Here is a 55718-nt window from a genome sequence, read left to right as displayed (position 1 = left end):
TCCGGGCCGAGGCGGCCGTGCAGCGCCTCACCGATCGCGTTCTGTGCGACGGCGTGCAGCCGAAGCCGTAAACTCTGACATCCATTGGAGAGTTTCGGGGCGTGAAGAGAGTTCTGGGCGTGAGGGTGTGCGGAGGAGGGCCCATGCGGATCGGCGAGCTGTCCCGCCGCACCGGGGTGAGCGAGCGGCTGCTGCGCTACTACGAACAGCAGGGCCTCCTCCAGCCCGAGCGGCTGCCCAGCGGCTATCGCGCATACCGCGCGTCCGATGTGGCGGTGGTGCGGCGCATTCGCTCGCTGCTGGCCGCCGGGCTGTCGACGGCGACCATCTCCCAGGTCCTGCCCTGCCTGCGCGACGACGGTGAGCACCTCGTGCCCACCTGCCCGGATCTGCTGGGCGAGCTGCGGGCGGAGCGGGAGCGGATGACCACGGCCATCGAGGAGCTCGAGCTGTCCCGGTCATTGCTGGACAGGGTCATCACAGCGGGCCAGTCGGCCATGAGCTGACACCGAAGCGGGGCGCGGCCGGGGCGGCCGGGAGCGGGGCGCGGCCGGGGGCGGGCGCCGCCCTCTCGCGCCCGCCCTCACCTCAACTGGCCCAGCGTCACGAGGATATGACGCACGGTCCTTGTCCCGGACGACCGCAGGACGAGACACTTTCTGCCGCAGTCATGTGTGAGACATGGGATGTCTTGATGTCCTGACGGTGTGATGCCTCCTGGTGTGATGCCCGACGGCCCTGACGTCCAGATGCCGATGCCTCCATGAGGCAGTCTGAAGGGCAGGCCGTGACCATGGCGTCAGTTCTCCGCACACGTCCCCGCACCAGACCACCCCACCCCCGTGCCAGACCATGGCGGCGCCGCGCCTCCGTGCTCCTCACCGCCGCGGCGCTGGCCCTGATTCCGCTTCCGGTACGGGCCGCGGACACGGATTCCTCCGCGTCCGCGGCCCGCGCCGACTCCGGCTTCGAACAGCAGGTCCTCTTCAAGTCTGCGCAGGAACAGGGCTACTCGTGCTTCCGGATCCCGGCGATCGTCAAGGCCAAGGACGGCTCCCTGCTCGCCTTCGCCGAGGGCCGGGTCGACAACTGTGGTGACGCCGGGGACATCGATCTGGTGCTCAAGCGCTCCACCGACGGCGGCCGCACCTGGGGTCCGCTCCAGGTGATCAACGAGGGCGGCGGCGACACCCACGGCAACCCCGCGCCCATCGTGGACCTGCGCACCGGCCGCATCGTACTCGCCAGCACCTACAACACCGGCCGCGACGACTCCCAGAGCTGCGACATCCCCTGTGACCGCTCCCCGCATCTCCAGTACAGCGACGACAACGGCGCCACCTGGTCGGCCCCGCGCGATCTGAGCTCCTCGCTGATGCCGCCCCAGTGGAACTCCTGGTACGCCACCGGCCCCGTCCACGGCATCCAGCTCCAGCGCGGCCGGCACAAGGGCCGGCTGGTCTTCACCCTCAACACCGAGAGCTACAGCGGCGGCCGCATCACCGACAACCATGCCGCGCTCGCCTACAGCGACGACGGCGGCAACCGCTGGCGCATCGGCGCGATGGACACCTATCCGCTCGCCGAGGACGGCACCTTCCGCCAGAAGCCGTCCGAGATGACGCTGGTGGAGCGCGCCGACGGATCGGTCTACGTCAGCGGGCGGGAGCAGGACGGCACCGATCTCGGCCACCGCGACTACGCCATCAGCCGGGACGGCGGCCAGAGCTTCACCGGCCCCTTCCGCACCATCCCCGATCTGCCCACTCCCCAGGTGCAGGGGTCGATCCTGCGGCTGCGCGATCCGGCCCGCGACGGCCACAGCCGGCTGCTCTTCTCGGCCCCCGCCGATCCCGACCGCCGCCGCACCATGATGATCCGCTCCTCCTGGGACGAGGCCCGCACCTGGGACGGTGTCGAGCGCGGCAAGGTCGTCACCACCGACTGGTCCGGCTACTCCGACATGGTCGCGGTCTCCCGCGACACGGTGGGGCTGCTGTACGAGGGCGGTGCGGTGGACGCCCGTGACGAGATCCGCTTCGCCCGCTTCACCGAGGACTGGCTGGGCCCCCGCCAGGCGCCCGCCCCCACCACCGACGACCGCGCGCCCGGCGCCCGGTCCGCGACCGTGCTCGGCGGCGCGGCGGCGCGCGGCGACGGCCGCTTCGGCGGCGGGCTGTCCTTCGACGGTACGGACGACGCGGTACGTGTCCCGTACCGGACCGCACTGCCGCTGGGCACCCGCGACTTCACGGCGAGCCTGTGGTTCCGGTATTCGGCCGCCTCCGGGCAGCATCCGTTCCTGTGGATGGGCGGGATCGGCAGCAAACAGCCGCAGGTCTGGCTGCGCGGTGAGCCCGGGAGCAACCGGATCCGGGCGCTGATGACGACGGTCACCGGCTTCTCCACCTTCACCAGCGCCTCGGTGTCCACCGACGCCGCGTACAACGACGGGCAGTGGCATCACCTCGCCCTGACCCGCGGCGGCGGACGGCTCTCCCTCACCGTGGACGGCGGCACCGCCGTCACCGCCCCCGATGCCCCGGGCACCGTGAGCCGCACCGCGCCCTTCGGCCTCCACCTCGGCCAGGCCGTGGACGGCCGCTCCCATATGACCGGCGATCTCGATGAGTTCCGCCTGTACGGCCGCGCGCTGACCGACACCGAGCTGCGCCGCGTCCGCGAGTTCAACGCCCCGCTCGACGACCACCACTCCGGCGCCCTCGTCCGCCTCCCCCTGGACCGCGTGCGGTGACGCCGCGACTGGCGTTCATCCACGGCTAGACCACACAGAACTCATTGCCCTCCGGGTCCTGGAGCACCACCGCGTAGTACCCCATCCCCGGCTCGTCCATGATCCGCTGCACCGTGGCCCCGGCGTCCTTCAGCCGGTCCACGGTCGCGGTGACCCGCTCGGTGCGGACCGCCAGGGGCACATCGCGCCCGCCGCCCACCTTCAGATCCAGATGCAGCCGGTTCTTGGTGACCTTCGACTCCGGAACCTGCTGGAACCACACCCTCGGCCCCTGCCCCTCCGGATCCACGATGGACTCCGGGGTCTCCCCGACCCCCGGGGGCAGCTCCTCCGCGGGCACCCCCATGTCCGCCCAGTACTCCCGCCAGGTGGCATGGCCGCCGGGCGGGGGCTCGGGCACATAGCCCAGGGCCTCGGCCCAGAAGGCCACCATCCGGCGTGGCTCGGCACAGTCGATGGTTAGCTGAAGCGTCGGCGTCGTCATGTCCGAAGCCTCCCAGAGGGGTCTGACAACAGACCGCCGGAGACCAGGCCGCCGGAGACCAGACCGCCGGAGACCAGACCGCCGGAAGCTGGCGGCAGGCGTCAGACGCGGGTCAGTGCGGTGTTGTCCGCGCTGTCCGTACGAGCCCGAGCGGCCTCCGGCCCCGTCTCGGCCCCGGTCACCGCCGCCTCAGTCACCGTCGCCTCCGGCGCCCGCGCCGCGTAGCGGCGGGCCAGGACCGCACAGACCATGAGCTGCATCTGGTGGAAGAGCATCAGCGGCAGCACCGCCAGGCTCGCCTGGGCGCCGAAGAGCACGCTCGCCATCGGCAGCCCGGCGGCCAGGCTCTTCTTCGAACCCGCGAAGACGATGGTGATCCGGTCCTCGCGGACGAAGCCCAGCTTCCGTGAGCCGTACGAGGTGAGCGTGAGCATCACCGTGAGCAGGACCGCCTCGACGCCGAGGAGGATCGCCAGCCGGGCCGGGGTGACCTGGTGCCAGATGCCCCGGGTCATGCCCTCGCTGAACGCCGCGTAGACCACGAGCAGCACCGAGCCGCGGTCGACCAGGCGCAGCACGGCCCGGTGGCGGGAGATGAAGCCGCCGATCCAGCGGCGCAGGAGCTGACCGGCGAGGAAGGGGGCCAGCAACTGGAGCGCGATCTTGACCATCGAGTCGGCCGAGAAGCCGCCGCCGCTGCCGCCCAGCAGCAGTGCGGCAAGCACCGGGGTGACGACCACGCCGAGCAGGCTGGAGAAGGAGCCCGCGCAGATCGCGGCGGCGACATTGCCCCGGGCGATCGAGGTGAAGGCGATGGAGGACTGGACCGTGGAGGGCACCAGGCACAGGAAGAGCAGCCCGGTGTAGAGGGGATGCGTGAGCACGTACGGCACCAGGCCGCGCGCGGCGAGGCCGAGGGCCGGGAAGATGACGAAGGTGCAGACCAGCACGGTCAGGTGGAGCCGCCAGTGGCGCACTCCGTCCAGCGCCTCACGGGTGGAGAGCCGGGCGCCGTAGAGGAAGAAGAGGAAGGCGACCGCGACCGTGGTGGCTCCGTCGGTGACGGTGGCGGCCCGGCCGCTGACCGGGAGCAGCGCGGCGAGCGCCACGGTGCCGATGAGTCCGAGGATGAAGCCGTCCAGCGGGAGCCAGGAGGGGAGGGCGATCTTGCGGAGGAAATGCGGGCGGTGCGGGCGGTGCGGCATTCGTTCTCTTTCTCGCTCTTTCTCATCCGGCGCGGACTGGCGCGGACTGGCGTGGACTGGCATGGACACGGACGGGGCCCCGTCCATAGTGCTCCGGATCAAGGCCATCGGGAATCCTGCATACCGCTCTGACTGCCATCGCATTCCGTGATGGGCCCCGGACCTCGGCATACAGTGGCCCCATGTACGACCCCGCCCAGCTCCGGACGTTTCTCGCGGTGTCCCAGACCCTCAGCTTCACCCAGGCCGCCGACCGCCTCGGGGTGCGCCAGTCCACCGTGAGTCAGCAGGTGCGCAAGCTGGAGGCGGCCGTGGGGCGGCAGCTCTTCACCCGGGACACCCACGGGGTGGAGCTGACCGAGGACGGCGAGGCGATGCTGGGGTTCGCCCGCTCGATCCTGGAGGCGAACGAACGGGCGGCGAGCTGGTTCCGGGGCACCCGGCTGCGCGGCCGGCTGCGCTTCGGCGCCTCGGAGGACTTCGTGGTGACCCGGCTGCCGGAGATCCTGGAGGGGTTCCGCCGCGATCACCCCGAGGTGGATCTGGAGCTCACCGTCGAGCTGTCGGGCACGCTGCATGAGCGGCTGGAGGCGGGCAAGCTGGATCTGGTGCTGGCCAAGCGGTCCGAGGAGAGGCCGGGCGGCCAGTTGGTGTGGCGGGACCGGCTCGTATGGATCGGCGCCGAGCGGCTGCGGCTGGATCCGGATCGTCCGCTCCCCCTGATCGTCTTTCCGCCACCCGGGCTGACCCGGGCCCGCGCGCTGGATGTGCTGGAGCGGCACGGCAGGTCATGGCGGATCGTCTGCACCAGCGGCAGTCTCAACGGGCTGGTCGCGGCGGCGCGTGCCGGGCTCGGGGTGATGGCACACACCCATGGCCTGATTCCGCCCGGCCTGGCGCCGGTCCCCGAACGGGCCGGGCTGCCCGACCTCGGCCCGGTGGATTTCGTACTGTTGTACGGAAAGCGGCGGCAGGACGGCGCCTCGCACGCCGCCGCGGAGCGACTCGCCGCCGCGATCCTGGCCGGGCCTGTGCCACGATCGGAGAGATTTCGTGCAGAAGACCGTTACATATGAGCCACACACGCGGCGCATAGGACCAGACTCCACGCAATCCGCCCTCGTCGGCGCCTGATTGACCCTCTTTCGCCTTACTGGCCGCCCGGCATTCCGTGCGTTCCGGGCACAAAACACCTCTCCCGCATCCGGGCCGGATCGGGTACGGTCGCGGCGCTGTGCCCAGCGGCTTCAAGGAGCAGGTATTGCGCGAGTTCACCGTCCCCCCGATGGCGACGGCGCCCCAGGCCGGAGGACTGGCGGATGCCGTCTTCGACCATGCGGACGCCGATCCCCACCGGGTGGCGCTGGCACGCAAGACGGCGGATGACCGCTGGCAGGACGTGACCGCGGGCCAGTTCCGGGACGAGGTGACGGCGCTCGCCAAGGGGCTGCTGACCCAGGGCGTCCGGTTCGGCGACCGCGTCGCGATCATGTGCCCCACCCGCTACGAATGGACGCTCTTCGACTTCGCGCTGTGGACCCTGGGCGCCCAGAGCGTCCCCCTCTACCCCACCTCCTCCGCCGAGCAGGTCTGCTGGATGCTGCATGACGCGGGGGTCTCCGCCTGTGTCGTGGAGCATGAGGACCACGCCATGACGGTCGGCTCGGTGGTCGGCCGGCTGCCGCATCTGAGGCGGCTGTGGCAGTTGGACGCGGGGGCGCTGGAGGAGTTGCTGGCGGCCGGGGAGTCGGTCGAGGACGATCTGGTCGAGCGGCACCGGCTGGCCGTGACCCCCGAGCAGCCCGCGACCATCATCTACACCTCGGGCACCACCGGCCGCCCCAAGGGCTGCGTGATCACCCACGCCAATCTGATGGCCGAGTGCGACAACATCGTCGAGCGGTACGAGGAAGCCTTCCACTCCAAGCGCGGCGACGAGGCCGCCACCCTGCTCTTCCTCCCGCTCGCCCATGTCTTCGGCCGGATGGTCGAAGTCGCCGCCATCCGCGGCAAGGTCAAGCTCGGGCACCAGCCCAGGCTCTCGGCCGCCGCGCTGCTGCCGGATCTGAAGACCTTCCGGCCGACCTTCATCCTCGCGGTGCCGTACATCTTCGAGAAGGTGTTCGCGGCGGCGCGCCGCAAGGCCGAGGCGGAGGGCAAGGCCGGGGTGTTCGAGAAGGCCGTGGACGTGGCGGTGCGGTACGCGGAGGCGCTGGAGGCCAAGGCGTTCGGCACCGGGCCGGGTCCGGGCGCCGCGCTGCGCATGCAGCATCAGTTCTTCGAGAAGGCCGTGTACGGCAAGGTGCGCGCCGCGATGGGTGGCCGGGTCCGGCACGCGATGTCGGGCGGCTCGGGCATGGAGCGGCGGCTGGGGCTGTTCTTCGCGGGCGCGGGCGTCACCATCTACGAGGGCTACGGCCTCACCGAGTCCACCGCCGCCGCCACCGCCAACCCGCCCGAGCAGACCCGGTTCGGCACGGTCGGCGTGCCGATCCCCGGCACCACGGTGCATCTCGCCGACGACGGCGAGGTGTGGGTGCGCGGCGGCCAGGTCTTCGAGGGCTATCTGGGCGACCCCAAGGCGACCGACGCGGTGCTGCGCGACGGCTGGCTCGCCACCGGCGACCTGGGCACGCTGGACGACGACGGCTATCTCACCATCACCGGGCGGAAGAAGGAGATCCTGGTGACCTCCAGCGGCAAGTCGGTCTCCCCCGGCGGCCTGGAGGAGCGGGTGCGAGCCCATCCGCTGGTCGCCCAGTGCATCGTGGTCGGCAACGACCGTCCGTATATCGCGGCGCTGGTCACCCTGGACTCGGAGGCGGTCGCGCACTGGCTGACGATGCGCGGCAAGCCGGAGCTGCCGCCGGGCGACCTGGTCCGGGACCCCGATCTGGAGACCGAGATCCGGCGCGCGGTGGTGGCGGCGAACACCACCGTCTCGCAGGCGGAGTCGATTCGTACCTTCCGGATACTTGCCGCGCAGTTCTCCGAGGAGCATGGTCTCCTGACGCCGTCGCTGAAGCTGAAGCGAAAGGCCATCGAACAGGCATACGCCGTCGAGGTCGAGGCGCTATACCACTCCTGAGCCGCGAAGGGGGCACGAAATGATCGATGTCATTCTCCCCGAACTTCCCGAACGTGAACTGTCCCTGTTGTCCGAGGAGACACCTCAGTCCAGCGGCCCGAGGCTGGCCGGGCGGGTGATCCTGGGCGGGCCGGTGGCCTTACCGGTGACGACGAAGCTCGTCGAACCGGATCCGGAGCTCCGGGACTTCCTGCGGACCGAGGCCGACAACGCCGTCTACCACCTGGTGCATCTGTCGGTGACCTGCGCCCGGGACGCGCCGGACCCCGCCCTGCACTCGGTCAATCTCGATGTCACACTCACGGCCGAACCGGTGCGGCGGGGCACCACGGTCTTCCAGCCGGTGGCCTGGTCCATGACCCCGCGCCAGCTCACCGCCGAGGCGAAGGCCACGCCACCGGCGCCCGCGGCCCATCTCGGCCCGCGGCTCGGTTTCCGGGAGGTGCTGCACACCGCGTACGGCGAGCGGGTCCTCCTGGAGGCGCGGCGTGAGCTGCGCTCCGATCCGGGCTGGGAGATCCGGCACACCTCGGCGGCGCGCATCGGCGGGACCTACCGGCTGGCCATGGTGGTGCGGGCACCGCGCGGGGCGGTGAGCCGGGCGGCGGTCGCGGTGGGCGCGACGGTGCGGGAGGGGCACACCCTGCACCGCTTCCGGGAGGAGCTCGAGGAACCGCTGCACCTCACCGCGGATCAGTAGATACGGGCGCGGGGCACCGGCGATACGAGCACAGGCAAGGAGCGAGGCGGAACGGTGGACGGCCAGGACGGGGACGGACATCCGGCGCTGACGACCGAGGAGATCCGGGAGTTGGCGCGGGTCTTCCCGCCCGGCCCGTCCGCCGTGGCGCTGCTGCGCAGGGCGGGCCTGACGGCCGGGCACATCCCGGCGGCGACCGGCACCACCGCCGGGGAGTTCTGGTCCGCGGTGGCCCGCGCGGTGGCCGCGGACCGGATCGTGGACGGCAGGCTGCGCGTCCTGGCCGCCGCCTGTGTCACCTATCCGCACAACGCGGTCTTCCGCGCCGCCTTACGGGAGCCGGGCGGCGGCGGTCTGCGGCGGGTGCTGGTGACCGCCGCCGCCCCGGGGTCCCAGGAGTTAGCCGCCGTCCAGCGGGCCGCGCGGGGCGTGCTGACGGTGGACCGGTGCCCCGCCGCGGCCGCCACCGATCTGCGGCGGATCCTCACCATACGCCCGGATGTGCTGCATCTGGTCTGCCGCCGCGAGGGGCACACGCTGGTCTTCGAGGATGGCGACGGCCAGGCGCATCGCACCCCCGCCGCCCGCCTGGCCGAACTGCTGGCCGCCTACCGCCGGCTGACCGGCGCCCCGCTGCCCGGTGTGGTGCTCGGCTGCCCCGACGGCGCGCCGCTCGCCGCGCTCTTCGCCCGGGCGGCCGAGGTGGTGGTCGCCCATCGCGGACCGCTGGACGCCGCGGCGGCCTTCGCGGGCGGGCTCTACGGCCTGCTGGGCGAGGTGCCCACGCTGGCGCAGGCGGCGCGGCGGGCGGCGGAGCGCATCGGGCGGGACGGCGGCGGGGTCGTCGTCCTGCGCGGACGGCCCTGGTGAACGGGACCCGCGGGAACGCCCGGCGGGAATGCCTGTCGCTTGTTGATCGTTGTACCTACGGAAGCATGCAATCCACATCCGACGTAAGGATCGACTGCCCGTGAGCAAGGTCCCGTTCATCACCCTCAACAACGGCGTCCGGATGCCGCAGCTCGGCTTCGGTGTCTGGCAGGTCCCGGACGACGAGGCGCAGATCGCGGTGCGCACCGCGCTGGACGCCGGGTACCGCAGCATCGACACCGCCGCGATATACGGCAACGAGGAGGGCACGGGGAAGGGGCTCGCCGCGTCGGGCATCGCGCGCGACGAGCTGTTCGTCACCACCAAGCTCCAGAATTCCGACCAGGGATACGACTCGACCCTGCGTGCCTTCGACGCCTCGCTGACCAGGCTGGGCCTGGAATACGTGGACCTCTACCTGATCCACTGGCCGCTGCCCGGAGTCGACAAGTACGTGGACACCTGGAAGGCGTTCGAGAAGATCTACGCCGAGGGCCGCGCCAAGGCCATCGGCCTGTCCAACTTCCACGCCGCCCACACCCAGCGGCTGCTCGCCGAGACCTCGATCATCCCGGTGATCGACCAGATCGAGCTGCACCCGCAGCTCCAGCAGGCGGAGCTGCGCGCCTTCAACGCCCGCCATGACATCGCCACCGAGGCATGGTCCCCGCTCGGCCAGGGCAAGGGCCTGCTGGACGACCCGAAGCTGGCGGCGATCGCCCACAAGCACAGGAAGTCCCCGGCCCAGGTGGTGCTGCGCTGGCATCTGGACCTCGGCAATGTGGTGATCCCCAAGTCCGTGACCCCGTCCCGGATCCAGGAGAACATCGACGTCTTCGACTTCCAGTTGGACTCCGAGGACCTGGCGGCGATCGACTCCCTGGAGGCCGGCAACCGGCTGGGCTTCGACCCCGAGACCTTCAACGGCTGAGCCCCGGCGCTCCACCGCCGAACCGCCCGCCCCGTCGCGTCCCCCGCGGCGGGGCGGACCCGTGTATCCCCCGCACCCCCGCGTCGTGGCATATCCCGGGCGCATGCCCCCCATCCGGGGCGCATGCGCCCACCGAGCGAGGCACGTCCCCGGCAATTACGCTTGGCGCCCAGATAGGCACACAGCGTGACCATGCCCCGAGCCGAGGAGACAGAAGATGTCCCGCAGACGCCGTCACGGCCTTGAGCTGGCCGCCGGTTGCACCGTCGCGATAGCCGCCCTCTTCCTGGGGAGCGGCATACCCGCGGTGGCCGACCCCGGTGAACCCTCCCCCCGCCCCCGGAGGGAGGTGCCCCCCGAGATGCTGGCCTCCATGCAGCGCGATCTGGGCCTGACGGCCGATGAGGCCCGGACGCGGATATCCAATGAGTACCGGGCCGGGGCCACCGAACCGGGCCTGCGCAAGAGCCTGGGCGGCAGCTACGCCGGCGCGTGGGTGACCGGCAACACCGCCGAACTCACCGTCGCCACCACCGATGAGCAGCAGAGCGGCACCATCACGGCCGGCGGCGCCAAGGCCGCGGTCGTCAAGCACAGTCTCAAGGCCCTCACCGACGCCAAGCAGGCCCTGGACCGCACCGCCTCGGAGCGCGCCCCGGCGGCCGATGTCGCCTCCGCCTGGTATGTGGACGTCAAGACCAACAGCGTCGTGGTGCAGTCGGCCGAGCCGGGCGAGGCGGCCGCCTTCGTCGCCGCCAGCGGCGCGGACCGCGAGGTCGTACGGGTGGTGGAGTCGGCCGAGCGGCCGAGCCCGCTGTACGACCTGCGGGGCGGCGAGGCGTTCTACATCAACGACGCCGGCCGCTGCTCGATCGGCTTCCCGGTGTCCCAGGGCGAGCGGAACGGCTTCGTCACCGCCGGTCACTGCGGCAGCCAGGGCGACACCACCACCGGCTTCAACCGGGTGGCCCAGGGCAGCTTCCAGGGCTCCACCTTCCCCGGCCATGACTACGCCTGGGTGTCCACCAACGCCGACTGGGTTCCGCAGCCGTGGGTGATCGGCCCCGACGGCACCAATGTCACCGTCACCGGCTCCCAGGAAGCGCCGGTGGGCTCGTCCGTCTGCCGCTCCGGCTCGACGACCGGCTGGCACTGCGGCACCATCCAGCAGCACGACACCAGCGTGCAGTACCCGCAGGGCACGGTCAGCGGAGTGACCCGCACCAACGTCTGCGCCGAACCGGGCGACTCCGGCGGCCCGTTCATCTCGGGCAGCGAGGGACAGGGCGTCACCTCCGGCGGCTCCGGCAACTGCACCGTCGGCGGCACGACGTACTACCAGCCGGTGAACCCGATCCTGACGGCCTACGGGCTCACCCTCACCACCGGCTGACGCCGGGGTGCCGAGGCCGCCGCGGTCGAAGAGACCGGCGGCGGCCTCGCGCGTGCGCTCACGCGTCACGTGGCGCGTGTCCTCGCGCGTGCCCCCCAACGCCCCCACGCCCGTCCTCGCGCGTGTTCGGAGCACCTTGACCAATCCGCACCCCTCCGGGCGACGAATGAGGTACGACACCTCCGTGTGCGCCGCATCGTTCCCGGAAGGACGGCTTGTGAGAGAACCCGTGTACATCGGCGGACCGGCCGCGCGCGGACCGGACCTCGAAGAGCTGCTCCAGATGGTGGCCCGGGGGGACCAGAACGCCTTCGGAGCCCTCTACGACGCCGTCAGCGGGCCGGTCCTGGGGCTGACGCGCAGTCTGCTGCGCAATCCGGCGCAGGCCGAGGAGGTCACACAGGAGGTGCTGGTCGAGGTGTGGCGGTCCGCGGCGCGGTTCGACCCGGGCCGGGGCAGTGCCATGGCCTGGATCATGACGGTGGCGCACCGGCGCGCCGTGGACCGCGTCCGCTCGGCGCAGGCCGCCTCCGACCGCGAGGAGCGCGCCGCGCTGCTGTCCCGTACCCCGGCGTTCGACGAGGTGACCGAGCAGGTGGAGGCCAGGCTGGAGCGCGAGCAGGTGCGCCGGTGCATGCGGACGCTGACCGAGCTGCAACGGCAGTCGGTGACGCTCGCCTACTACCGCGGCCGCTCCTACCGTGAGGTGGCGGAGCTGCTGTCGCTGCCGCTCGGGACCGTGAAGACCAGACTCCGGGACGGGCTCATCCGGCTCCGGGACTGCATGGGGGTCGGCGCATGACCAGAGCGGATCTGCACACCTTGACCGGGGCGTACGCGGTGCACGCCCTGTCGGGGCGGGAGTTGACCGAGTTCGAGCGGCATCTGGCGGTCTGCGACGCCTGCCGTCAGGAGGTACGGGAGCTGCGGGAGACCGCCGGGAAGCTGGCGGTGGCCACGGCCCTGGCCCCGCCCCCGACCATGAAGGACGATGTGCTGCGGCGGATCGCCACGGTCCGCCAGGAGCCGCCCCGGGTGGCGGCCCGGGAGGCCCGGGAGTCCCATGCCGGTCCCCGGCGGCGCACCGGGCGGCGGGCGCTGAACTTCGCGCTGGCGGCCTGTGTGGCCGCGGCCGTCGCGCTGGGCGGGGCCGCGGTGTGGCAGTACCGGCAGGCGTCCGACGCCCGCGACACGGCCCGCCGCTCCGAGCGGCGGGTGGCCCAGGCGCAGGAGGTGACCCAGGTGCTGGCCGCGCCCGACGCGCGCAGCCGCAGCGGCCGGATGACGGACGGCTCGACCGGCACGGTGGTGGTCTCGCGCGGGCTGAACAGGGCGGTGTTCCTCGCCTCGGGGCTGCCCGAGCCGCCCGCCGGGCGGATCTACCAGCTCTGGCTGAGCGACGGCGGCACCATGCGCCCGGCCGGTCTGATGGACTCCTCGGGTGCGAGCGTGGCGGCGGTCCTCAGCGGTGCGGTCGGGAAGGCGTCGGCCATGGGGGTGACGGTCGAGCCCGCCGGAGGGTCGAAGGCGCCGACGACCGATCCGCTGGTCCTGCTGACGTTCCCCTCGGCGTGAGCGGACGACATCGGGCGAAATCCGTCGATACGGGGGCGGTGTGGGGTAAGGGAGGGGGATGAGCACGTCCCTCTCCGTCTTCACCTCCGATCTGCGGCTGTCCGACAACCCGGTGCTGCGCGGTGCGGCGCGCTCCGCCGAGCGGGTCGTTCCGCTGTTCGTCGTGGACCGCGGCCTGGCCGGGACCGGGTTCGCCGTCCCCAACCGGGTGGCGTTCCTCGCCGACGCCCTGGCCGATCTCGACGCGGGGCTGCGCGAGCGCGGCGGGCGGCTGGTGGTCCGCCGGGGCGACGCGGTGCCGGAGATCCTGCGGGCGGCCCGGCAGGCGGACGCGGACGAGGTGCATATCGCGGGCGGGGTGAGCGGCTACGCCAACCGCCGCGAACAGCGGCTGCGCGAGGCGCTGGAGGCGGACGGACGGCGGCTGCGGGTGCACGGCGCGGTGGTGACGGCGGTGGAGCCGGGCGAGGTGACCCCGGCGGGCAAGGACCACTTCGCGGTCTTCACCCCGTACTTCCGCGCCTGGCAGCGGGCCGGACCGCGCGAGGCGCTCACCGCGCCGCGCACCGTGAGCGTGCCGACCGGGCTGCGCTCGGAGCCGGTGGCGGCGGTCACCTCGCTCGCCCCGGGCAGCCCCTCCCCCGGGCTGCCCGAGGGCGGGGAGACGGCGGGCCGCCGCCGGGTCCGCTCCTGGTGGCGGTCGGGGCTCGGGGACTACGCCGAGCGGCAGGACGATCTGGCGGGCGACGCCACCTCCCGGCTCTCCCCCTATCTGCACTTCGGCTGTCTGTCCCCGGTGGAGCTGGTGCACCGGGCGCGGAAGGCGGGCGGCGCGGGTGCCGACGCCTTCGTACGGCAGTTGGCCTGGCGGGACTTCCACCACCAGGTGCTGGCCGCCCGGCCGGAGGCCGCACACGCCGACTACCGCCCGCGGGGCGACCGGTGGCGCCACGACGAGGCGGAGATCGCGGCCTGGAAGGCGGGGCGCACCGGCTTTCCGCTGGTCGACGCCGGGATGCGGCAGTTGCGCCACGAGGGCTGGATGCACAACCGGGCGCGGCTGCTGGTGGCCAGTTTCCTCACCAAGACGCTCTACCAGGACTGGCGGATCGGCGCCCGGCACTTCCTGGATCTGCTGGTGGACGGGGATATGGCCAACAACCAGCTCAACTGGCAGTGGGCGGCGGGCACCGGCACCGACACCCGTCCCAACCGGGTCCTCAATCCGCTGGCGCAGGCCCGGCGATTCGACCCGGAGGGCGCGTATGTGCGGCGCTGGGTGCCGGAGCTGGCCGAGGTGACCGGCGCGTGCGTCCATACGCCCTGGCGGCTGCCGAAGGCCGAGCGGGACCGGCTGGACTACCCCGGCCCGATCGTGGACCTCCAGGAGGGGCTGGCCCGCTTCCGGGACGCCCGGGGGTGACCTGGCGTCCTGTCCGGCCGGTCAGGAACGGTACGCGCCCGGCCGGTCAGTCGACGCGGGCGCCGTGCTGCGGGGCGATCTCCTCGATCCGGCCCGCCAGCTCGAAGTCGAGCCCGGTCACCTTGCCCCCGGCACTGTGGGTGTTCACCGAGACGCCGACCTTGTTGTAGCCGAGGGTCAGATCGGAGTGGTGGTCCAGTTGCTCCTGGATCATGGCGATCTCCGCCACCATCCCGGCCGCCTGCGGATGCCCCTTGAAGACATACGTCCGCGAGAGCCGGTCGTCAGCGAACGACCATCCGGGAAGCTGCTCCAGGCGCTGCTGGATCTCCTGGTCGGTGAGCGGCTGGACCGCCATGACACATCCCTTCGTCGCGGGTGACCGGTGGCCCTTCCACCCTGCCATGGGCGCAACCCCGCGTCGGCTACCTTCAGCTCATGACGACTGCCGCGCCGCCCCGGGTGGGCACACTGCTGCGCGAGTGGCGGGACCGCCGCCGATTGAGCCAGCTCGAGCTGGCGCTGCGCGCCGACTCCTCCGCCCGCCACATCAGCTTCATCGAGACCGGCCGGTCGCGGCCCAGCCAGGAGATGGTGCTCCGGCTCGCCGACCATCTCGACGTCCCCGTACGCGAGCGCAACGCCCTGCTGATCGCCGCCGGTTACGCCCCGCACTATCCGGAGCGGTCGGTGGACGACCCCTCGATGAGCGCCCTGCGCGCGTCCCTGGAGCGGCTGCTGACGGGCTACGAGCCCTATCCGGCGCTCGTGGTGGACGGCACCTATGGGGTGCTGGCCGCCAACCGGGGCATCGCGGCGCTTCTGGAAGGGGTGGCGGAGCATCTGCTGAAGCCGCCGCTGAACGCGATGCGCCTGACCCTGCACCCCGAGGGGCTCGCCCCGCGCATCCGCAACCTCCGCGAATGGCGTGGCCATCTGCTGGACCAGATGGACCGGCAGCTCGCGCTGATGCGCTCCTTGCCGCTGCGGGCGCTGTACGACGAAGTGGCGGCCTATCCGCTGCCCGAGTCCGGCGGCCGGGAGACGGCGACCGCCGGTGACACCCCGCCGTTCGCCCTGCCGATGATGATCGAGCACGGCGGGCGGGTGCTGTCGTTCATCTCGACGATCGCGACCTTCAACACCCCGATGGATGTCACGGTCTCCGAGCTGGCCATCGAGACGTTCCTCCCGGCCGACCCGGAGACCGCCGCCGCGCTGGGGCAGTTCAGCCGGTCGTAGGGACCCGGTCCAGGAAGCCGAGGACGGAGCGGATCCGGCCGTCCTCGGCCAGGGTGATCACATCGGTCGCGGCGACCGGGGCGGAGCCGTCGGCCGTGGAGACCAGCTCCCAGCAGAAGCGGGCCATGTGGTGGTGGCCGTCCACGGCGCCGGTGAGCCGGAACTCATGGCCGGGGAACTGCTCCTGGGCCCCGGCGATCACGGCGGCCAACTGCTCATGACCCCGCGCCTCGGCCAGCGGGTCGGTGTAGTCGCCGTCCTCGGTCCAGGCGGCGGCGACGGCCTTGGCGCGGGCCTCGGGGCCGGTGGCGTTCCACGCCTCGAAGTAGCGGGCGACGGCGGTGTCGTACTGCGTCATGTGGTTACTCCTCCACGAAATGACCTGGTCGGACCCGGGTCCCGGACCGGAGGGCGCCGGCCCGGAACCCGATGGCTCAACCCTGCCGCCGTCGCGGACGGGGGTCGATTACCGCCCAGGTAATGGAGGCGGGGGGAGACACCGCCCGGGGAGTTCGGGAGCGCTGAACACACCGCCCGGGGCCGCTCAGGAGCGCTGGGCCTCCACGAGCGCGATGGCCTCCTCCTTGGTGGCCACGGCGGGCGGTGAGCCCTCCAGCGGCTGCCGGGCCGTCTCCTTCATCACGGCGGCGGCGATGATGCCGACGACGGCGGCGAGCATCGTGTAGTAGGCGGGCATCAGATCGTCCCCGGTGCTGCTGATCAGGCCCTCGGTCACCAGCGGCGTGGTGCCGCCGAAGAGCGATACGGAGATGTTGAAGGCGATGGAGAGCGAGCCGTAGCGCACATTCGTCGGGAAGAGCGCGGGCAGCGAGGCGGACATCACGCTCACATACGGCAGCAGACACAGCCCCAGAAGCAGCAGTCCGGCGAAGACCGGGACCACCCCGCCCTGCTTGATGAGCAGGAAGCACGGCACGGCCAGCACCAGGAAGCCCACGGACCCGGCCATCAGCACGGGCTTGCGGCCGATGCGGTCGGAGTAGCGGCCGACGAAGGTGATGGCCGCCATGAGCACCAGCATCACGATGATGATCGAGACCAGGGCGCTGGTGCTGCTGTAGTGGAGGGTGTCCGACAGATAGGTCGGCATGTAGGACAGCAGCATGTAGTCGGTGATGTTGTACGCGGCGACCAGCGCTATGCACAGCGCCATCGCACGCCACTGGGTGCGGAACACCTGCCAGAACGGCAGGCTCTCACGCTCCCCCGCGCTGGTGGCGCCCTCGTCCTCCAGCTTCTGGAACGCGGGAGTGTCATCCAGCTTCAGCCGCAGATACAGACCGACGAGACCGATCGGCGCGGCGGCCAGGAACGGAATGCGCCAACCCCACGAGTTCATCGAGGAGTCGGCGAGCGTCACGGTCAGGATGGTGACCAGTCCGGCCGCCGCGGTGTAGCCGATCAGCGTGCCGAACTCCAGAAAGCTGCCGTAGTACCCACGGCGCTTGTCGGGCGCGTATTCGGCGATGAAGGTGGAAGCGCCGCCGTATTCCCCGCCGGTGGAGAATCCCTGGAGCATACGGAAGAGGATGAGCAGCGCCGGCGACCAGAAGCCGATGGCGGCATAGCCGGGGATCAGCCCGATGGCGAGCGTGCTGGACGCCATCATGATCATGGTGAAGGACAGGACCTTCTTACGGCCGATCCGGTCACCCAGGGGCCCGAAGAACATGCCTCCCACCGGGCGGACCAGAAAGGCCACCGCGAATGTCGCGAGGGAGGAGAGCACCTGGGCCGTGCCATTACCGGACGGGAAGAAGACTTTGCCGATGGTGACCGCGAGATAGCTGTAGATCCCGAAGTCGAACCATTCCATGGCGTTTCCCAGCGCGGCGGCCTTCACCGCTTTCCGGACGGTCTTCTCCTCGGTGACCGTGATGTCGCTCCGGCGCAGTGGAGGGTTCTTGCGTCGCTGGACAGCACGCCAGAGCAGGTGGTGCCGGGAGGGCGCGGACGCGGAGGCTTCGACATCGGTTGGGACAGGCACAAGCAACTCTTTTCAGTGGACAGGCTTGTTGCGCATACCCCGCGAAGGCCGTGGCATGCCAGGCGTGTCGCAGACCACCCGGGGAACGCGGGCCAGGGCGCTCAAGGGGGGTTCGACCCCAACCCGAGCCGGGCCGGGCATCTTCAGGGAACCCGGCGGGTTGCTTTACTGTTTTTTGGCCTTCCGTAAACCAAACCGCGGGGCCGCATAACCATCGTGCAACGCCGAAAGGCACCGAACTCAAGGGGACATCATGCTCTATGGCAATGCCCTCCGAAAGGCCATCAGTTCATCCGGCACCACACCACTCATCGGCATCTACGACATGTACTCGGCGTCCATCGCCGCACAGCACTACAACGGCTTCTTCGTATCCGGATTCGGGTTCGCCGCATCGCATTACGGGCTGCCCGACATCGGGTTCATCGCCTGGCCCGACATGCTCGCCTTCGTGGAGCGGCTGCGGCTCGCCTTCCCCGAGCACCATCTGCTCGTGGACATCGACGACGGCTATGTGGATCCCGAGGTCGCCTGCCATGTGGTGCAGCGGCTGGAGCGCACCGGGGCCTCCGGGGTGATCCTGGAGGACCAGCGGCGCCCGCGCCGCTGCGGCCACGCGGACGGCAAGCTGACCCTGCCGCTCGAGGAGTACCTCGAAAAGCTCCAACTGGTCCTGAGCAGCAGGAAGGACATGGTGGTGGTGGCGCGCACGGATGCCACCGAGGAGCCCGAGATCCTGCGGCGGGCGGCCGCGCTGGCGGAGACCGACGCGGATGTCGTCCTCGTCGACGGAGTGCGCAGCGTGGAGTGGATCCGCAAGGTCCGTAAGGTCATCGGCGACAAGCCCCTGCTGTTCAACCAGATCGCGGGCGGCAAGTCGCCACGGCTCTCGCTGTCCGAGCTGTCCGACCTGGGGGTGGATGTCGCCATCTACAGCACACCTTGTCTGTTCGCCGCCCATGGGGCGATCGACGGGGCGCTGAGCGATCTCAAGACGGCGGACGGGCGGCTGCCGGACTCCCGGGAGGCCGCGGCCATCGGGGTCAAGGGCGCCACGGAACTGCTGGAGAAGAACATCAGCAGGCACCACGGCCACCGTCAGCCCGCCAGGGTCTGAGCCGAGGCCGCGCGGTATGCCCTCGACATTCCTCGGGCCCGGCCCCGGCCGGCGCCGTAAGCCCAGAAGCGACACCGGCTCGTCCCGTCCGTCCACGGCCGGGCTCATCCTCGCGGCCACCGCGGGCGTCCTGTGCGCGGGCGCCGCGGTCTCCGCCAAGGCGACGCCCGCGCCGGTGGGCAGCGCCGCGGGCGGCACCCCGCGGGAGGACTGCGAGCCGGACGACACCCCCACCGTGGTCACCGGGCCGCACAACGGCCTTGTGGTCATCGACAACTCCTCGGCGGACTCCTGGCTGGAGGTCGACCGCACCCTCAATACCCTGCTGCTCAGCCGTGGCACGGCGGGCAGCGACCACGACGGGGGCGGCGGCGCCATCGACGTCGTGACCGGCGGCGCCACCGGTATGGATCCGGTGCTGCCGCAGATCGGCCACCCGCCGTGGCAGGCCGGGAGCGGTGATTGATGTGATGTGGAAGTCCTGGCCGCTGTCGTGGCCGGGCCGGCTCGGGAGGGCGGTCGACCCCTATGTCGCCGCCCTCCTCGGGACGGTCGCGCTGGCGGCGCTGCTGCCCGCGAGCGGGGCGGCGGCCACGGCCGTCGGCAATGCCGCGGACCTGGCGATCGGGCTGCTCTTCTTCCTCTACGGTTCGCGGCTGTCCACCCGCGAGGCGCTGAACGGCCTGCGGCAGTGGAGACTGCACCTGGTGGTGGGCTCCAGCACCTTCGCGCTCTTCCCGCTGCTGGGGCTGGCCGCGGGCGGCCTCGCCCCGTTCCTCCTCACCGACCGGCTCTACACCGGACTGCTCTTCCTGTGTGTCGTGCCCTCGACCGTCCAGTCCTCGGTCGCCCTCACCTCCACCGCGCGGGGCAATGTCCCGGCCGCCATCTGCGCGGGCACGTACTCCAGCCTGCTCGGCATGATCGTCACCCCGCTGCTCGCGGCGTGGCTGATCGGCTCGGACGTGCGCTTCTCGGCCGACGGACTGCTGGCCATCGCCACCCAGTTGCTGCTCCCCTTCCTCGCCGGGCAGGCGCTGCGCCGCTGGACCGCGCGTTTCATCGGCCGCCACAAGAAGGCGCTCGCCCTTCTGGACCGGGGCTCGATCCTGCTCGTGGTCTATACGGCGTTCAGCCGGGGCATGACGGAGGGCATCTGGAACCAGATCACCCTTGCCCGGCTGTGCGCGCTGCTGGGTCTGGCCGCGGCGCTGCTGGGTCTGGCCCTCACCGCGACCTCGTTCACCGCGCGGCGGCTGGGCTTCGGCCGGGAGGACCGCGTCACCATCGTCTTCTGCGGCTCCAACAAATCCCTGGCCACCGGGCTGCCCATGGCCGCGGTGCTGTTCGGTGACGCGGCCGGGCCGGTGATCCTTCCGTTGATGCTCTTCCATCAACTGCAACTGATGGTGTGCGCGGTCATCGCGGGCCGCTGGTCCCGCCGGGTGCCGAAGGTCGAGCCCGTTCCCGGCGGGCAGGTCCAGGTCACCGAGGTGAGGGGGTGAGGGCAAGGGGAAGGCGAGGACGAGAGCGAGGACGACGGGGGCGGTGGCTCAGGCGCAGCGGGCGATCACCACGATGGCCGCGTCGTCGTTGACGACCCCGCCGGTATGCCGGAGCAGATCGGCGTGGAGATAGTCCACCAGCGCCTGTGGGCTGCCGCCCTTCCAGGCCGCGAGCCGTTCGGGGAGCGGATAGAAGGCGCCGCCGCCGTCCCGGGCCTCGATGACCCCGTCCGTATGCAGCACCAGAACATCGCCGTACTCGAAGCGGAACATCTCGACCGGGTAGTCCCGCTCCGCCGGCACTTCCAGGCCCAGTGGCACCGCGGGGTCGCGCACGTCCAGCGTCGCGACCTCGCCCCGGTGCAGCAGCAGTGGTGGAGGGTGCCCGCAGTTCACCATCCCGGCCACCGGGCCGTCGTCGTAGACGTCCAGCACCACGGCGGTCACAAAGGACTCCAGGAAATTCCGCTCGTCGGCGGCGGTGTGGTGCCAGTTCCAGCACATGGCGTTGTCCATGTGGTCGACGATCTCCGGCAGCGAGAGGTTGCGGTACGCGGACCCCCGGAAGGCCCCGATCAGCACGGAGGCGTCGCCGATCGCGGCCATCCCTTTTCCTCGTACGTCCCCGATGACCAGCCGGGTCGCCCCCTCGGTGCGGACGGCCGCGTACAGATCACCGCCGATCTGCGCCTCCTCGTCGGCCGCGAGATACAGGGAGGCGATCCTCAGCTCCCCGATCCGTTCGGGCAGCGGCCGCAACAGCACCTCCTGCGCCGCCACGGCCACCGTACGCACCTGGCCCAGCTTGCGCCGGTGCCGGTCGGTGGCATAGCGGAAGCTCGTCACCAGCCCCGAGATCACGACCAGGGCGATGAACTGCGCCTGATGGTTGGCGGTCGCCATACCGCCGTGGAACACATCGATGAGGACCTGAGCCGCCACGGCGAGGGCGCCGATCGCGGCGGTTCCGCCCGCGCCCGCGAAGGAGGCGGTGATCGCGGGGGCCGCGATCAGAAAGGGGCCGAGGTGGACGGTCGATGGCGTCTGGAGGTCGATCACCGTGATCGCCACGATGACGACGAGCGGGATGGCGAACAGCGCCCGGCTCGACCGCGTTTCCCCACCGATGCGGGTGAGGTCGGGCGAAACGCGCATATCTCCTGCTTACACCCGATACGCACGTAACGCCGATCCGGGCCGCGAGACGATCACGGGCGTGCTCAGACGACGCTGTCGGCCGTGGCCGCCGGGCTCCCCGCCATGACCGCCGGACCGGCTGCCGCGACGTCGGCGGTCTCCGTGGCATCGGCGGTCTCCGTGGCATCGGCGCTCCTGGCGGCGTCCGCGCCCACCGCCCGAGTGCGCCCACATCACCGGATTTTGTTCGGCAGACCCGGGCTGACCACGGTAAACGGTGCGGCGGGGGCGCCGTCCCACCGGGGATCCTGCACTGTGCACGCCGTGCCGGACGCCCTCGGCAGCCCGGTGTCGGCCGGTACCTCCACCTCCGTCGGCCCCTGCGCGGCCGGGGCCTCCGCCGCCGGGCCCGCTCCCGCTCCCGTCAGTGCCTCCGCCGCCGGGACGTACGTCTCCCCGGTGGCCGCTGTCTCCTCCTCCGGCACCTGGGGCCCGTCCGCCTCCTCCAGCCAGCGCCGCAGCACCCGGTGCACCCGCTCCGCCCCGACCAGCTCCTCCCCGGCCGCCACCGGCGGGGTCAGCTCGGCCGGCCACAGCAGAAAGGGGTGCCCCTGCTCCCCGCCGAGCCCGCCGTGCGAGCCGATCTGCTCCTCGAAGGCGTGCACCGTGCCGCGCGCCGGGTCGTAGGCGGAGTTGACCATGATGTCGGGGGTGTTCCGGAAGTGCGCGGTGCGCCGTACGGCGGCCTCGGCGCCGGGCCCGAAGACCGTGAGCGGGCTCGACCCGAAGACCTCCCCGGTGTCCAGACGGTGCTCGGCGCCCTCGGCGCCCAGCACCACCGCGCCATGCGCCTCGGACCGTACGAGCAGGAAGCCCACCCCCGGGTGGTCGGCGAGGGTGCGCAGCAGCGCGGGATGGCGGGCGTCGATCTGCTCGCGGCTCATCCGCCCCGGCACATCGGGGAAGGAGACCAGGCCCAGGTTTCCGGACGCGAGCACGATCGGGTCGGACGCGGCGGTGCCGCCGCCCGCGACACCGGCCGGGGCGGCCGTGTCGCCCACCCCACCGACCACGCCGACCCCGCCGACCCCGGCGCACCGCCCGTCCCCGTCCACCTCGGGCTTCTCCGGCCGGTGCAGCGCCGCCCGCCCCGCCTCGCGCGCCTCCGCCCCGCTCGGGGTCCGCCCGGCCCGCCGCGATACGGGCAGCCCGCAGCCGACCCGCACCAGGTCCTCCAGCGTCAGCCCGTACGCCCCCGCGAAGGTCTCGCCGGGGCTCTGCCCGTGGTCGGACAGCAGCACGATGCGGTAGTCGCGCGGGGCGCGGTCGGCGACCTTGGCGATCAGCGCGATGGAGCGGTCGAGCCGGGCGAGCACCTGCCGGGCGTCCCGGCTGCGCGGCCCCGAGTGGTGGGCCACCTCGTCGTACGCCACCAGGTCGGCGTAGATCGCGGTACGGCCGGAGAGGATGTCTCCCATCACCGCCGTCACCACGACGTCCCGCTCCACGACGGTGGCGAACGCGCGGATGAGCGGATACAGCCCGCCCCGCTTGACCCGGGGCGTCTCGCGGCGCAGCTTGGCGCGCGTGGACTGGCAGATCTCCCGGACGACCTCGGCGAGGAACGACACGGCGGTGCGGGTCGCGTTGGCGGGGTCGGCGAAGTACGCGAAGTATCCGGAGCGGGAGCGGTTGTGCGGACCGCGCCGCGCCGCGACCGAGAGGACCAGGGCAAGCTGATCGGCGCCGCCGGTGAACAGATTGCCCCGGCTCGCCCCGTCCACCGTGAGGAGCCCGTCGTGTCCGGCCCGGGCGGCCGCGCGGCGCTGGAGCACCGCCGCGCTGGTCGGCCGGTTGCTCACCATCACCTCCCCGCTCTTCTTCTCGTACCAGCGGAAGGCGGGCACATCCTCGTTGGAGCCGTGCAGGATGCCGAGTTGGCTGGCGCCGGTCTGGCTGGACCAGTCGGTGCGCCACGGCGTGACCTTGTGGGTGGTCCGGATCAGGCGCGCGACGGTGGGCATCACCGGGGGCCGGTTGTCGCGCTCCCGCAGCGCCTCCCGCAGCACCGCGTGCCCCACCCCGTCGAGTTGGAGGAACACCGTCCCCGGGGGCTCTTCGCTCCCGCCGTCCTCACCGAGCCGCCGCCTGCGCCGCCCGGCCAGCCGGGCCAGCCGCCGCCGGTACGCCCCGTCGTCCCGCACGGCCAGGAAGGTGCTCGTCGCCGACGACGCGGCGGACATCACGGCCGCGACCACGACGGCGGTCTCCGGCTCGACGGCGCCGCGCCCGTCCGGGATCAGGCTGATCGCGATCAGCAGCATCGAGCCGTTGAGCACGAACACCAGCAGCCCCAGCACCAGCGCGGGCATCAGAAGCAACGCCCGTACGAGCAGCGGCCACACCAGCGCGCTGAGCACGCCGAAGGCTCCGGCGCCGATGGCGGCCGTGATCGCGATCCGCGTCGCGCTGTCACCGCCATCTGACTTCAGGCGAAAGTCGGGCAGGATCCCGGCGAGCGCCAGCATCGTGAGCGTGGCCACCGCCCACACCGCCGTCACCCGCAGCAGGGTTCCCCCCACAGTCTTCCATCGGGGCTTCTGCACGCCGCGGCCTCACTTCACGTCACCGGCCCGCACCATGCGCGCGAACCGGCTTCAAGCGTGGCACAGCGCCCCCGCGACCCGGCGGACGGAGGGTTACCAGGACGGATCGATTCCACTTACGGCAGCCCATGAGTTGGCCAGGAGCGCGTCGCCGCAACCCCCGCCCCCCGCTCTACGGGGACCAGGAGTCGGCCGGATCGTCCAGCCACACCCGCTGACCGGCGGGGCCCGGGCCGACCGTGAGGCCGAAGCGGGTGTGATCCGGCCGGCCATGGCCGACCCACCACCCGTACGCGGCCTCGGCCTCATCCCACAACCGCCGCTCCCCCGCCTGCCAGACGCGCGCCTCCGCCTCCGCCTCGCGGAACACGACGCACGCCCAGGAACGGTCGGTCAGCCCGTAGAGCCACACGGAGCGCGCGCCATCGTGCGGGGCCGCCACCACCTGGACGCAATGCCGTACCCGAAGCCCCAGCGCGAAGGGGAGGGCGGCGTACGGCGGGGTGGTGAACTCCCCCTCGGGGATGCCGGTGGTCGAGGTGTCGGCGCCACCCTCTCCCTCGTCCGGGACGTAGGCATGGTGCGGCGGCAGCGACAGCCGCTGGCCGCGCAGCTTCATGAACTCGACGGGCCCGGTGAAACGCCCTGACGCCGTCCCGTCCCCACGCACCACCAGCCGGGCGACGGCGTCCGCATGGGTGTAGTACGTGCCCCAGGGGGCGACGATCACGCCCCCGGGCCGCACCTGCTCGATCCACGCCCCCGGGATCTCCCGAACGCCGACGGTGGCCAGGACCCGGTCATACGGCGCGCTGCCCGCACAGCCCTTACCGCCATCGCCGAGCACGACCTCCGGCCGCAACCCCGCCGCGGCCAGCCGCTGCCGTGCGTGACGCGACACAGCGGGGTCCACCTCGACCGTGGTGACCTTACGGCCGCCACAGCGATGCGCCAGCGCCCCGGCGGTCTCGCCCGTGCCGGTGCCCACATCGAGCACGGCCATGCCCTCGTCCACGGCCAGGTCCCGCAGCAAGCCGTAGACGACAGAGGGCATGGACGACGAGCTGGTGGACATCCGTCCCGGCGCGGAGCCGGTGTGCTCGCCGTCGTCCCACTGCGTCACGATGGGCACGTCGCTGTCGGCGGCGGCATACCAGGCGTTGGGGTCCTCGGCCTTGTCGATCGCGACGGCCCCCTGTGCCCGCGTGTCGAACGGCCACATCAGCTCCGGCAGAAACGCGGCCCGGTCAACGGCGGCGAAGGTCGGCGCCCAGTCCGCCGCCATCACCCCCGCGTCAAGAAGCACCCGCCCCAACGCGGCCCGCCCGGACCGCGCGATGCCCTCGAACGTCATGCGACCTTGGGTGGGTTCGGCACCCCGGGCCCACCGTCGGGAGTCGGCGGCGGATGCGGACCGGGGTAAGGCTGACCGGGCAGCTTGTCACCGTTTCCGCCGTCGTTTCGGCCCCGGATGATCCGCGACATCGACACTGCTCCCCTCCGCCCAGCCGAGCGGCCCACTCCGCTCGGGCCCCACTCCTTCATCACTGTAGGGCTCACCACTGGGAACGCGCTTGAACCGGACCTCTGCGATTGTCCTACGCGGATTCGGGCCCCGGCGCCCTCGGGTGTTCCCGGGGGCGCCGGGGCCGTCCGGATCGGCCCCGGGTCAGCGGTTCAGGACCGGCTCAGCAGGTTCAGCGTGTTGGTCGCGTCGTCGACGAAGTAGACGCGGTCGGGGTTCTCGGCGATCGCGAGGCCGAACAGTGCGCCCGCTCCCGGCGGGGTACCGCTGGTGTCGAGCGTGCGCACGGCCACCTGGGCACCACGCGGGGTGGTCTCCACGATGTTGCCGTCGCCGCTGTTGACGGTGAGGATGTTGCCCTTCGGGGTGATCGCCAGCCCGAGCGGGCCGTTGAGGTGCTGGTCGGTGCTGACCACGCGGCCGATACCGGCACTGGTACGCCGGGTCAGCGCGTCCGGGATCGCGGTGATGCGGTTGTCGACGGTGTCCGCCACATAGAGCGTCCCGTCCCGCAGGCCGACCCCCGTCGGCCCGATCACGAGAGCCGCCGGGTCGGTCTTCTGGGCGAAACCCGAACCGATCACGGTCGTGGCGGTCCGGGTCGGCGGCCGGTTGTCGTGGGTGCGCAGGGTGATCCGCAGCACGGTGCCCCGCCGCACGATATCGCCGCCGCCGGCCACCGTGCCGTTGAGCACGTTGGTGACGAACAGATCGGTCTTGTCACCGCTGCTTTTCGCGGTCATGTCCCAGGGGCCATTGATCCCCTGGCCGCTGAAGGTCTCCCGGACCTTTCCATGGCTGTCCAGCACGAGCAGACACCCGGCCTGCGCCGTGGCGGATGTGCCGTCGGCCGTGGGCAGACTGCCCACCACCACCCAGCCGCCCGGCAGGATGGACAGTGCGGTGGTCAGCCCCACGCCCCCCGGGCACGGTCCTGGCAGGTTCTGCGGGTCGATCTCGGCGAACAGCGTGGCCGTGCCCCGGGGGCTGATCTGCACCAGAGTGGTCCCCGTGCCCTGCTCGTTCGCGGCGTTGTTGAAATTGCTGACCAGCACATTGCCGCGCCGCAGGTCACCGACGCTCTTCTTGACCAGGGCGGTGCCGTACGGATTCAGGTCGCCGTTGGCCGGAACCGTCGATGCGACGGTCGAGACGGTGTGCAGCGGCCCGAGGAACGGTTTCCCGTCCCCATCCGCCGGCCCGGCGGATGCTGCCGTCTGACCCACCGTCATGATCGCCGTCACCGCGGCCACAGCCGCCACCGCGAGACGCGAAGCGGAAACAAGCCTCATCAGGGTCATACCTCCTCAGCGCCGCACGGCCGTCCCGCGGCCCAACGACGGTCACAGAGAGTTGTCACCTGTCACATAATCGGACTCAAAGACGCAGCGCACGTCGGACAGGGCCAGATGCGCGACTCGGCCGGTTCCCGCTCCGGTCATTTCGCGCACGACGGCACGGGCCGGTCGGCGGGCACCGCTGCGAGGAGGAGGGTCGGCCAGGCACCCGCCTGCTGGGCCGGCGCTCCGGCGGTTACGGTCCCGGCGGCGACGCCGAGTTCCTCGCCCGCGACCATCCACATCATGGACGCGACGCCCATGCGCCCCGGGGCGCGTGGGCGTCCAGCAGTTCAAACAGGCAGACCGTCATGGGCTCGAACGCCGCACCCGACGGGCCGTGCCCGAGCAGGACGGTGGCCAGCGGCTCGCACTCACCTCGTGTCTCGAACTCCTGGGCCATATGAATGAGTTGGTGAAGAACGGCGGGCAGGTCATCTGCGCGACGCATTCGCCGCTGCTGACGGCGCTGCCCGGTGCGGAGATCGTGGAAGTGGGCGAGCATGGGATGCGGCGGGTGGGGTGGGGCGAGCTGGAGCTGGTCGACCACTGGCGCCGTTATCTCGCCGATCCGCAGAGCTATTTGCGGCATGTCTTGGGTTGAGCACGCGGTGGGGCCGGGGCGGGTTGGGTTGGGTTGGGGTCGTCGGTCGTCTGCCGCGCCGTTTCGCGCCTTCGGCGCATTTGAGCATGGGGGCGGCAGGTGGGGGGCGCGGGCCGCGTCGCCGACCGCCGGGGCAGTGGGAGGTGGGGCTCGGTGGCGGCTTGCGTCCATCGGGGCTCGGGCCGACCCCGGACAGCCGGGGGGTGGGGTGCCCTTTTGAGATTGCTTGACATATTAGTTGCGCCAGATCAAGCAATTTCTGGAGGGGTACCCGGAGGACGCCCGGACCGAGTGTGTCGCTGGACCGGCCGTTCGGCCCGCAGTCCGGAACGTTCCCGGTCCGCGAGCCCGGATGCCGCCACTCACCCTCGCCCCCACCTGCCCGGCGGCCGGCGACGCGGCCCCCGGCCCGGCACCCCCGACTCATGCTCAATTGCGCCGAAGGCGCGAGACGGCGGCGCGCCCGGGCGGGTGCCGCTAGAGGCGGATTCGGGCCCAGACGGTTTTGCCTACGATGCGCTCACGGACGCCCCATGCGTCGGCGAGCGTGTCCACGATCGCCAGGCCGCGTCCGGACTCGTCGCCCGGGGTCGGGTCCGCCAGGGCGGGGCAGCCCTCACGCGGGTCGGACACCTCTACCCCGACCAATTTCTCTGCGTCATATGCGATACGCACCTCGAAGTACCGTCCCGGTACGCGTCCATGGCAGACCGCGTTCGTCGCCAGCTCGGAGAGGACGAGCAGGACGAGGGCGGCCGAGCCCCGGTCCAGGCCCCAGGCGCGGAGGGCGGCGTCGGCGGCGCGGCGGGCATGGGGGACGGATGGGGGGACGGGTGTAAACCTCTGCATCCAGCCATGGAGCGGGTTTACATCGTGACTTTCCGCATTCATGCTCCCACTGTCAGTGCAGGCGGCTACCTTCACCAGTAACAGAGCGTCGACTGCGGCGACCGACAACTCTGGTCGAACGCAGGTTGATTGGCGTTGACCGATGTTGAGGGGGTGGCCCGCGTGGCCCAGTCGAAGAAGAAGGACTCCGCTCCGCCGACCGTGCAGTACTTCGCCGCTGTCCTGCGGCTTCTGCGCGAGCGGGCGGGACTGACCCAGGACGAGCTCGGCGCGCTCATGAACTACACGGGGTCGGCGGTGAGCGCCGTGGAGACATGCGCCAAGCCGCCGACGGACGAGTTCATCGACGCGGCCGAGAAGGCACTGGACGCGGGCGGGTTGCTTCGTTCCGCGATCAAGTACTTGCGGCTTGAGCGATATCCCGTGTACTTCCAGGGTTTCGTTCAGTTGGAGCAGGAAGCCCTGAGCATTGCGTCGTACTGCACCCAGGTGATCCACGGACTTTTGCAGACAGAGGGCTACATCCGGGCGCTCCTCGCGTGCAACTACCCGCCCTTCGAAGATGCAGAGCTCGAACAGCTCGTGCAAGGTCGTCTAGACCGCAAGGCGATCTTCGATCGTAAGCCGAGGGCACTGATCCACGTCATCCTCGAAGAGGCTGCGCTACGGCGGCAAATTGGCGGCCCGGAAGTCATGAGCCACCAGTACGAGCACCTCGTCGAGTGCGCAGCCCGCCCCGGTGTGAGTATCCAGGTCATGCCAATGAATCAGGCTGAGCACGCCGGTCTGCGCGGTCCGTTCACGGTGATCGAGACCCCTGAGGACACTTCCCTGGTCTACACGGAAAGCCATGGCGAGAGCATCTTGGTCTCCAAGCCGGACAAGGTGGCTGCACTCACTCGCCGCTATGCGATGATCCGGACTCAGGCACTCAGGCCAGACGAATCCGTGTGCTTCATCGAGCAGTTGATGGGTGAGAGATGAGCGACGACCTGTTGTGGTTCAAGAGCAGCTACAGCGACTCGGGCGGCGGCGAGTGCATCGAGGTCGCCTACGACTGGCACAAGTCGAGCTACAGCGACAACACCGGCGGCGAGTGCGTCGAGGTCGCCACCACCCCCACCACCGTCCACATACGGGACTCCAAGAACCCCGACGGCCCCCGCCTCCGCATACCCGCTACCGCCTGGGCCGACTTCCTGACCTTCGCGAGGGCTTGAGAAGAGCCGTCGGGCGGAGGGACCGGCCAGGGCCGGTCCCTCCCGTGTCGGGCACGGAGACGGTCCGCTAACCTCCGCGTTTCGGTTGGGGTCGACTGAGCTGGCTTGATCGCGTTGGCGATGGTTCTGGGCGGGTGGGCATGGCGGGGGCCCGGCGCGCGGGCCGGGTGCTCCGTGTTCCTCGGGTCGTGGGCGGACGGGGCGGTTCGCCGCTCAGGTGGCAGGCCGGGGCAAGGCCGTCAGACGGGCGAACGCGGTGGTCAGTTCGTGGCGCCAGGGCCAGGTTGCGGCGATCCGCAGGTGGATGCGGCCGGCTGCTCGGGTGATGCGGGCGGCGGCGTGCGGTAGCCGGTAGCCGGTAGCCGGTAGCCGGTAGCCGGTAGCGGAGTTTCTTCGGTTCGGCGTCGGCGAGTTCGCCGCCCAGCAGCAGGGTGCGGGTCCAGGCGAGCAGGTCGATCGCGGTCAGCGACAGCTCCAGCCACACGGCGTTGATGCCGAAGTGGCGGGAGGGGAGGCGGCCGAAGCCGGTGGTCCTGCCGCAGCGGATGCGGTCCTCAACGCGGGCGTGGGCACGGTGGCGGACCTCCAGGAACTGCAGAGATCCGTCGCCTGCGGTGGGGGTGCTGTCGGAGACGACGGGCTGCAGTCGCTCGGCGAGTTCTTCAAGCAGGTCGGCGGTCACCCGGGCGAACAGGTCTTCCCGGTCGCGGAAGTGGCTGCAGAAGGTGGCGCGGCCCACGTCGGCACGCTCGGTGATGTCTTCCACGGTCAGCGAGCGCCACTGACGGATACGGCTGCATACCGACCGGCAACGCAAGGCTGATAGGATGGCGGGCATGGGACTGATTGAGGTAGACAAAATCTAGCCACCGAACTGCCGGTGGCTTTCACTCGTGTGGGCGTCGTCCACATCAGTGAACGATCGATTCTCAACGCACGCGCGTGAGTCCGCCCTTCCCGGGCGTCGACACCGCCGCGTGAATCTCGCCGGCACGTTCGCATCGCACCGACCTTGGTCCCGGGTGCATGACTGCGAACGCGCGATTACGACCTGCTTGGTATGCAACCTCCTCCTGCCCGGCATTCGGGTAGCGGCTCCCATGCCGTAGGAGCGTGGCTCTTTGCCGGTTCCGCTCGCACCTCTCGCCGCATCGACACACGGCCCCGTGGTCGGTTGTCCTGCCAGTTCCGCTGGCTCACACAACCCGTTCACGAAGGGCATTGCCATGCAACATCGCACCTCGCGTTCCCGTACTCGTCATCGCCGAGCGCACTGGAAGGCCGGCGCTCCGGCCCTCACCGCCTGCACGAATCCCGCCTGCGGCAAGGCCACGCTTCCGCATCGCGCCTGCCAGCACTGCGGCTTCTACCGGGGGCGTGAGGTCGTGCCTCCTACGGGTGGTGACGCATGAGCACCGTCCTGACCGCAAGGAGCCGTTGGATGCGCATTCGCGATCATCTCGCGCAGACGGGCGTGCCCGCGTTCCGGTTTCACCAGCTCATCACTGCGTGGCGGAGCTCGACGGCCGAGACCTTCGCCAACGTCCATGCCCTCCCGGCGCGCCTTCGCGGTGAGCTCGCGGAGCGGTTCGGGCCGCGGTTGCACCCGCTGACTCCGCTGGAGGTGCAACGGGACGAGCAGGTCGAGAAGGTGCTGTTCGCATCGGACAGCGGAGCGCGGATCGAGACCGTCGTCTCGCACTATCGAGCCGGATGGGACTCCATGTGCATCTCGTCGCAGGCCGGATGCGGTCTGGGCTGCACCTTCTGCGCCACTGGGGCGGTCGGCCTGATCCGCAACCTCACGGCGGACGAGATCGTCGCGCAGGTGATGCATCCACGTTGGATGCGCGCGGGCCTGCCGAGGCCGGCCAGCGTCGCGTTCATGGGCATGGGTGAGGCGCTTGCCAACCCGCATGTGTTCGACGCGCTGACGCTGCTGACCGACGCCTCCTACGCCGGCATGTCCGCGCGACGGGTCACGGTCTCCACGGTCGGGTTCGCACCGAATCTTGCACGCCTCGTGAATGAGCACCCGCAGGTGACGATCACGCTCTCGGTGCACTCGCCGTTCCCAGGGGAGCGTGCGCGGATCGTCCCGCTCGAGGAGACGTTCCCGCTCGCGCAGAGCCTTGACATCCTCGACCGGCACGCTGTCAAGAGCCGTCGCAAGGTCTACCTGGCCTATCTGCTCATTGCCGGCGTCAATGACAGCGACGACCACCGCGCTGCCCTCGTCGAGCTGGTCCACCAGCGTTCCAGAACTGAGCTGTTCCACGTCAGTGTCATCCGCTACAACGAGGCGGCCGGGGCAGCGCCGGAGTATCGCGCACCGTCCTCGACCCGCGTGGACGAGTTCGTGCGCGGGCTCACCGAGCGCGGTGTGCACGCGACCAGGCGGCGCCAGTTCGGTACGGGCATCGAAGCCGCCTGCGGGCAATTGCACGCGAGGTTTTTCGCCACGCCTTCCCCGGGGGTTGCCCCAGCCGACACAGAACTGATCCCCGTCACGCCCGTTGGCTGATGGGTGAGAGAAGAGAGAAGCACTGCCTATGTCTATGAAGTCCGCCATCGCACTGCGCGATGTGACCTTCGAGTGGCCCGACGGCACCGTCGCGCTCGCCGGTGTCAACGGCACCTTCACTGCCGGTCGAACCGGGCTGATCGGCCGCAACGGCGCCGGCAAGTCCACCCTGTTCCGGCTCATCGCCGGTGACCTGCAGCCGACTGCCGGGCAGATCGACACCGTGGGCGAGGTCGGCTACCTGCCGCAGACGCTCACCCTGCGAAAGAAAACCACCATCGCCGAGCTGCTCGGCATCCACGGGATCCTCGACGCGATGAAGGCGATCGAGTCCGGCGATGTCGACCAACGCCACTTCGATGCGGTCGGTGACGACTGGGATATCGAGTCCCGTGCCGACGAAGCGCTGCATCAGATCGGGTTCTCCGCCGCAGACCTCGGCCGCCGCGTGGCCGAGGTCTCCGGTGGAGAGGGAATGCTCATCGCGATCACCGGGCTGCGCATCCGTCGCACCCCGATCACACTGCTCGACGAGCCCACTAACAACCTCGACCGCGCCACGCGCGCCAAAGTTGCCGAGTTCGCCGACCAGTGGCCCGGGACACTCGTCGTCGTGAGTCACGATCTCGAACTGCTGGAGCACATGGACAACACCACCGAGCTCTACGGCGGCACCCTGGACACGTTCGGCGGCCCGTACAGCGCGTGGAAGGAGCACCAGGAGCAGGAGCAGGCGGCTGCGGCGCAGGCCGCACGCTCGGCTCAGCAAGCGCTCAAGGTCGAGAAACGGCAACGCATCGAGGCGGAGACGAAGCTGGCGCGCCGTGAGCGGACAGGGAAGAAGACCCAGAAGGACGGCGGCATCCCGAAGATCCTCGCCGGCAACCGCGCCAGCAAGGCTCAGGCATCCGCAGGATCACTGCGCTCCACTCTCGACAACAAGGTCCAAGCCGCTCAGGCCGCCGTCGACGTCGCGGACGCACGTGTCCGCGACGAGGAGCACATCCATCTCGTCCTGCCCGATCCGGACGTCCCACGCGGACGACGGCTGGCGGAACTGGAGGATGAGGACCGAACCGTCGTGATACAGGGCCCGGAACGGGTGGCGCTCGTCGGCGCGAACGGTGCCGGGAAGTCGACCCTGATCGAACAGCTCGTTCAGCGTGTCGAGCCGACTCCGGGGCGACCGCACGGCCGCCTTGTCACCGAACTCATCGGTTTCCTCCCGCAACGCCTCGATGGACTCGATGACGATGCCAGCGCGATGGAGAACGTGCAGGCTGTCGCCCCAAGCACGTCGGCTGGCACCATCCGCAATCAGCTCGCCCGGCTTCTCCTTCGCGGTGACAGCGTGGACCGTCCCGTCCGCACACTCTCCGGCGGGGAGCGATTCCGGGTCTCGCTCGCCCGGCTTCTCCTGGCCGCGCCGCCTGCCCAGATGCTGATCCTGGACGAGCCGACGAACAATCTCGACATCGCCAGCGTCGAGCAACTCGCCGAAGCCCTCGACGCGTACCGCGGAGCGCTCCTCATCGTCAGCCACGACTTCGCGTTCCTCGAACGGATCGGCGTCGACACCATCATCGAGCTCGACAGAAACGGACGGATGCATCAGCGCCGAGACCTGGGCATCTGACCGTCGTCCTGGATCGGGCATTACGACAAGGGAGCCAGGAGGCGGGTCCTCACATGACTGACCCGTCTCCTCCTTCGCACGCCGTTGTCCGCCGATCCATGCGCGCCATCACACGCTCACCGGTGCCGTGGCGCCCGTAGCGTACTCCTGCGGCGCCTCGTCTTCATCTGCGGGGGCTCCGCCATCTTCCACGGCGAGTTCGGTGAATGTCAGATACGGCCGGGTGACCTGGCGGTGCTCGGCATCAAAACCCTCTGCGGCAGCCAACCGATCGACCGTTCTTCAGCCACGACGTTGTACCTGGGTCACGGCATTGTCCGCTCTACTCCAAGATCTTCGGCGAACACATCGAGAGGAAGAAAGACGTATGAACAGCAACCGAAATCAGACGCAGCTCACGGCCCCACCCGTGCCCTTCGCCCCCGAACTCAACGCGGAGCTGGAGAACCTGGGTGCGCCCCAGGAGAACGCGCCGACGTCGGCTGACGACATCCCCCGATGGCGTGCACAACTCACCACGAAAGACCCTTCACTCAAGGAACTGCACGACCACGGCAGGTTCGAGATCCAAGAGTTCCTCGCCCCCGGTCCGGACGGAGCACCGGACGTCTCACTCCTCTTCGCACGCCCCACCGGCCTATGCCAACAAGCGCCGGTCATCTACCACATGCACGGCGGAGGCATGATCGGTGGATCCAACCGCACCGGAATGCAGACAATCCTCCACGAGTGGGCCGAGCCCCTCGAGCTGGCGGTCGTATCCGTCGGCTATCGACTGGCACCTGAGCACCCGTACCCAGCGGCGATCGAGGACTGCTACGCCGGGTTGTTGTGGCTCGCCCGCCACGCCGGCACACTCAGCGTGGACCGCCAACGTGTCATCGCCGTCGGCGGCAGCGCCGGCGGAGGACTCACGGCCGCTTTGGCCCTGATGGCCCGCGACCGAAAGGGTCCCGGCATCCTTGGCCAGTTGCTGATGTGTCCCATGCTCGACGACCGCAACGACAGTCCCTCAGCACGCCAGATGACCGGACTGGGCGTGTGGGACCGCCGTGCCAATAGCCTGGGCTGGACCGCTCTTCTCGGCAAGGACCGGGAAAGCTCGCAGGTCTCGTACTATGCCGCGGCCGCCCGGGCAGCGGACCTGTCCCAGTTGCCGCCCGCCTATGTCGACGCCGGTGCAGCAGAGACCTTTCGCGACGAATGCATCCAGTACGCGACGCGCATCTGGCAAGCCGGCGGAGATGCTGAACTGCACATATGGTCAGGCGGCTTCCACGGATTCGACCAACTGGCGCCACACGCTGAAGTCTCCCGGGACGCCCGCCGGACCCGCTTCCGTTGGCTCTGCCGTCTGCTGAGCCGAGAGGTCCGCGAAGCAGCTTGACCCGCCACTGTCCAATTCGCGGATAGGGTCAGCGCGCGAGGACACGGCGGAGCCAGCAAAGGCTCACTCCTCATGACGCCTCCGCCGGGAAAGATCGCTACCGTCTGCCGGATGAAGAACGCGATTCCGAGAGGCAGTTGGCTCGAGGCCGACGACTTCCGCGCGTTGGTGAAAGAGATCGCTCCGCTGCGGCTGGGCGGGTGGGTGGGTGGCTGCGAGTTTCGGGAACAGTTCGTGTTCTTCCTCGCGCACGTGGGAGGCGACCTCGAGTTTCAGCTTCGCGATCGTGTCGTTGAACCGCGGGTCGTCGACGCTCAGGTCTTCGAGGTCCTTGAGCATGGCCTCGGCTCTGGTGTGATCGGCGAGTTCCTTGTCCGCCATGGCCGCACCGTGCGGTATGTGTTTGCGCACGGCGGGGTAGAGGTGCGGTTCCTCGGCGACGGTGTGCCGGACCAGTTCCGCGGTCAGCCGGTCCGCGAGCTCCCGCCGCCGGGGGTGGTCGACCGGCTGCAACTCGATCTGCGAGAACAGATCCTCCAGCTCACGGTGATCGGCCGCGAGCTCCGTGATCGCATCGCCACCGGGTTCCATCGCGACACAGCACCTCTCCTGGGGAATCGTCGCCCCTCGGGGGAGGGTGCAAGCACACAGACAACACATCCCAGGGCGCAGAACCGGCGCCACGCGCGCGGGAACCGCACCGTACTCACCTCCTCGGCCCTGCGATCACCACCGTCCCGCACAAGGATCGGACTACGGGCGGTGGCCCGGCCGTGTCCCGCCCCCGGCCCCGATCGGGGGACACCTCCCCCAGGCACGCCGTCCCCCTCCCGGCCTATGCCCGTAAGGGGGGCCTGGAGGTACGTATGCCGCAGCCCTTGTGGACATGGCCATTTCCCCACCCCGGCGCCTCGCCCGGGATGTGAGGGCAGGTGGGTTTCCCGCTGGCCAACGCCCACTCGGCGGTCGTGGAGCTGCTGGCTCTGGCCGCCTGCCGGCAGCGTGGGAGCGGATCCGACTGAATGGAGATGCCAGCAGTGGGCTACGGCCTCAGCTGCCCTTGGACTAGTTAGTGCGAATGGTCGCGCCGGAACACCAGGCCCGGCCGGGTGCCCCATTGCGCGCGGCGGGACAGGGTGTCGACGACGACGGCGAGCAGCAGCACCCCGCCGGTGATCATGAATTGGACGGCGGTCTGGATGTCCATGAGCGCGACGCCCGAGGCGATCGACTGGATGACCAGGACACCCAGCAGGGCGGACCAGGTGCTGCCGCGGCCGCCGAAGAGGCTGGTGCCGCCGATGACGGCCGCGGCGATGGCGTTCATCAGCAGGTCGGTGGAGACCGATGTCTGGCTGACCGAGTTGATGCGGGAGGCCAGGAACAGGCCGCCGATGGCGGCCATCGTGCTCGACATCATGAATGCCGAGATCCGCACCCAGGCCACATTGACCCCGGCGCGGCGGGCGGCCTCGACCCCGCCGCCCAGGGCGAAGATCATGCGCCCGTAGGCCGTGCGGCGCAGGACGTAGTCGAGGATGACGAGGACGACCAGGAAGATCAGGAGGGCGAGCGGCAGGCCCTGGAACTGGTTGAGCACATACGCGGCGGCGAAGGCGATCACCGCGAGCAGCCCGGTGCGCAGGGCGATCTCGACCGGGGAGCGGAAGGGCACTCCGGCGGCGCGGCGGCGGGTGACGTCCCGCCAGGCGGTCAGGAAGTACGCGGCCGTGCCGAGCGCCGCCAGGGCGTAGGCGGCGGCGACATTGGAGAAGTAGAAGTTGGTGAGCTGGGCGACCAGGCCCTGGTCGTCGAGGTTGATGGTGCCGTAGGCGCCCATGATGGCGAGCATCAGGCCGTACCACCCCAGCAGTCCGGCGAGGGTGACCACGAACGCGGGGACGCCGACCACGGCGGTGAAGAAGCCGTGGACGAAGCCGACCGCCGTACCGCAGAGTGCGGCCAGGACGATGGCGGGGGGCTCGGGCATGCCGTAGTTGACGCTCAACACGGCGAACAGGGCGGAGGCCAGACCGCTCACCGAGCCCACCGACAGATCGATCTCGCCGATCAGCAGGACGAAGATCACGCCGACCGCGATCATGCCGGTGCCGACGATGTCCACGCTGAGGTTGGAGAGGTTGCGCGGGGAGAGGAAGTGCGGATTGAGGATCTGGAAGGTCAGCCAGATGGCGAGCAGTCCGAGCACGACCGGGACGGAGCCGAGCGCTCCGCCGCCCAGTTTGCGCCCGAACGCGTCGGCGAAGCGTTCGGCACCGTGGGCGGTGGGTCCGCCGATCCCGCCGGGCACGCTCACAACTCCCCCTCCCGCGTCACCCGCCGCGTCACCGCGTTGTCGGAGGCGCCGGTGATGGAGGAGACGATCTGCTCCTGGGAGGTGGTGGTGACGTCGAAGAACCCGTTGTTGCGGCCCAGGCGCAGCACCGCGACATAGTCGGCGACGGCCTTGACATCGCCCAGGTTGTGGCTGACCAGCAGCACCCCGAGGCCGCGTTCGCGGAGCCGTTCCACCAGATCGAGGACCTGGGCGGTCTGCTCGATGCCGAGGGCGGCGGTGGGCTCGTCCAGCATGACCAGGCGCGGCTCGCCGAGCAGCGCCCGGGAGATGGCGACGGTCTGCCGCTGGCCTCCGGAGAGGGCGGCGACGGGCCTGCGGACGTCGGGGACGCGGATGGAGAGGGTGGCCAGCAGATCGCGGGTGCGGCGCTCCATCTCCACCTCGTCCAGGACGCCGATCCGGGTGATCTCCCGGCCGAGGAAGAGATTGCCGACGACATCGAGGTTGTCGCAGAGCGAGAGGTCCTGGTAGACGGTGGCGATCCCCAGATGCTGGGCGTCGTGCGGGCGGCCGACGTGGACGGGGCGGCCCCGCCATTCGAGGGTGCCCAGGTCGGCCGGTTCGACCCCCGCGATCACCTTGACCAGGGTGGACTTCCCCGCGCCGTTGTCACCCACCAGGGCGATGACCTCACCGGCGTGGATCTCCAGCTCGACGTCCCTGAGCGCCTCGACCGCGCCGAAGCGCTTGAAGACGCCACTCAGCGCCAGCAGGGGCGGGGCCGACGGTCGGGCCATCCGCTCCTCCCTTCATCCCGCGTCGTGCGATGAGCCGTTCCGGCCGATGAGCCCGACCCTGCGGCAGTCATCCACATACTTCTTGGTGCATATCTGATCGACGCGATACAGACCGTCCTTGATGACGGTGCTCCTGATGTTGTGCACGGTCAGGGCCACCGGCTCGAGCAGCACCGCGGGGATGCCACGGGCGCTGGAGCTGTTGACCCACTGCTTGGTGATCCCGCGGAGCGAGGTGCCGTGTCCCAGCGCGATGGCCATCTCCGCGGCGGTGTACGCCTCGGGCTTGAACGGCTTGTAGACGCTCATGTACTGCTGGCCCTTGATGATCCGCTGAACGGCCGCCAGCTCGGCGTCCTGGCCGGTGACCGGGGGCAGCGGATGGATCCGGGCCGTCTTGAGGGCGGTGATGACACCGGAGGCCAGGCCGTCGTTGGCGGCGAGGACGCCGTCGATGCCATGGGGACCCAGGGCGGCGATGGCGGCGGACATGTTGCGGTTGGCGTTCTCCGGCCGCCAGCCGACGGTCTCGTACGACTTGACGATCTTGACCTTGCCCTGGAGGACGGACCGCGCGCCCTGTTCGAACCAGCCCGCGTTGGGGTCGGTCGACGAGCCGTTCATCATGACGATCTGGCGGTTCCTGGAGTGCGGGCCCAGCGCCCTGAGCAGCGCCTCGCCCTGGAGCCGGCCGACGCGTGCACCGTCGAAGGAGACATAGGCGGAGATGGGGCCCTCCGCGAGACGGTCGTAGGCGACGACCGGGACATTGGCGTGGCGGGCCTGGATCACGGAGTGGCGGACGGCCCTGGCGTCCACCGCGTCCAGGATGAGCACATCGACCCCGTTCGTGATCATGGCTTCGATCTGGTTGCGCTGGGAGACCGGGTCGTGCTGGGCGCTGGAGTAACTCACCGTGCAGCGCGGGCAGAGCTGCTTGACCCGCTGCTGGATCAGGGGGGCGTCGAAGCGTTCGAAACGGACGATCTCGTTCTCCGGAAGCAACAGGCCGATCCGCAGCGGCCCGCGGTGCGGCCCGGTCGCGCCGACCGTCTGGCCGACCTGGGCCGCCTTGCCGCAGGCGGCGAGGGACACGGCCAGGACCAGGCCCGCGGCGACGGCGACGGCCGCGCGGAGGCGAGTGCGCGCCCGGGTGCGCGTCGGGGCACGTGTCGGGGCGTCCGTCCGGGCACGTATCGGGGCGTCCGCCCGGGAGCGCGCAGGAGTGCGCGTCCGGGAGCGCGTCCACGCGTGCGTCCGGGCGGTCGTACGGGAGCGGCTCATCGCCTTGCCCTCCTCCCTCTCCTCCCCCTCGCCCCCCGCGTCCGCGGTACGTCATCCGCGTCGGCCGGTCCTTCCGGCGGCTGCTCCGGGGGCGGCCCGCTCGGGGGCTCCTCCCGCGGGGGCGAGAGGGACAGCTCGCCCCAGACCTGCTTGCCCCCGCTCAGCGGCACCGAGCCCCAGGTCTGCGACATGGCCTCGATGAGCAGCAGCCCCCGCCCGCCGGTCGCCTCCCAGTCCACGGTGGCCGGTTTCACGGGGGTGCGCGGCGAGGGGTCGTTCACCGCGATCCGCAGCCGGTCCGCGGTCATCGTCAGGTTCAGCCGCACCTCGCCCTGGGTGTGCACCAGGGCGTTGGTGACCAGCTCGGAGGTGACCAGCAGCGCCACGTCCAGCTCGTCCACCAGGCCCCAGTTGCGCAGGGTGCGCGCGGTGAAGCGGCGGGCGTGCATCACGGCGTCGGGCAGCCGCCACACCGTCCAGCTCGCCCGGGTGGGCCGCACCCGCATCCCGTCGAAGCGCAGCAACAGCAACGCCACATCGTCCTCCCGGCGGCTGTGCCCGCCGAGCAGCTCGTCCGCCACCCCTCCGGGGTCGGCCGGGTCGGCGCGGGCGAGCGCCTGGCGCGCCCGGCGCACCCCGTCGTCCAGGTCGAGCCGGGCCGATTCGACCAGACCGTCGGTGACCAGGGCGAGCAGGGTGCCGGAGGACAGCCCGGCCGCGGTCATCGGGAACTCGGCGTCGGCGACCACGCCCAGCGGCGGGCCGCCCTCGACGTCCAGCTCCTCGGTGCTGCCGTCCGGGTGGCGCAGCAGCGGCTGGATATGTCCGGCCCGGACGAACCACGCCTCGCCCTCCTCCATGTCGAGGTCGGCGTAGCAGCAGGTGGCGAAGAGGTCGGTCTCCATGCCGACGAGCAGGCGGTTGGCGTGCGCCACGACCACATCGGGCGGATGACCCTCCACGGCATAGGCCCGGATGGCGGTGCGCATCTGGCCCATGATGGTGGCGGCCGCGGCGCTGTGGCCCTGCACATCCCCGATGACCAGGGCCACATGGCCGTCGGCCAGCGGGATCACGTCGTACCAGTCGCCGCCCACCTCCAGGCCCATGGTCGCCGGCAGATAGCGGGTGACGGCCACCCCGCCGGGCAGCTCCGGCAGCTTCCGGGGCAGCAGGCTGCGCTGGAGCATGGTGGCCAGCTCGTGCTCGGCGTCCAGGGCGTGGGCGCGCACCAGGGCCTGGCCCACCAGACCGGCGGTGGCGGTGAGCAGCGAGCGCTCCTCCGGGCCGAACTCATGCCGCCGCTCCCAGCCGATCAGGCACACCCCGACGATCCGGCCGTCCGCCGGGAGCGGGAGGACGGCGAGGCCGCCGGGGCCGATACCGGCGAGTCCGGGTTCGAGATCGGCGCCTTCGGGCCAGATGCTGACCTGGCCCTCCCGCAGCGCCTCCGCCAGCGTGGGCAGGGCATGGCTCGGCGGCTCGGGCCATTCGGACCGCCAGGCGGACCGCCACACCTCGGGCCAGGCGGCGGGCTCGGCGGGCGCGAGGACGCCGACCACGAGCTGATCGGCCTGCACCTCGGCGACCGCGACCCGGCCCGCCCCGAGCGGATCGCGCAGCGCGCCGACCACCGCCCGGCCCACGTCCCGTACGGTCGTGGCCCCGGCCAGGGCGGCGGACAGCCGCTGCACCAGGGACACCTCGTCGGCGCGGGGCCGCAGATACGAGGTCTCCGCGACCACGCCGAGCATCCGCCGGGGCGTGCCGTCCGGCCCCGTCTCGACCCGGGCGCGCAGGCCGAGCCAGCGCAGCTCGCCGTTGGGCCGGCGGATCCGGAACTCCAGGTGCGCGGTGCCGGAGGTCAGCAGGTCGGGCTCCAGGACCGACATCAGGACGGGCACATCGTCCGGGACGGTGACCGCCAGCAGGGTCTCCACCCGTCCGTCGAAGTCCTCCCCCGGGATGCCGAAGAGGTCGAGCACCTGGGTGTCGGCGGTCATCCGGCCGGTGCCGAGGTACAGCACGAACGAGCCGACCCGCAGCCGGTCCAGAGTGGGGCCGGGGAGGTCGGGATGGGGCTGGGTGAGCGCCTGCGGCCCGGCCGCCTCGACCCCGGCGGCCACATGGTGGGCGTAGAGCTCGATGAAGCCCCGGCGGTCGGCGTCGATGCCGCCGGGGGCCTCGTCCACCACCACCAGACACCCCAGCCCCTTGCCGTCCCCGCCGAGCGGCAGCACCCCCAGCGAGACGCCGGGCGTGGTGGGGGTTTCGGGAGTGGTGGGGCCGGTGGGGCCGTAGGCGGCGAGTTCGCTGGGGGTCAGCCACAGGGGGCGGCCGGTGCGGAAGGCGTCGGCGACGGGCGAGCGCCCGGACAGCGCGTAGTGAGCCGGCAGCGCGTACGACCGTCCGGCGCTGCGCACCGTCTCGGCCAACCGCAGCTCGGCACCTTCCGCGTCCAGCACATAGACAGCCACCACCGCGGTCCCCGTGAACGTCAGCACATGCCCGGTCACAGCACGCCTGCACCGCCTCCGTGCGCGGACCGCCGGTCTCGTGGGGCGTACCCGGGCCCTTGATCGGCCTTCGCGCGGCGACCGGTCATGACCACCGGCGGGGCCTTCGCTGCCGCGCCCCCTCGAAAGGGTTGGCGCCTCTCCTCAAAGCATGGCACAGCGGGCCGAACCCGGCCATCTCCCCTCGGAATCGGCGGTACGCGACGGCGGTCGGTGGCACTCGGCGGCGCACGACCATGCGGGAGACTCGGCCGCATGGTGGAGCTGCGCGTGGTCACGAGGGACGACTGGCCGCTGTGGCGGGACGTCCGCCGGGCCGCGCTGGCCGAGGCGCCGCACGCCTTCAAGTCCCGGCTCGCCGACTGGCACCGCGGCGGCGAGGAGCGGTGGCGCGCCCGGCTGGAGATGCCGGGCGCCCACCACGTCGTCGCCCTGCTGGACGGCCGGGCCGTCGGGATGGCGGGCGGCCTGCCCGGGGACGGCGGGCCGCCGGAGCTGAGGTCCGTCTGGGTCAGCCCCGAGGCGCGCGGCCACGGCGTGGGCGACCGGCTGATCGCGGCGGTCGAGACATGGGCCCTGCGGGCGGGCGCCACGGCGCTGCGGCTCGCGGTGCTCCCGGGCAACGACCCGGCGATCGCCCTCTACGAGCGGCACGGTTTCGTCGCCGCCCGGGAGCCGGGGGATCTGCTCGCCGACGGTGTGACCAGGGAGCTGGTCATGGTGAAGGCGCTGCGGCGGAGTTGACCCCGTCGACCCACAGTCGTGAATTCCGTTCATTGATATGGACACGCCATCGTCCTTGCCCTACCTTGACTCTTGGTCTAGACCATGATCCAGCCAGGGAACGGAACGGACCGGAGGTGGGCCCATATGCCCGCGTTACGCACCACCAGACGCGCCAGACGCTCCCCGCACACCAGGACGGCCATGGCCGTCGCCGCACTCATGGGGATCCTGACGGCGGGGGTCGCGTCCGGAGGGACGGCCACGGCGAAGGAGGCCGCGGCGTCACCGACGGACGGATGGACACAGGCGTCGTTCACATACTCGATGCACAAGCCGTGGAATCTCGACCTGAGCGAGCGCTACAGCTACGACTCGGGCTCGAAGACCCACACGATGTGGGTGAACTCCACCGATGAGCCGCTCGAAGAGGGCAGCGACACCGATCCGCGCACCGAAATGCGGTGGAAGCAGGAGTACACCTCGGGGCAGCACATGTGGGACGCCGATGTGTATGTGCCGTCCGGTACGAACGGCGCGGACATCATGCAGATCCTGCGGGTCAAGCACCCCAGCGGAACACCGGCCACCGACATCATGTTCCGGGCGTCCAGTGAGAACGGCGGAACGCTCAGGCGCTATACGGACACCGTCATCAAGTCCGGTATCTACAACAAGTGGTGGAACCTGAAGGTGGCGCACAACGCGAGCACCGGAAAGATCCAGGTCTACGCCGACGACAAGCTGGTGCTGACGGTCGACGACCGGGGCCCGGCGACCCGCCACTTCAAGAACGGCGTCTATCACCACGGCAACGGGCGGGCCGAGGCCCGGTTCCGCAACATCCGCTATTGGGTCAAGTAGAGGAGTCGGACGGTGTCCACCAAATACCGCGTCATTGCCGGAATCTCGGCCGCCTGCGGACTGCTGCTGGCGGCTTCGGGCGCCGCGCACGCCGAGGTCGAACCGGGCGGCTGGTCGTCCGAGTCGCCGGGGTTCAAGGTGCAGGAGCGGGGGTGCGGGCAGGTCGACGACCTCACCTTCACCCTCACCTGCTCCACCGCGAGCGGGGACCAGCGGGCCGAGCGGCGCTATGACACCTACAACGGGGGAACCCACCAGTTCGAGGGGTACTTCCGGGTCACCAGCATGGGCGGCACCCGGATCAGCCTGAAGCAGACGTTCAACGACACCGACGGCGACGCCGGTCCGTACTTCATGCTCGCGGTCGAGCGGGGCGGGCGGCTGTACGCCGTGCACGGCGGGGACACCCTGTCCAACGCGGGGACGGTCGGGGCCACGGTGCGCGTCAACACGGTGCACGAGGTGGGCGAGGAGCACCGTACGTACATCAACGGCTCGCTCAAGCACACCGTGGACAGCCCCGGCGGCAGCTTCTACGACAAGTTCGGGGCGTACCGCACCGGCAGCGGCAACGGCCCGGCCACGGTGGTGTGGAGCAACGTGAAGTTCTGGCGCAAGTGAGCGGCTCGGTACGCGCCCTGGCGGCGGCGGTTCTCGCCGTCGCCGGGCTTTCCGGAGTCAGCGGGTGCGCGTCCCAGGAAGCTCCCCGGGAGCCCCGGACCGGCACCGTGCTCACCGTCACCCGGGGCTCCCCCGTCGACGCCAAGCTGAGCTGGCACGGGACGGCTCCGGGCGCCGCGGGGCGGATCGTGGAGTTCGCGACCGAGCCCCGGGGGCCCTGGACGATCCTCACCTACGCCCCGCTCGGCCAGACCACCTACCGGCATCCGGATCTGATACCGCGGACCCACTTCTACTACCGGCTGCGGCCGTATTACGGACCCGTGTCCCGGCCGGTGGACGTCACACTGCCGAAGGGGTCGTTCACCAAGGCGGAACAGCGCGAGGAGCACGATTGGGCGCCGCCGCGCACCATCCGGCGGGCCGGTGTCCGCACCAGCCCCGCCCGGCGGCCCGCCGCCACCCCGACCGATCTGCGCGCGAAGATCATGCACGCCAACGGCATCCGGTTCACCTGGACCGACCACGCCGAGGGCGAGCGGGGCTATCTGCTGGAGGACCGGCCGCGGGGCGGCGACTCGTTCCGTCCGGTCGCCGTGCTCGACCCGGATGTCAACTCCTTCGGGCTGATCACCCTGCCCGACGAGAAGCGGGCCTCCTACCGGGTCCGGCCGGTGACCTATGGCGAGCGGTCCAACATCGCCCGGCTCACCACCGGTGAGCGGCCCGCGGGGCGCGGCTGAGCGTCGCCGGTCCCATGAGCGTCGCCGTCCGAGTCCCCTGAGCGCCGCCGCCTCAGCCCGCTGAGCTCGCCGTCTCAGTCCCCCATGTCCGCCGGGGACGGGGAGAGCACCTCCGGCACCGGGGTGTGCCGCGCCCCGGCGATCAGGACATCGAAACCCCAGGCCAGCCGGTCCTGAGGGGATCCGGACAGCAGTCGCGGACCGAGCGCGGCGATATGCGGATGGGTCCGCGGTGAGACGTCCCGCACCACCGCGGCGAGCGCCTGCCAGTCCGCCTGGTCCTGGGGGGTGTCACCGGGGACCCGGTGGGCGTGCTCGGCCGCGGTCGCGGTGCCGTACTGCATCAGCAGGTCGACCAGCCACGCGGCCCGGTCGGGCTCCAGACCGCCCTCGTCCAGCAGCGTCAGCAGCGCCTCCACCAGGCGGAGGTAGTGCTTCCCGAAGGGGCGGGCCACCAGGGCGGACTGGGCGAGGCCGGGGTACTCGAAGAGCACCGAGGTGTACGAGGTGAGGATCCGCACCAGCCGGTCGTGCCAGTCGCCGCCCGCCCCGGCCGGGCTCAGGTCGACCTCGCCGAGAAGCTCGTCCAGGACCGCCGCGTGCAGCTCGGCGATATTGCGGACGTAGACGTAGAGCGAGGCCGGCCCGGTGTCCAGCTCCTTGGCCAGGCGGCGCATCGTGACCCGCTCCAGGCCCTCGGCACGCATGAGCGCGACCGTGGTGGCGATGATGCCTTCCCTGGTCAGGGCCGGTTTCGCCGGACGTTCCCGGCGGCTTTGCGGGGCGGGGGGATGCGCTGTCATGGCGGCATCGTATCTGTTGGCGATCGCGTTCGTCACAGACGCGTTCGCCACAGACGTGTTCGTTACGAACGTGTTTGCCACGAACGCGTTCGTCGCCCTACGCTCGTCCCATCGCCGCGCACCGGCGCCGAGCCAGGGCCGAGCCAGGGAGGCATTGCCATGTCCGGAGCACCTCGTATCGCCATCGTCGGAGGAGGTCTTGGCGGGCTGACGCTGGCGCGCGTTCTGCACGTCCACGGCATCGCCTCGACCGTCTACGAACTGGACGCCTCGGCCACCGCACGCGACCAGGGCGGCTCGCTGGACATGGATCCGGAGTCCGGCCGGCGGGCGCTGCTGCACGCCGGTCTGCTGGAGGAGTTCCGGCCGCTCAGCCGCCCCGAGGACGGGGAGCTGCGGCTGCTCGGCAAGGACGCCGCCGTCGGCCTCCGCATCCCCGCGCCGGAACCGGGCGAGGGAGACGAGGGAGAGGGAGACGAGGGCGAGGCGCGGCCCGAGGTCGACCGCAGGGCGCTGCGGGATCTGCTGCTGGGCTCGCTGCCCGAGGGGACGGTCCGCTGGGGCCACAAGGTGCGGGCGGTCGCCCTCGGTGTGGCGGGGCGGCCCACGCTCACCCTGCCCGACGGCCGGACCGTCGAGGCGGATCTGCTGGTCGGCGCGGACGGGGCGTGGTCCAGGGTCCGGCCCCTGGTGTCCGACGCCGACCCGGTCTACTCCGGAATCTCGTTCGTGGACTGTCTGCTGCACGACGCCGACGCCCGGCACCCCGCCGTCGCCGAACTCGTCGGCCGGGGAACGATGTTCGCCCTGGCGGACGAGAAGGGGCTGATCGCCCAGCGCAACGGCGGCGACCGCATCCGCGTCTACGCCGCGCTCAAGGCACCGGAGGAGTGGAGCCGTTCGGGCCTGATCGACCCGGCGGACCCGGCGGCGGCCAGGAAGCGGCTGCTGGACCTCTTCCCCGACTGGGACGAGGGGCTGCGCGCGCTGATCTCCGACAGCGACGGCCCGCTCGTCCCCCGGCCCATCCACGCCCTGCCCATCGGCCACCGCTGGGACCGTACGCCCGGCGTCACGCTCCTGGGCGACGCCGCCCATCTGATGTCCCCCTTCGCGGGGGCGGGCGCCAACCTCGCCATGCTCGACGGCGCGGAACTCGCCCTCGCCCTCACCACCCACAATGACCTGGAGACGGCTCTGAACGCCTACGAGACACCCATGTTCGCGCGCGCCGAAGAGGCGGCCGCGCAATCGGCCGACAACCTCACCGGCTTCTTCCGCCCGGACGGGCTGCGGATCGCGTGCGACACCTTCACCGCGGTCACCTCCGGAGGTGCGGCCCGATGACCACCCACCAGACCACCGGATTCACCATCGAGCCCTACCCCGGCCTGCCCCTGACGGTGCGGGACGTGGGCGCGGGCCGGCCCGTGCTCGTCCTGCACGGCGGCGGCGGACCCGCCTCCGTGGCCGCCATCGTGGACCACTTCGCCGCCACCTCCCGGGTGCTGGCGCCGACCCATCCGGGCTGGGAGGACACCCCGCGGCCGGAGTGGTTCTCGGACGTGGGCGACCTCGTCGAGACCTATCTGGACCTGCTGGACGACCGCGATCTGCGCGATGTCCTGGTCGTCGGCGCCTCGTTCGGCGGCTGGGTCGCCGCCGAGATGACCGTGCGCGACCGGGCCCGCCGGATCGGCGGGCTGGTCGTCATGGGCGCCTTCGGACCGCATATCGAGGGGCACGAGGTGCGATTCCCCACCGCCCCGCCCGGGCCGCCGTCCGGATCGCCCTCCGGCCAGGGCTCCGGCGCGCCGGCACCCGCACCGGCATCGGAACCGGCACCGCGCCGGGGCCCCTCGCCCGCGGCCCTCCAGGCGCTGGTGGCCTACACGGGCCCGACGAGGTCCGATCCGAAGCTGCTGCACCGGCTGGCCCGGGTGAGCGTGCCCGCCCTCGCGGTGTGGGGGGAGCAGGACACCGCCGTCCCGCCCGACTTCGGCCGCGCGTACGCCGCCGCGATCCCGGGGGCGCGGTTCGAGCTGATCCCGGGCGCGGGCCACATCCCCACCCGGGAGGCCCCGGAGGCCACGTTCGCCGCGATCGACGCCTTCGCGGCCAACATCGTGCGGTAGCGGGCACCCGTCAGGCGGGGCGTCCGAACTCCTTGCGGAAGAGCTCCAGCACATTGCCGCCGAGGATCTTCTCGACGTCCCCCTCGGGAAGGCCCCTTCGGACCAGCGCCTCGGTCACCAGAGGCAGTCCGCGGGGGCCTTCCAGGCCGGGGACCAGCAGCCGGGCGTACTCGACGTCCTCGCAGCAGGGCGGGGTGGTGTCATCGCTGACCTCCTTGATGAAGTCCGGCCCCAGACCCACCCGGTCGACGCCGATCACCTCGGCGATATGGACGATGTGATCGGCCAGCCGGTCCACCGTGCGGTCGGCCTGGGCGGTGGCCAGGAACTCGCCGAGGAAGTTGACGCACACCACGCCACCGGTCGCGGCGATCCCGCGCAACTGCTCATCGGTGAGGTTGCGATGGTGGTCCAGGAGCGCGCGGGCGGAGGAGTGGGTGGCCAGTACGGGGCGGGTGGCCAGCTCCAGCACATGGGCGACCCCGGAGGCGCCGAGGTGGGAGACGTCGAAGAGGATGCCAAGACGCTCCATCTCCCGCAGCGCCAGGACCCCGGCCTCGGTGAGCCGGCTTCCGGTGGCGTCCTCACCGCTGCCGTCGGCCAGGGCGGTGCGGCCCCAGTGGGCGAGCGAGGCGATGCGCACCCCGAGGCGGTGGAGGGTCGGGAGCAGCTCCACGTTCGCGTCCAGCCCGGGGGCGCTCTCCAGCGCCAGCACCAGGGCGATCCGGCCGTCGGCGAGGGCCGCGTCGATGTCGTCGCCGTCCAGGCACAGCCGTACCTCGTCGGCGTTGCCCTCGGCGAGGGTGTGGGCGCATTCGATCATCCGCAGCGTCTCGCGCAGCGCGCCCTCGGGGCGGAACCGGTCGTCGATGAAGACCGGCAGCACCTGCACATCCACTCCGCCCTCGCGGAGCTGCGGCAGCCAGCGCTCCCGGAAGTAACCGGCCCAGCGGTGCGGTGGGCGGGCGGTGACGGCGATCAGCAGATCGTTGTGGGCGTCGGCGACGACGGCGCGCTGGTGGAGGTCACGGCTCATAGGGCACGGCTCATTGGGACGACGGTGGCCTTTCGCGGGACGTTCGCGGAACGTTCGTGGGACGGGAAGCGGCGTCGGTCATCGTGACGTACGCGCCTGCCGCCGAGCCATGGGTTTTCGCTGCCACGGCGGGCGGGCGGGCGCGATCCCCGAGCCCGTCGGCCGGGTGAGAGGATCGGACGGACGGGCCCGAGGGACGGAGGCGGGAGATGTCGGTGGAGATCACCTGGTGGGGTCATGCCACCGCGACCGTGCGGGACTCCGGGGTGCGGGTGCTGACCGACCCCCTGTTCGTACGGCGCCTGGCGCATCTGCGGCGCCGCCGGGGGGCCGTGCCACCGGCGGCCGCGGCGGTGGCGGACGTGGCGCTGGTCTCGCATCTGCACGCCGACCATCTGCACCCCGGCTCGCTGGCCAAACTGCTGCCCGGCACCCGGCTGGTGGTGCCGCGCGGGGCCGGGCGGGCGGTGCCCGGGCTGCGGCGGGTGGTGGCGGCGCGGGGGCTGCGGGTGACCGAGATGGCGCCGGGCGATGTGTACACGGTCGGCGAGGTGCGGATCCGGGCGGTACCGGCCGAGCACGACGGGCGGCGGCTGCCGTACGGGCCGAGCCGGGTGCCCGCGCTGGGGTATGTGCTCAGCGGCGAGTCGACCACGTACTTCGCGGGCGACACCGGGCTGTTCGACCGGATGGCGGAGGCGGTCGGCGAATGCGATGTGGCGCTGCTCCCGGTGGGCGGCTGGGGGCCCTACCTCGGCCCCGGCCATCTCGACGCGGGCCGCGCGGCACAGGCGCTGGCGCGGCTGGGGGCGCGCTGCGCGGTGCCGGTGCACTACGGGACGTACTGGCCGATCGGGATGGACGCGATCCGTCCGCATGAATTCCACGCCCCCGGCGACGACTTCGTGCGCCACGCCGGGCGGCTGGCCCCCGACGCGGTGGTGCACCGGCTGGGGCACGGGGAGTGCGTCCGGCTGGAGCCCGCCAGGTGATGGGGCAACTGGCGATTCTGGGGGACCTGGTCGATCTGGCCCGCAGCGTGCCCTCCGAGTCGACCCAGCAGGCCGTGGGGTATCCCTCGCTGTTCCTGCTGGTGGTGTTCGGGTCACTGGTGCCGGTGGTGCCCACCGGTGCGGTGGTCTCCTCGGCCGCGGTGGTCGCCATCCACCAGACCGCTCCCCCGCTGTCGCTGCTGGTGGTCTTCGGGGTCGCCTCACTGGCGGCCTTCACGGGCGACGTGATGCTCTACTGGCTCGGGCGCCGCGGGGTGGCTTCGAAGAACGGCTCGCGATGGCTGGAGCGGATCCACGACCACGCGGCGCCGGAACGGCTGGACCAGGCACAGGCGCGGTTGGAGGACCACGGGGTGGCGGTTCTGGTGCTCTCCCGGCTGCTCCCGGCCGGGCGGATACCGGTGATGCTGGCCTGCCTGCTGGCCCGCTGGCCCCTGCGCAGATTCGCCCGCGGCGCCGGGCCCGCGGCGCTGGCCTGGGCGGTGACGTACCAGCTCATCGGCATCCTGGGCGGCTCGCTCTTCCCCGAACCGTGGGAGGGCGTGGCGGCGGCCGTGATCCTGACGGTGGTGATCAGCACGGCCCCCGCGCTGTGGAGGCGGCGGCGCCGTACCGCCCGCGACGCGCGGAGCGAAGCCACGGGCTGACGCCCCCTCCGCCCCTGGACCCCGGGGGTCCGGGCGGCTCCGACACTGAAGTCCGGGGCGCGGCCCCGGCGCGGTCCTGACCGGGACGGAGGGGTGTTCGCAGACCGTGCGCGCTTCACTTTCCGGAGATCTTGGCGCGGGCATTGGCCAGCAGTTGGAAGGCGTGCTCGCGGTCCTGCTCCAGCGTGCCGTCGACCCCGTCGACGGTGACTGTGATCAGCTTCCTGCCCTCGCCCGCGTAGGCTTCCACCCTGCCGCCCGCCAGGAACTCCTCGGGAGGGTCGGCCCGGTAGGTGCCGCACGCCCCCTTGGGCCCCTTGAAGGTCTTGGTGACTCCGTCGGCCGACGTGGCGTGACACTTCCCGCCGACGTACTCGGCCATCTGGGCGGGATCCTCCTCATCGAGGATTTGCAGCGAGAGCTTCGCGAAGGTGTGGGGCGGCCCGCTCGTACCGCGGCCCGACTCGCTGAGCGAGATGTTGACCAGGCACGACCCCTTGCCGTCCTGGAAATGCCCGTTGACGTCGGCGAACTTGTTGTCGCCGAGCGCCGCGGCGACCGTTTCCGGCTTCAGGTAGTGGCCGCAGCCCGTGTTCACCCCCTTGGCCAGCGCTGTGGTCACCGAGGGACTGGTCTCGCTCCCGCCGCCTCCTCCGCACCCGGTCATCAGCAGAAACACCACAACCAACCCGGCCCCAGCAGACCCGCTGCGACGCATCTCCGCCCCCATCACCCTGGCGCATCACCGCTACCCGTTCATGGCGGCAAGACCTTAACAGGCACGCCGCCTTATCGGAGTTGGAGCCATGTCCCCCCGGGCGCCTCCCCCGTACGCCACCCGCCCCCGGTCGGCGGGGCGGCTCACCGACCGGGGGCGGGTGGCGTACGGGAGAGCGGCGCCCGGGAAGGGGCGGGTCAGCCGTCCAGGCTCAGTACCTCTCGCAGCGCACGCGTCAGGGCGGCTTCCGGGTCGGGGACCGAGCGTTCCACTCGCCAGGCGACGAAGCCGTCGGGGCGGACCAGGACCGCTCCGTCGGGGGCGGTGCCGTGGAGTTCGGCCCAGTCCGTGCCCGGTTCGGGGGCGAGTTCGTGGTCCGGTCCGTCGCCGACCCGGTAGCAGTCCAGCGGTACGCCGAGGGCGTCGGCGGCGCGGTGGCCCGCCTCGTACCAGGAGGTCCCGCCCGGCCCGGTGAGCAGCACGCAGGTGCGCTCGTACAGGTCGAGGGTGGACAGCCGCACCCCGCAGCGGTGCACCCACATATGGGGTGCGCGGCTGCCGGGCTCGGCCGAGACCATGAAGCGGTCGGGCACCGCGGGCGCGGCGGGGTCGGCGCCGACGACCGCGCCGCGCACATAGCGGTAGCCCATCGCGACGGCCATGACATTGCTCTGCGGGCCCCGGTCCTCGGTGGCGGGCGCCGAATACCCGGGGTGGCTGTGCTCGGCCGATCGGGCGGCGGCGCGGGCGCTGGTGGCCTGGGCGACCGGCCGCCGTTCCATGCCGTAGGTCTCCAGCAGTCCGGGGCCCGCCCAGCCGCCCATGACGGCGGCGATCTTCCAGGCCAGGTTGTGGGCGTCCTGGATGCCGGTGTTGGAGCCGAAGGCGCCGGTGGGCGACATCTCGTGCGCGGAGTCCCCGGCGAGGAAGACCCGGCCGTCGGAGTAGTGGTCCGCCACCCGCTCGGCCGCGTGCCAGGGCGCCTTTCCGGTGACCTCGACCTCCAGGTCGGGCATGCCCACGGCGGTACGGATGTGCCGGGCGCAGCGCTCGTCGGTGAACTCCTCCAGCGCCTCGCCGCGCTCGGGGTGCCAGGGGGCGTGGAAGACCCACTGCTCCTGGTTGTCGACGGGCAGCAGCGCCCCGTCCGCCTCCGGGTTGGTGAGGTAGCAGGCGATGAAGTGGCGGTCCCCGACCGCGTCCGCGAGCCGCTTGGCGCGGAAGGTGATGGACACGTTGTGGAACAGCTCGCCGCGGCCGCTCTGCTCGACGCCGAGCGCCTCGCGCACCGGGCTGCGGGGGCCGTCGGCGGCGATGAGGTAGTCGGCGCGGACCGTGGAGCGCCGTTCGGACCTACGGTCCAGGAGCACGGCGGTGACGCCGTCCGCGTCCTGCTCGAAGGAGATCAGCTCGGTGGAGAACCGCAGATCGCCACCGAGGTCCTGGGCCGCGCCCAGCAGTACCGGCTCCAGGTCGTTCTGGCTGCACAGGCACCATCCGGCAGGGCTGATCCGGGCGGCCTTGCCACCCGGGTCCATTTCCCGGAAGAGCCAGTGGCCCTCCGTACCGGTCAGGGACGGCGTCTGAAGAATTCCGTGGTTGTCGGCCAGGACGGACGCGGCCTCGCGGATCGCGGACTCCACCCCGGCGGTGCGGAACAGTTCCATCGTCCGGATGTTGTTCCCCCGTCCGCGCGGGTGGTGCGAGGTGCGCGGGTGTTTTTCGACCAATAGATGACCGATCCCCAGTCGGCCCAGGAACAGTGAGGCGGACAGGCCCACCAGGGAGCCGCCCGCGATGAGGACGGGCACACGCTCAGCATTGTCGGCAAGACGGTTCATTGTGCTGCTATGCCCGGTGTTTCCGGGCTCTTCCGAGACGCTGACGAGGCGTTCGCTCGGATGGCTCACATATCTCGCGCCATTGGTGGGCGCGCCCCACGATCGTCTAACGGGCGGGTGTCCTCGATGCCCGGAAGGACGCGTCCGCGAAATAAGGAGTGGAATATGAGCACCCTGTCCGATATTCCGGAGACCACGGTGAACCCAGCGCCGACGACCGTGGAATCCGCTCTCACCGACACCAGATTGCGCGTCGTCTTGCTGGTGCAGGTCAACAGCGGTGCCGAGCAGCGCTTTCTGCGTGCCTATGACCAGTTGTCCCAGCAGGTGGCCGCGGTGCCCGGGCACATCAGCGACCAGCTCTGCCAGTCGATCGAGAATCCCTCCCAGTGGCTGATCACCAGCGAATGGGAAAGCGCCCCTCCGTTCCTGGCCTGGGTGGACTCTCCCGCGCACCGGGAGATGGTCAAGCCCTTCCACGGCTGTGTCGAGGACACCCGCTCACTGCGGTTCAGCATTATGCGGGAGACCCTGACCGCCGGATCAGCGCCGGTCGATGTCACCACCCGGGGTGTCGACGCCGCGCTGCGGGTCGGCGACGGGCTGGTCCGCCAGGCGCTCACCTTCACCGTGAAGCCCGGCACCGAGGACTCCGTCGCCAAGATCCTGGCCGATTACGCCTCGCCCGAGGCCCGGGTCGACGAGACCACCCGGCTCTCCCGCACCTCCGTCTTCATGAGCGGCAACCGGGTGGTGCGGGCCGTGGAGGTCAAGGGCGATCTGACCGCGGCGCTGCGCTTCGTGGCCCGGCAGCCGGAGATCAGGGCGGCCGAGGAGGCCCTCAACCCGTATCTGGAGGAGGACCGCAACCTCGACGACCCCAGCTCGGCACGGGAGTTCTTCGCCCGGGCGTCGCTTCCGGTGGTCCACCACATGACGACCGGCGGCTCGCGCCCCGCCCAGGGCGTCCACCGGCACGCCCTGCTCTACCCGGTCAAGGCAGGCTGCGGCCCGGCGGTGGCCAGTCTGCTGGCCCGGCAGGACGAGCTCGCGGTGAACAAGGAGATGGCCGCGGAGCAGTCCGCCAAGACCCTGCTGAGCAGCACCATCTTCCAGCGTGACGACATCGTGGTGCGGCTGGTGGACCTGAGCGTGCCGCTGGACCGGCACCCCGCCATGGCGGCCGGTGTGAGCGGACGGCGGGCGGCCGCCGTGCTGGGCCGTCTCCTCGACCTCGGGGCGGACGGGGCGGTGATCGACCTGTCCGTGGACGACGGGCTGCGCCGCTTCCTCGCCGACTGCGACATGACCCCGATCACCGACCGCCAGGCGGCGGACCACTGACGGCCCCTCTCCCCCTCGTACCTTCCCACCCCCTGTGGCGCGGATCGCGCAACGCTACCTGGAGGAACTCATCATGACCACGCAGTCCCCTCTCGTCGTCGACCTCGCCGCGGTCGCCCCCAACCGCCGGCGCGGTGGCGATGTGCGCGCCATGCTCACACCGCCGCTGGTGGGCGCCACGAGCGGCTTCATGGGGATGGCCATCGTGGGGCCCGGAGAACGGGTCACCGAGCACTACCACCCGTACTCCGAGGAGTTCGTGTACGTCGTCAGTGGCGACATGGAGGTGGACCTGGACGGCGAGCCGCATCCGCTCCGCCCCGACCAGGCGATCCTGATCCCCATCAATGTGCGCCACCGGTTCCGCAATGTGGGCAGCGCCGAGGCGCGGATGGTCTTCCACCTCGGCCCCCTGGCGCCGCGCCCCGAGCTGGGCCATGTGGACACGGAGTCCGCCGAACCCGCCGAGGCGACGTCGTGACCCGACGGGTGGTGGTCACCGGGCTCGGCGTCGTCGCCCCCGGGGGCCTGGGCGTTCCGGCGTTCTGGGACATGCTCACCGCGGGCCGTACGGCCACCCGTAACATCACGCTCTTCGACGCGGAGCGGTTCCGCTCCCGGATCGCCGCCGAATGCGACTTCGACCCGCTGGCCGGCGGTCTGACCTTCGAGCAGATCGAACGCTCGGACCGCTATGTGCAGTTCGCGCTGGTGGCGGCCAAGGAAGCGGTCCGGGACTCCGGGCTGGACCTCCAGGCGCTCAACCCCTGGCGGATAGGGGTCTCCCTGGGCAGCGCGGTCGCCGCCTCCACCCGGCTGGAGCAGGACTACGTCAAGGTCAGCGATGCCGGAGAACACTGGGATGTGGACCACCGCAAGGCGGGTCCGCATCTCCAGCACGCGTTCTCGCCGAGCGCGCTGTCATCCGGGGTGGCGGAGCTGACCGGTGCGCAGGGCCCCGTGCAGTCCGTCTCCACCGGCTGCACCTCCGGTCTCGACGCGATCGGATACGCCTTCCAGGCGATCGAGGAGCGGCGGGCCGATGTGTGCATCGCCGGGGCCGCGGATTCCCCGATCACCCCGCTGACCGTGGCCTGCTTCGACTCGATCAAGGCCACCTCGGCGAACAACGACAACGCGGCCGGCGCGTCCCGGCCGTTCGACGCCCACCGGGACGGCTTCGTCCTCGGCGAGGGCTCCGCCGTGCTGGTCC

Annotated in this window: 55 protein-coding genes and 3 pseudogenes (2 of these 58 only partly in view); 34 read left to right on the top strand and 24 right to left on the bottom strand. The window is 71.1% G+C overall.

From position 1 onward, the window contains the following. The 3 genes from ACK1X7_RS36640 to ACK1X7_RS36630 form a co-directional block, all read left to right on the top strand. A protein-coding gene (locus tag ACK1X7_RS36640) for a serine hydrolase domain-containing protein (protein ID WP_398158625.1) crosses the window boundary here: on the top strand, positions 1–71 show its 3' portion. Its footprint begins 1237 nt before the window's first position; only the last 71 of its 1308 coding nucleotides appear in the window; the start codon falls outside the window, past its left edge; its stop codon occupies positions 69–71. Between the two features lie 72 nt (positions 72–143). Then, complete coding sequence (locus ACK1X7_RS36635) at positions 144–506, top strand: MerR family transcriptional regulator (protein ID WP_216347336.1); 363 nt, start codon at positions 144–146, stop codon at positions 504–506. Between the two features lie 287 nt (positions 507–793). Beyond that, a complete protein-coding gene (locus ACK1X7_RS36630; protein ID WP_385145327.1) occupies positions 794–2755 on the top strand; it encodes an exo-alpha-sialidase in 1962 nt (653 codons plus the stop codon). A 25-nt stretch (positions 2756–2780) separates the two neighbouring features. On the opposite strand, the gene ACK1X7_RS36625 is transcribed toward ACK1X7_RS36630, so the two are convergent. Together ACK1X7_RS36625 and ACK1X7_RS36620 are read right to left on the bottom strand one after the other, a co-directional pair. Continuing rightward, positions 2781–3239, bottom strand: coding sequence for a VOC family protein (locus ACK1X7_RS36625; RefSeq protein WP_385145325.1), 459 nt, complete (start codon positions 3237–3239; stop codon positions 2781–2783). A 101-nt stretch (positions 3240–3340) separates the two neighbouring features. Beyond that, positions 3341–4444: a bile acid:sodium symporter family protein gene (locus tag ACK1X7_RS36620; RefSeq protein ID WP_385145323.1), complete on the bottom strand. Its 1104-nt coding sequence runs from the start codon at positions 4442–4444 to the stop codon at positions 3341–3343. Positions 4445–4626: 182 nt separating this feature from the next. Between ACK1X7_RS36620 and ACK1X7_RS36615 the strand changes: the two genes are divergently transcribed. The 9 genes from ACK1X7_RS36615 (at position 4627) to ACK1X7_RS36575 (ending at position 14424) form a co-directional block, all read left to right on the top strand. Beyond that, on the top strand, positions 4627–5520 hold the full coding sequence (locus tag ACK1X7_RS36615) for a LysR substrate-binding domain-containing protein (protein WP_385145321.1): 894 nt from the start codon (positions 4627–4629) through the stop codon (positions 5518–5520). A 185-nt stretch (positions 5521–5705) separates the two neighbouring features. Beyond that, positions 5706–7532 (top strand): AMP-dependent synthetase/ligase, encoded by a 1827-nt coding sequence (locus ACK1X7_RS36610; RefSeq protein WP_385145319.1) that lies wholly within the window; start codon positions 5706–5708, stop codon positions 7530–7532. A 19-nt stretch (positions 7533–7551) separates the two neighbouring features. Further along, positions 7552–8232: a hypothetical protein gene (locus ACK1X7_RS36605; RefSeq protein ID WP_385145317.1), complete on the top strand. Its 681-nt coding sequence runs from the start codon at positions 7552–7554 to the stop codon at positions 8230–8232. 54 nt (positions 8233–8286) lie between these two features. Next, positions 8287–9102 (top strand): effector-associated domain EAD1-containing protein, encoded by an 816-nt coding sequence (locus ACK1X7_RS36600; protein ID WP_413116181.1) that lies wholly within the window; start codon positions 8287–8289, stop codon positions 9100–9102. A gap of 100 nt (positions 9103–9202) precedes the next feature. Further along, complete coding sequence (locus ACK1X7_RS36595; protein WP_413116180.1) at positions 9203–10033, top strand: aldo/keto reductase; 831 nt, start codon at positions 9203–9205, stop codon at positions 10031–10033. 217 nt (positions 10034–10250) lie between these two features. Then, positions 10251–11426 (top strand): S1 family peptidase, encoded by a 1176-nt coding sequence (locus tag ACK1X7_RS36590; protein WP_413116179.1) that lies wholly within the window; start codon positions 10251–10253, stop codon positions 11424–11426. Positions 11427–11643: 217 nt separating this feature from the next. Next, positions 11644–12228, top strand: a complete 585-nt coding sequence (locus ACK1X7_RS36585; RefSeq protein ID WP_078640236.1) for a sigma-70 family RNA polymerase sigma factor — start codon at positions 11644–11646, stop codon at positions 12226–12228. Beyond that, positions 12225–13001 carry an anti-sigma factor gene (locus ACK1X7_RS36580; RefSeq protein ID WP_413116178.1) on the top strand — a complete coding sequence of 259 codons (777 nt, stop codon included), beginning with the start codon at positions 12225–12227 and terminating at the stop codon, positions 12999–13001. The genes ACK1X7_RS36585 and ACK1X7_RS36580 overlap by 4 nt, the downstream gene beginning before the upstream one ends. Before the next feature lie 58 nt (positions 13002–13059). Continuing rightward, positions 13060–14424, top strand: coding sequence for a cryptochrome/photolyase family protein (locus ACK1X7_RS36575; protein ID WP_385144348.1), 1365 nt, complete (start codon positions 13060–13062; stop codon positions 14422–14424). A gap of 46 nt (positions 14425–14470) precedes the next feature. Here the strand turns inward: ACK1X7_RS36575 and ACK1X7_RS36570 are convergent, their stop codons facing one another. Continuing rightward, positions 14471–14782: a 4a-hydroxytetrahydrobiopterin dehydratase gene (locus tag ACK1X7_RS36570; protein ID WP_385144350.1), complete on the bottom strand. Its 312-nt coding sequence runs from the start codon at positions 14780–14782 to the stop codon at positions 14471–14473. A gap of 80 nt (positions 14783–14862) precedes the next feature. On the opposite strand from ACK1X7_RS36570, the gene ACK1X7_RS36565 reads away from it, so the two are divergent. Further along, a complete protein-coding gene (locus ACK1X7_RS36565) occupies positions 14863–15666 on the top strand; it encodes a helix-turn-helix domain-containing protein (protein WP_413116177.1) in 804 nt (267 codons plus the stop codon). Here ACK1X7_RS36565 and ACK1X7_RS36560 read toward each other — a convergent pair. Together ACK1X7_RS36560 and proP are read right to left on the bottom strand one after the other, a co-directional pair. After that, positions 15653–16024 (bottom strand): nuclear transport factor 2 family protein, encoded by a 372-nt coding sequence (locus ACK1X7_RS36560; RefSeq protein ID WP_385144354.1) that lies wholly within the window; start codon positions 16022–16024, stop codon positions 15653–15655. The genes ACK1X7_RS36565 and ACK1X7_RS36560 overlap by 14 nt on opposite strands. Positions 16025–16210: 186 nt before the next feature. After that, positions 16211–17674 carry a glycine betaine/L-proline transporter ProP gene (gene proP / locus ACK1X7_RS36555; protein ID WP_385144356.1) on the bottom strand — a complete coding sequence of 488 codons (1464 nt, stop codon included), beginning with the start codon at positions 17672–17674 and terminating at the stop codon, positions 16211–16213. Between the two features lie 253 nt (positions 17675–17927). Here proP and ACK1X7_RS36550 point away from each other — a divergent pair, with 253 nt between their 5' ends. From ACK1X7_RS36550 to ACK1X7_RS36540, 3 genes are read left to right on the top strand one after another with little or no spacing between them, the layout of a single operon-like run. After that, complete coding sequence (locus ACK1X7_RS36550; protein ID WP_385144358.1) at positions 17928–18791, top strand: isocitrate lyase/PEP mutase family protein; 864 nt, start codon at positions 17928–17930, stop codon at positions 18789–18791. 16 nt (positions 18792–18807) lie between these two features. Beyond that, entirely contained in the window at positions 18808–19257 is a 450-nt protein-coding gene (locus ACK1X7_RS36545) for a hypothetical protein (RefSeq protein WP_385118231.1), read from the top strand. A 4-nt stretch (positions 19258–19261) separates the two neighbouring features. Further along, positions 19262–20296, top strand: coding sequence for a bile acid:sodium symporter family protein (locus ACK1X7_RS36540; RefSeq protein WP_385144409.1), 1035 nt, complete (start codon positions 19262–19264; stop codon positions 20294–20296). Positions 20297–20344: 48 nt separating this feature from the next. Here the strand turns inward: ACK1X7_RS36540 and ACK1X7_RS36535 are convergent, their stop codons facing one another. From ACK1X7_RS36535 to ACK1X7_RS36510, 6 genes are all read right to left on the bottom strand, one after another. Next, a complete protein-coding gene (locus tag ACK1X7_RS36535; RefSeq protein ID WP_390795197.1) occupies positions 20345–21451 on the bottom strand; it encodes a PP2C family protein-serine/threonine phosphatase in 1107 nt (368 codons plus the stop codon). A gap of 65 nt (positions 21452–21516) precedes the next feature. Then, positions 21517–21648, bottom strand: a complete 132-nt coding sequence (locus tag ACK1X7_RS36530) for a hypothetical protein (protein ID WP_385144362.1) — start codon at positions 21646–21648, stop codon at positions 21517–21519. Positions 21649–21666: 18 nt separating this feature from the next. Next, the gene (locus ACK1X7_RS36525; protein WP_390795196.1) at positions 21667–24039 is read right to left on the bottom strand and encodes a phage holin family protein; all 2373 of its coding nucleotides are present in this window, start codon (positions 24037–24039) and stop codon (positions 21667–21669) included. A 172-nt stretch (positions 24040–24211) separates the two neighbouring features. Next, positions 24212–25393, bottom strand: coding sequence for a methyltransferase domain-containing protein (locus tag ACK1X7_RS36520; RefSeq protein WP_413116176.1), 1182 nt, complete (start codon positions 25391–25393; stop codon positions 24212–24214). Between the two features lie 323 nt (positions 25394–25716). Continuing rightward, positions 25717–26856: a hypothetical protein gene (locus ACK1X7_RS36515; protein WP_385144368.1), complete on the bottom strand. Its 1140-nt coding sequence runs from the start codon at positions 26854–26856 to the stop codon at positions 25717–25719. Positions 26857–27002: 146 nt separating this feature from the next. Then, entirely contained in the window at positions 27003–27164 is a 162-nt protein-coding gene (locus ACK1X7_RS36510; RefSeq protein WP_413116175.1) for a hypothetical protein, read from the bottom strand. Positions 27165–27268: 104 nt separating this feature from the next. Between ACK1X7_RS36510 and ACK1X7_RS36505 the strand changes: the two are divergent. Next, a pseudogene (locus ACK1X7_RS36505) lies at positions 27269–27505 on the top strand (ABC transporter); the annotation flags it as partial. 477 nt (positions 27506–27982) lie between these two features. Here ACK1X7_RS36505 and ACK1X7_RS36500 read toward each other — a convergent pair. Next, a complete protein-coding gene (locus ACK1X7_RS36500; protein WP_413116174.1) occupies positions 27983–28354 on the bottom strand; it encodes an ATP-binding protein in 372 nt (123 codons plus the stop codon). Between the two features lie 135 nt (positions 28355–28489). On the opposite strand from ACK1X7_RS36500, the gene ACK1X7_RS36495 reads away from it, so the two are divergent. After that, positions 28490–29338 (top strand): helix-turn-helix domain-containing protein, encoded by an 849-nt coding sequence (locus ACK1X7_RS36495; protein ID WP_413116173.1) that lies wholly within the window; start codon positions 28490–28492, stop codon positions 29336–29338. Further along, entirely contained in the window at positions 29335–29574 is a 240-nt protein-coding gene (locus ACK1X7_RS36490; RefSeq protein ID WP_216344446.1) for a DUF397 domain-containing protein, read from the top strand. The genes ACK1X7_RS36495 and ACK1X7_RS36490 overlap by 4 nt, the downstream gene beginning before the upstream one ends. A gap of 213 nt (positions 29575–29787) precedes the next feature. Here the strand turns inward: ACK1X7_RS36490 and ACK1X7_RS36485 are convergent. Beyond that, positions 29788–30211 (bottom strand): annotated as a pseudogene (locus ACK1X7_RS36485) (transposase); the annotation flags it as partial. A 54-nt stretch (positions 30212–30265) separates the two neighbouring features. Continuing rightward, positions 30266–30412 (bottom strand): annotated as a pseudogene (locus ACK1X7_RS36480) (TetR family transcriptional regulator); the annotation flags it as partial. Between the two features lie 388 nt (positions 30413–30800). Here ACK1X7_RS36480 and rpmF point away from each other — a divergent pair. The 3 genes from rpmF to ACK1X7_RS36465 are packed head-to-tail and all read left to right on the top strand — an operon-like array spanning position 30801 to position 33734. After that, positions 30801–30986 carry a 50S ribosomal protein L32 gene (rpmF, locus tag ACK1X7_RS36475; protein ID WP_216344447.1) on the top strand — a complete coding sequence of 62 codons (186 nt, stop codon included), beginning with the start codon at positions 30801–30803 and terminating at the stop codon, positions 30984–30986. Positions 30987–31015: 29 nt separating this feature from the next. Further along, positions 31016–32098, top strand: coding sequence for a radical SAM protein (locus ACK1X7_RS36470; protein WP_216344448.1), 1083 nt, complete (start codon positions 31016–31018; stop codon positions 32096–32098). Between the two features lie 34 nt (positions 32099–32132). Continuing rightward, positions 32133–33734, top strand: coding sequence for an ABC-F family ATP-binding cassette domain-containing protein (locus ACK1X7_RS36465; RefSeq protein ID WP_216344449.1), 1602 nt, complete (start codon positions 32133–32135; stop codon positions 33732–33734). A 108-nt stretch (positions 33735–33842) separates the two neighbouring features. Here the strand turns inward: ACK1X7_RS36465 and ACK1X7_RS36460 are convergent, their stop codons facing one another. Next, on the bottom strand, positions 33843–34001 hold the full coding sequence (locus ACK1X7_RS36460) for a hypothetical protein (RefSeq protein ID WP_385144377.1): 159 nt from the start codon (positions 33999–34001) through the stop codon (positions 33843–33845). Between the two features lie 100 nt (positions 34002–34101). On the opposite strand from ACK1X7_RS36460, the gene ACK1X7_RS36455 reads away from it, so the two are divergent. Continuing rightward, positions 34102–35121 (top strand): alpha/beta hydrolase, encoded by a 1020-nt coding sequence (locus ACK1X7_RS36455; protein WP_216344450.1) that lies wholly within the window; start codon positions 34102–34104, stop codon positions 35119–35121. A 63-nt stretch (positions 35122–35184) separates the two neighbouring features. On the opposite strand, the gene ACK1X7_RS36450 is transcribed toward ACK1X7_RS36455, so the two are convergent. The 5 genes from ACK1X7_RS36450 to ACK1X7_RS36430 all read right to left on the bottom strand — a co-directional run bounded on the left by ACK1X7_RS36450 (position 35185) and on the right by ACK1X7_RS36430 (position 42017). After that, positions 35185–35712 carry a hemerythrin domain-containing protein gene (locus ACK1X7_RS36450; RefSeq protein ID WP_413116172.1) on the bottom strand — a complete coding sequence of 176 codons (528 nt, stop codon included), beginning with the start codon at positions 35710–35712 and terminating at the stop codon, positions 35185–35187. Between the two features lie 478 nt (positions 35713–36190). Continuing rightward, entirely contained in the window at positions 36191–37432 is a 1242-nt protein-coding gene (locus ACK1X7_RS36445) for a sugar ABC transporter permease (RefSeq protein WP_385144411.1), read from the bottom strand. A gap of 2 nt (positions 37433–37434) precedes the next feature. Then, positions 37435–38217, bottom strand: coding sequence for an ATP-binding cassette domain-containing protein (locus ACK1X7_RS36440; RefSeq protein ID WP_385144381.1), 783 nt, complete (start codon positions 38215–38217; stop codon positions 37435–37437). A 12-nt stretch (positions 38218–38229) separates the two neighbouring features. Beyond that, positions 38230–39501, bottom strand: coding sequence for a sugar ABC transporter substrate-binding protein (locus tag ACK1X7_RS36435; RefSeq protein ID WP_413116171.1), 1272 nt, complete (start codon positions 39499–39501; stop codon positions 38230–38232). Continuing rightward, positions 39498–42017: a SpoIIE family protein phosphatase gene (locus tag ACK1X7_RS36430; RefSeq protein WP_413116170.1), complete on the bottom strand. Its 2520-nt coding sequence runs from the start codon at positions 42015–42017 to the stop codon at positions 39498–39500. Before ACK1X7_RS36430 ends, ACK1X7_RS36435 begins: the two co-directional genes overlap by 4 nt. A 255-nt stretch (positions 42018–42272) precedes the next feature. Here ACK1X7_RS36430 and ACK1X7_RS36425 point away from each other — a divergent pair, with 255 nt between their 5' ends. From ACK1X7_RS36425 to ACK1X7_RS36410, 4 genes are all read left to right on the top strand, one after another. Next, positions 42273–42761, top strand: coding sequence for a GNAT family N-acetyltransferase (locus tag ACK1X7_RS36425; RefSeq protein WP_385144387.1), 489 nt, complete (start codon positions 42273–42275; stop codon positions 42759–42761). Between the two features lie 126 nt (positions 42762–42887). Further along, on the top strand, positions 42888–43604 hold the full coding sequence (locus tag ACK1X7_RS36420) for a cinnamyl alcohol dehydrogenase (protein WP_413116169.1): 717 nt from the start codon (positions 42888–42890) through the stop codon (positions 43602–43604). Positions 43605–43616: 12 nt separating this feature from the next. Then, on the top strand, positions 43617–44225 hold the full coding sequence (locus tag ACK1X7_RS36415) for a hypothetical protein (RefSeq protein WP_385144391.1): 609 nt from the start codon (positions 43617–43619) through the stop codon (positions 44223–44225). Beyond that, positions 44222–44968 carry a fibronectin type III domain-containing protein gene (locus ACK1X7_RS36410; protein ID WP_385144393.1) on the top strand — a complete coding sequence of 249 codons (747 nt, stop codon included), beginning with the start codon at positions 44222–44224 and terminating at the stop codon, positions 44966–44968. The genes ACK1X7_RS36415 and ACK1X7_RS36410 overlap by 4 nt, the downstream gene beginning before the upstream one ends. Before the next feature lie 74 nt (positions 44969–45042). Here the strand turns inward: ACK1X7_RS36410 and ACK1X7_RS36405 are convergent, their stop codons facing one another. After that, a complete protein-coding gene (locus ACK1X7_RS36405; protein ID WP_385144395.1) occupies positions 45043–45771 on the bottom strand; it encodes a TetR/AcrR family transcriptional regulator in 729 nt (242 codons plus the stop codon). A 159-nt stretch (positions 45772–45930) separates the two neighbouring features. Between ACK1X7_RS36405 and ACK1X7_RS36400 the strand changes: the two genes are divergently transcribed. Beyond that, positions 45931–47118, top strand: coding sequence for an FAD-dependent oxidoreductase (locus ACK1X7_RS36400; protein WP_413116168.1), 1188 nt, complete (start codon positions 45931–45933; stop codon positions 47116–47118). After that, positions 47115–47906: an alpha/beta fold hydrolase gene (locus ACK1X7_RS36395; RefSeq protein ID WP_398158611.1), complete on the top strand. Its 792-nt coding sequence runs from the start codon at positions 47115–47117 to the stop codon at positions 47904–47906. The genes ACK1X7_RS36400 and ACK1X7_RS36395 overlap by 4 nt, the downstream gene beginning before the upstream one ends. Positions 47907–47916: 10 nt before the next feature. Here ACK1X7_RS36395 and ACK1X7_RS36390 read toward each other — a convergent pair whose 3' ends face one another. Next, entirely contained in the window at positions 47917–48942 is a 1026-nt protein-coding gene (locus tag ACK1X7_RS36390; RefSeq protein WP_413116167.1) for a dipeptidase, read from the bottom strand. 209 nt (positions 48943–49151) lie between these two features. Between ACK1X7_RS36390 and ACK1X7_RS36385 the strand changes: the two genes are divergently transcribed. Then, positions 49152–49934: an MBL fold metallo-hydrolase gene (locus ACK1X7_RS36385; protein WP_398158610.1), complete on the top strand. Its 783-nt coding sequence runs from the start codon at positions 49152–49154 to the stop codon at positions 49932–49934. After that, positions 49934–50602 (top strand): DedA family protein, encoded by a 669-nt coding sequence (locus ACK1X7_RS36380; protein WP_385144405.1) that lies wholly within the window; start codon positions 49934–49936, stop codon positions 50600–50602. The genes ACK1X7_RS36385 and ACK1X7_RS36380 overlap by 1 nt, the downstream gene beginning before the upstream one ends. 115 nt (positions 50603–50717) lie before the next feature. On the opposite strand, the gene ACK1X7_RS36375 is transcribed toward ACK1X7_RS36380, so the two are convergent. Continuing rightward, a complete protein-coding gene (locus ACK1X7_RS36375) occupies positions 50718–51224 on the bottom strand; it encodes a hypothetical protein (protein WP_385144407.1) in 507 nt (168 codons plus the stop codon). A gap of 293 nt (positions 51225–51517) precedes the next feature. After that, complete coding sequence (locus ACK1X7_RS36370; protein WP_385155976.1) at positions 51518–53161, bottom strand: FAD-dependent oxidoreductase; 1644 nt, start codon at positions 53159–53161, stop codon at positions 51518–51520. Between the two features lie 165 nt (positions 53162–53326). Here ACK1X7_RS36370 and ACK1X7_RS36365 point away from each other — a divergent pair, with 165 nt between their 5' ends. From ACK1X7_RS36365 to ACK1X7_RS36355, 3 genes are all read left to right on the top strand, one after another. Then, positions 53327–54505 carry a SchA/CurD-like domain-containing protein gene (locus ACK1X7_RS36365; protein WP_385155979.1) on the top strand — a complete coding sequence of 393 codons (1179 nt, stop codon included), beginning with the start codon at positions 53327–53329 and terminating at the stop codon, positions 54503–54505. A gap of 73 nt (positions 54506–54578) precedes the next feature. Further along, on the top strand, positions 54579–54986 hold the full coding sequence (locus ACK1X7_RS36360) for a cupin domain-containing protein (protein WP_385155982.1): 408 nt from the start codon (positions 54579–54581) through the stop codon (positions 54984–54986). Next, positions 54983–55718 carry the 5' portion of a beta-ketoacyl-[acyl-carrier-protein] synthase family protein gene (locus ACK1X7_RS36355; RefSeq protein WP_385155985.1) on the top strand. It continues 533 nt past the right edge of the window, so 736 of the gene's 1269 nt are visible here — the first part of the coding sequence; its start codon is at positions 54983–54985; the stop codon falls past the right edge of the window. The genes ACK1X7_RS36360 and ACK1X7_RS36355 overlap by 4 nt, the downstream gene beginning before the upstream one ends.

This window comes from Streptomyces sp. CY-1 (genome assembly GCF_047218265.1).
Classification (GTDB): Bacteria; Actinomycetota; Actinomycetes; order Streptomycetales; family Streptomycetaceae; genus Streptomyces; species Streptomyces niphimycinicus.
This window is presented reverse-complemented; position numbering and strand designations above follow the sequence as displayed.

Excerpts from the sequence above, each read along its gene's own strand:
- ACK1X7_RS36625 (WP_385145325.1), bottom strand. The coding sequence starts at position 3,239 with ATGACGACGCCGACGCTTCAGCTAACCATCGACTGTGCCGAGCCACGC.
- ACK1X7_RS36565 (WP_413116177.1), top strand. The coding sequence starts at position 14,863 with ATGACGACTGCCGCGCCGCCCCGGGTGGGCACACTGCTGCGCGAGTGG.
- ACK1X7_RS36590 (WP_413116179.1), top strand. The coding sequence starts at position 10,251 with ATGTCCCGCAGACGCCGTCACGGCCTTGAGCTGGCCGCCGGTTGCACC.
- ACK1X7_RS36620 (WP_385145323.1), bottom strand. The coding sequence starts at position 4,444 with ATGCCGCACCGCCCGCACCGCCCGCATTTCCTCCGCAAGATCGCCCTC.
- ACK1X7_RS36570 (WP_385144350.1), bottom strand. The coding sequence starts at position 14,782 with ATGGCGGTCCAGCCGCTCACCGACCAGGAGATCCAGCAGCGCCTGGAG.
- ACK1X7_RS36450 (WP_413116172.1), bottom strand. The coding sequence starts at position 35,712 with ATGGAACCCGGTGGCGATGCGATCACGGAGCTCGCGGCCGATCACCGT.
- ACK1X7_RS36635 (WP_216347336.1), top strand. The coding sequence starts at position 144 with ATGCGGATCGGCGAGCTGTCCCGCCGCACCGGGGTGAGCGAGCGGCTG.
- ACK1X7_RS36455 (WP_216344450.1), top strand. The coding sequence starts at position 34,102 with ATGAACAGCAACCGAAATCAGACGCAGCTCACGGCCCCACCCGTGCCC.
- ACK1X7_RS36535 (WP_390795197.1), bottom strand. The coding sequence starts at position 21,451 with ATGCGCGTTTCGCCCGACCTCACCCGCATCGGTGGGGAAACGCGGTCG.
- ACK1X7_RS36425 (WP_385144387.1), top strand. The coding sequence starts at position 42,273 with ATGGTGGAGCTGCGCGTGGTCACGAGGGACGACTGGCCGCTGTGGCGG.
- ACK1X7_RS36575 (WP_385144348.1), top strand. The coding sequence starts at position 13,060 with ATGAGCACGTCCCTCTCCGTCTTCACCTCCGATCTGCGGCTGTCCGAC.
- ACK1X7_RS36545 (WP_385118231.1), top strand. The coding sequence starts at position 18,808 with ATGCCCTCGACATTCCTCGGGCCCGGCCCCGGCCGGCGCCGTAAGCCC.
- ACK1X7_RS36520 (WP_413116176.1), bottom strand. The coding sequence starts at position 25,393 with ATGACGTTCGAGGGCATCGCGCGGTCCGGGCGGGCCGCGTTGGGGCGG.
- ACK1X7_RS36510 (WP_413116175.1), bottom strand. The coding sequence starts at position 27,164 with ATGGGCGTCGCGTCCATGATGTGGATGGTCGCGGGCGAGGAACTCGGC.
- ACK1X7_RS36435 (WP_413116171.1), bottom strand. The coding sequence starts at position 39,501 with ATGAGCCGCTCCCGTACGACCGCCCGGACGCACGCGTGGACGCGCTCC.
- ACK1X7_RS36380 (WP_385144405.1), top strand. The coding sequence starts at position 49,934 with ATGGGGCAACTGGCGATTCTGGGGGACCTGGTCGATCTGGCCCGCAGC.
- rpmF (WP_216344447.1), top strand. The coding sequence starts at position 30,801 with ATGCAACATCGCACCTCGCGTTCCCGTACTCGTCATCGCCGAGCGCAC.
- ACK1X7_RS36360 (WP_385155982.1), top strand. The coding sequence starts at position 54,579 with ATGACCACGCAGTCCCCTCTCGTCGTCGACCTCGCCGCGGTCGCCCCC.
- ACK1X7_RS36400 (WP_413116168.1), top strand. The coding sequence starts at position 45,931 with ATGTCCGGAGCACCTCGTATCGCCATCGTCGGAGGAGGTCTTGGCGGG.
- ACK1X7_RS36605 (WP_385145317.1), top strand. The coding sequence starts at position 7,552 with ATGATCGATGTCATTCTCCCCGAACTTCCCGAACGTGAACTGTCCCTG.
- ACK1X7_RS36390 (WP_413116167.1), bottom strand. The coding sequence starts at position 48,942 with ATGAGCCGTGACCTCCACCAGCGCGCCGTCGTCGCCGACGCCCACAAC.
- ACK1X7_RS36580 (WP_413116178.1), top strand. The coding sequence starts at position 12,225 with ATGACCAGAGCGGATCTGCACACCTTGACCGGGGCGTACGCGGTGCAC.
- ACK1X7_RS36470 (WP_216344448.1), top strand. The coding sequence starts at position 31,016 with ATGCGCATTCGCGATCATCTCGCGCAGACGGGCGTGCCCGCGTTCCGG.
- ACK1X7_RS36500 (WP_413116174.1), bottom strand. The coding sequence starts at position 28,354 with ATGCAGAGGTTTACACCCGTCCCCCCATCCGTCCCCCATGCCCGCCGC.
- ACK1X7_RS36615 (WP_385145321.1), top strand. The coding sequence starts at position 4,627 with ATGTACGACCCCGCCCAGCTCCGGACGTTTCTCGCGGTGTCCCAGACC.
- ACK1X7_RS36465 (WP_216344449.1), top strand. The coding sequence starts at position 32,133 with ATGAAGTCCGCCATCGCACTGCGCGATGTGACCTTCGAGTGGCCCGAC.
- ACK1X7_RS36385 (WP_398158610.1), top strand. The coding sequence starts at position 49,152 with ATGTCGGTGGAGATCACCTGGTGGGGTCATGCCACCGCGACCGTGCGG.
- ACK1X7_RS36440 (WP_385144381.1), bottom strand. The coding sequence starts at position 38,217 with ATGGCCCGACCGTCGGCCCCGCCCCTGCTGGCGCTGAGTGGCGTCTTC.
- ACK1X7_RS36630 (WP_385145327.1), top strand. The coding sequence starts at position 794 with ATGGCGTCAGTTCTCCGCACACGTCCCCGCACCAGACCACCCCACCCC.
- ACK1X7_RS36395 (WP_398158611.1), top strand. The coding sequence starts at position 47,115 with ATGACCACCCACCAGACCACCGGATTCACCATCGAGCCCTACCCCGGC.
- ACK1X7_RS36515 (WP_385144368.1), bottom strand. The coding sequence starts at position 26,856 with ATGAGGCTTGTTTCCGCTTCGCGTCTCGCGGTGGCGGCTGTGGCCGCG.
- ACK1X7_RS36370 (WP_385155976.1), bottom strand. The coding sequence starts at position 53,161 with ATGAACCGTCTTGCCGACAATGCTGAGCGTGTGCCCGTCCTCATCGCG.
- ACK1X7_RS36365 (WP_385155979.1), top strand. The coding sequence starts at position 53,327 with ATGAGCACCCTGTCCGATATTCCGGAGACCACGGTGAACCCAGCGCCG.
- ACK1X7_RS36490 (WP_216344446.1), top strand. The coding sequence starts at position 29,335 with ATGAGCGACGACCTGTTGTGGTTCAAGAGCAGCTACAGCGACTCGGGC.
- ACK1X7_RS36540 (WP_385144409.1), top strand. The coding sequence starts at position 19,262 with ATGTGGAAGTCCTGGCCGCTGTCGTGGCCGGGCCGGCTCGGGAGGGCG.
- ACK1X7_RS36550 (WP_385144358.1), top strand. The coding sequence starts at position 17,928 with ATGCTCTATGGCAATGCCCTCCGAAAGGCCATCAGTTCATCCGGCACC.
- ACK1X7_RS36405 (WP_385144395.1), bottom strand. The coding sequence starts at position 45,771 with ATGACAGCGCATCCCCCCGCCCCGCAAAGCCGCCGGGAACGTCCGGCG.
- ACK1X7_RS36560 (WP_385144354.1), bottom strand. The coding sequence starts at position 16,024 with ATGACGCAGTACGACACCGCCGTCGCCCGCTACTTCGAGGCGTGGAAC.
- ACK1X7_RS36420 (WP_413116169.1), top strand. The coding sequence starts at position 42,888 with ATGCCCGCGTTACGCACCACCAGACGCGCCAGACGCTCCCCGCACACC.